This window comes from Candidatus Nitrosocosmicus sp. FF01 (assembly GCF_047711275.1).
Classification (GTDB): Archaea; Thermoproteota; Nitrososphaeria; order Nitrososphaerales; family Nitrososphaeraceae; genus Nitrosocosmicus.
The window spans coordinates 867,411-925,081 of the sequence record NZ_JBLNIG010000001.1 but is presented as its reverse complement, the minus strand read 5'-3'; the positions used below and the strand labels follow the sequence as shown (position 1 = coordinate 925,081).

The 57,671-nt window shown below is 34.4% G+C and carries 58 protein-coding genes and 1 tRNA gene; 23 read left to right on the top strand and 36 right to left on the bottom strand.

Annotated features, from left to right (window positions below):
- Positions 1 to 859 precede the first annotated feature (859 nt).
- Both ACMT7R_RS05015 and ACMT7R_RS05010 read right to left on the bottom strand, forming a co-directional pair.
- The gene (locus ACMT7R_RS05015) at positions 860 to 1,093 is read right to left on the bottom strand and encodes an Lrp/AsnC family transcriptional regulator (protein ID WP_415310402.1); all 234 of its coding nucleotides are present in this window, start codon (positions 1,091 to 1,093) and stop codon (positions 860 to 862) included.
- 889 nt (positions 1,094 to 1,982) lie between these two features.
- Positions 1,983 to 2,531, bottom strand: a complete 549-nt coding sequence (locus ACMT7R_RS05010; protein WP_415310401.1) for an HdeD family acid-resistance protein — start codon at positions 2,529 to 2,531, stop codon at positions 1,983 to 1,985.
- Between the two features lie 506 nt (positions 2,532 to 3,037).
- Here ACMT7R_RS05010 and ACMT7R_RS05005 point away from each other — a divergent pair.
- From ACMT7R_RS05005 to ACMT7R_RS04990, 4 genes are all read left to right on the top strand, one after another.
- On the top strand, positions 3,038 to 3,607 hold the full coding sequence (locus tag ACMT7R_RS05005) for a hypothetical protein (RefSeq protein ID WP_415310400.1): 570 nt from the start codon (positions 3,038 to 3,040) through the stop codon (positions 3,605 to 3,607).
- Between the two features lie 174 nt (positions 3,608 to 3,781).
- On the top strand, positions 3,782 to 5,953 hold the full coding sequence (locus tag ACMT7R_RS05000; RefSeq protein WP_415310399.1) for a penicillin-binding protein activator: 2,172 nt from the start codon (positions 3,782 to 3,784) through the stop codon (positions 5,951 to 5,953).
- A 2,326-nt stretch (positions 5,954 to 8,279) separates the two neighbouring features.
- Positions 8,280 to 8,543, top strand: coding sequence for a hypothetical protein (locus ACMT7R_RS04995; protein ID WP_415310397.1), 264 nt, complete (start codon positions 8,280 to 8,282; stop codon positions 8,541 to 8,543).
- On the top strand, positions 8,530 to 8,790 hold the full coding sequence (locus ACMT7R_RS04990) for a hypothetical protein (protein WP_415310396.1): 261 nt from the start codon (positions 8,530 to 8,532) through the stop codon (positions 8,788 to 8,790). Before ACMT7R_RS04995 ends, ACMT7R_RS04990 begins: the two co-directional genes overlap by 14 nt.
- 170 nt (positions 8,791 to 8,960) lie before the next feature.
- On the opposite strand, the gene ACMT7R_RS04985 is transcribed toward ACMT7R_RS04990, so the two are convergent.
- The 3 genes from ACMT7R_RS04985 to ACMT7R_RS04975 form a co-directional block, all read right to left on the bottom strand.
- The gene (locus ACMT7R_RS04985) at positions 8,961 to 9,290 is read right to left on the bottom strand and encodes a hypothetical protein (RefSeq protein WP_415310395.1); all 330 of its coding nucleotides are present in this window, start codon (positions 9,288 to 9,290) and stop codon (positions 8,961 to 8,963) included.
- A 72-nt stretch (positions 9,291 to 9,362) separates the two neighbouring features.
- Entirely contained in the window at positions 9,363 to 9,767 is a 405-nt protein-coding gene (gene mce / locus ACMT7R_RS04980) for a methylmalonyl-CoA epimerase (protein ID WP_415310578.1), read from the bottom strand.
- Positions 9,768 to 10,558: 791 nt separating this feature from the next.
- On the bottom strand, positions 10,559 to 10,978 hold the full coding sequence (locus tag ACMT7R_RS04975) for a PPOX class F420-dependent oxidoreductase (RefSeq protein WP_415310394.1): 420 nt from the start codon (positions 10,976 to 10,978) through the stop codon (positions 10,559 to 10,561).
- Between the two features lie 178 nt (positions 10,979 to 11,156).
- Between ACMT7R_RS04975 and ACMT7R_RS04970 the strand changes: the two genes are divergently transcribed.
- Complete coding sequence (locus ACMT7R_RS04970) at positions 11,157 to 11,339, top strand: hypothetical protein (RefSeq protein WP_415310392.1); 183 nt, start codon at positions 11,157 to 11,159, stop codon at positions 11,337 to 11,339.
- 397 nt (positions 11,340 to 11,736) lie between these two features.
- Here ACMT7R_RS04970 and ACMT7R_RS04965 read toward each other — a convergent pair whose 3' ends face one another.
- From ACMT7R_RS04965 to ACMT7R_RS04925, 9 genes are all read right to left on the bottom strand, one after another.
- Entirely contained in the window at positions 11,737 to 13,758 is a 2,022-nt protein-coding gene (locus ACMT7R_RS04965; protein ID WP_415310391.1) for a V-type ATP synthase subunit I, read from the bottom strand.
- Between the two features lie 11 nt (positions 13,759 to 13,769).
- Entirely contained in the window at positions 13,770 to 14,105 is a 336-nt protein-coding gene (locus ACMT7R_RS04960; RefSeq protein WP_415310389.1) for a hypothetical protein, read from the bottom strand.
- 153 nt (positions 14,106 to 14,258) lie between these two features.
- On the bottom strand, positions 14,259 to 14,924 hold the full coding sequence (locus ACMT7R_RS04955) for a V-type ATP synthase subunit D (protein WP_415310388.1): 666 nt from the start codon (positions 14,922 to 14,924) through the stop codon (positions 14,259 to 14,261).
- Between the two features lie 8 nt (positions 14,925 to 14,932).
- The gene (locus ACMT7R_RS04950) at positions 14,933 to 16,336 is read right to left on the bottom strand and encodes a V-type ATP synthase subunit B (protein ID WP_415310386.1); all 1,404 of its coding nucleotides are present in this window, start codon (positions 16,334 to 16,336) and stop codon (positions 14,933 to 14,935) included.
- On the bottom strand, positions 16,337 to 18,103 hold the full coding sequence (locus ACMT7R_RS04945) for a V-type ATP synthase subunit A (RefSeq protein WP_415310385.1): 1,767 nt from the start codon (positions 18,101 to 18,103) through the stop codon (positions 16,337 to 16,339). It lies immediately after the preceding gene.
- Between the two features lie 32 nt (positions 18,104 to 18,135).
- A complete protein-coding gene (locus ACMT7R_RS04940) occupies positions 18,136 to 18,468 on the bottom strand; it encodes a V-type ATP synthase subunit F (RefSeq protein ID WP_415310384.1) in 333 nt (110 codons plus the stop codon).
- 7 nt (positions 18,469 to 18,475) lie between these two features.
- Positions 18,476 to 19,543: a V-type ATPase subunit gene (locus ACMT7R_RS04935; protein WP_415310383.1), complete on the bottom strand. Its 1,068-nt coding sequence runs from the start codon at positions 19,541 to 19,543 to the stop codon at positions 18,476 to 18,478.
- A 6-nt stretch (positions 19,544 to 19,549) separates the two neighbouring features.
- Complete coding sequence (locus tag ACMT7R_RS04930) at positions 19,550 to 20,122, bottom strand: V-type ATP synthase subunit E (RefSeq protein WP_415310382.1); 573 nt, start codon at positions 20,120 to 20,122, stop codon at positions 19,550 to 19,552.
- A 3-nt stretch (positions 20,123 to 20,125) separates the two neighbouring features.
- Positions 20,126 to 20,467 (bottom strand): hypothetical protein, encoded by a 342-nt coding sequence (locus ACMT7R_RS04925; RefSeq protein ID WP_196777345.1) that lies wholly within the window; start codon positions 20,465 to 20,467, stop codon positions 20,126 to 20,128.
- A gap of 395 nt (positions 20,468 to 20,862) precedes the next feature.
- On the opposite strand from ACMT7R_RS04925, the gene ACMT7R_RS04920 reads away from it, so the two are divergent.
- The 3 genes from ACMT7R_RS04920 (at position 20,863) to ACMT7R_RS04910 (ending at position 23,247) form a co-directional block, all read left to right on the top strand.
- A complete protein-coding gene (locus tag ACMT7R_RS04920) occupies positions 20,863 to 21,786 on the top strand; it encodes a methyltransferase domain-containing protein (RefSeq protein WP_415310381.1) in 924 nt (307 codons plus the stop codon).
- A gap of 315 nt (positions 21,787 to 22,101) precedes the next feature.
- Entirely contained in the window at positions 22,102 to 22,764 is a 663-nt protein-coding gene (locus ACMT7R_RS04915; protein WP_415310380.1) for a hypothetical protein, read from the top strand.
- 114 nt (positions 22,765 to 22,878) lie between these two features.
- Complete coding sequence (locus ACMT7R_RS04910) at positions 22,879 to 23,247, top strand: DnaJ domain-containing protein (protein ID WP_415310378.1); 369 nt, start codon at positions 22,879 to 22,881, stop codon at positions 23,245 to 23,247.
- A 219-nt stretch (positions 23,248 to 23,466) separates the two neighbouring features.
- Here the strand turns inward: ACMT7R_RS04910 and asnB are convergent, their stop codons facing one another.
- The 3 genes from asnB to ACMT7R_RS04895 form a co-directional block, all read right to left on the bottom strand.
- Entirely contained in the window at positions 23,467 to 25,170 is a 1,704-nt protein-coding gene (gene asnB, locus ACMT7R_RS04905) for an asparagine synthase (glutamine-hydrolyzing) (RefSeq protein ID WP_415310377.1), read from the bottom strand.
- Positions 25,171 to 25,256: 86 nt separating this feature from the next.
- Positions 25,257 to 25,514 carry an HAD hydrolase family protein gene (locus ACMT7R_RS04900; protein WP_415310376.1) on the bottom strand — a complete coding sequence of 86 codons (258 nt, stop codon included), beginning with the start codon at positions 25,512 to 25,514 and terminating at the stop codon, positions 25,257 to 25,259.
- A 28-nt stretch (positions 25,515 to 25,542) separates the two neighbouring features.
- On the bottom strand, positions 25,543 to 25,914 hold the full coding sequence (locus tag ACMT7R_RS04895) for an HAD family hydrolase (RefSeq protein WP_415310375.1): 372 nt from the start codon (positions 25,912 to 25,914) through the stop codon (positions 25,543 to 25,545).
- A gap of 92 nt (positions 25,915 to 26,006) precedes the next feature.
- Here ACMT7R_RS04895 and mpgS point away from each other — a divergent pair, with 92 nt between their 5' ends.
- Together mpgS and ACMT7R_RS04885 are read left to right on the top strand one after the other, a co-directional pair.
- Positions 26,007 to 27,209: a mannosyl-3-phosphoglycerate synthase gene (gene mpgS, locus ACMT7R_RS04890; RefSeq protein WP_415310374.1), complete on the top strand. Its 1,203-nt coding sequence runs from the start codon at positions 26,007 to 26,009 to the stop codon at positions 27,207 to 27,209.
- Positions 27,210 to 27,568: 359 nt separating this feature from the next.
- The gene (locus ACMT7R_RS04885; protein ID WP_415310373.1) at positions 27,569 to 28,174 is read left to right on the top strand and encodes a hypothetical protein; all 606 of its coding nucleotides are present in this window, start codon (positions 27,569 to 27,571) and stop codon (positions 28,172 to 28,174) included.
- A 781-nt stretch (positions 28,175 to 28,955) separates the two neighbouring features.
- Here the strand turns inward: ACMT7R_RS04885 and ACMT7R_RS04880 are convergent.
- Positions 28,956 to 29,876: a hypothetical protein gene (locus ACMT7R_RS04880; RefSeq protein ID WP_415310372.1), complete on the bottom strand. Its 921-nt coding sequence runs from the start codon at positions 29,874 to 29,876 to the stop codon at positions 28,956 to 28,958.
- 228 nt (positions 29,877 to 30,104) lie between these two features.
- Positions 30,105 to 31,178 carry a hypothetical protein gene (locus ACMT7R_RS04875; protein ID WP_415310371.1) on the bottom strand — a complete coding sequence of 358 codons (1,074 nt, stop codon included), beginning with the start codon at positions 31,176 to 31,178 and terminating at the stop codon, positions 30,105 to 30,107.
- 425 nt (positions 31,179 to 31,603) lie between these two features.
- On the opposite strand from ACMT7R_RS04875, the gene ACMT7R_RS04870 reads away from it, so the two are divergent.
- On the top strand, positions 31,604 to 31,921 hold the full coding sequence (locus ACMT7R_RS04870) for a hypothetical protein (protein WP_415310370.1): 318 nt from the start codon (positions 31,604 to 31,606) through the stop codon (positions 31,919 to 31,921).
- 373 nt (positions 31,922 to 32,294) lie between these two features.
- Positions 32,295 to 32,705: a hypothetical protein gene (locus ACMT7R_RS04865; protein ID WP_415310369.1), complete on the top strand. Its 411-nt coding sequence runs from the start codon at positions 32,295 to 32,297 to the stop codon at positions 32,703 to 32,705.
- 199 nt (positions 32,706 to 32,904) lie between these two features.
- On the opposite strand, the gene ACMT7R_RS04860 is transcribed toward ACMT7R_RS04865, so the two are convergent.
- From ACMT7R_RS04860 to ACMT7R_RS04850, 3 genes are all read right to left on the bottom strand, one after another.
- Positions 32,905 to 33,135, bottom strand: a complete 231-nt coding sequence (locus ACMT7R_RS04860) for a tetratricopeptide repeat protein (protein ID WP_415310368.1) — start codon at positions 33,133 to 33,135, stop codon at positions 32,905 to 32,907.
- Positions 33,136 to 33,388: 253 nt separating this feature from the next.
- Entirely contained in the window at positions 33,389 to 34,903 is a 1,515-nt protein-coding gene (locus ACMT7R_RS04855; RefSeq protein WP_415310367.1) for a hypothetical protein, read from the bottom strand.
- 445 nt (positions 34,904 to 35,348) lie between these two features.
- Entirely contained in the window at positions 35,349 to 35,939 is a 591-nt protein-coding gene (locus ACMT7R_RS04850; protein WP_415310366.1) for a VOC family protein, read from the bottom strand.
- Between the two features lie 244 nt (positions 35,940 to 36,183).
- Between ACMT7R_RS04850 and ACMT7R_RS04845 the strand changes: the two genes are divergently transcribed.
- The 4 genes from ACMT7R_RS04845 (at position 36,184) to ACMT7R_RS04830 (ending at position 41,431) form a co-directional block, all read left to right on the top strand.
- Positions 36,184 to 39,291, top strand: coding sequence for an ATP-binding protein (locus ACMT7R_RS04845; protein WP_415310365.1), 3,108 nt, complete (start codon positions 36,184 to 36,186; stop codon positions 39,289 to 39,291).
- Positions 39,292 to 39,345: 54 nt separating this feature from the next.
- Positions 39,346 to 39,690 carry a response regulator gene (locus ACMT7R_RS04840; RefSeq protein ID WP_415310364.1) on the top strand — a complete coding sequence of 115 codons (345 nt, stop codon included), beginning with the start codon at positions 39,346 to 39,348 and terminating at the stop codon, positions 39,688 to 39,690.
- Between the two features lie 197 nt (positions 39,691 to 39,887).
- Entirely contained in the window at positions 39,888 to 40,973 is a 1,086-nt protein-coding gene (locus ACMT7R_RS04835; protein ID WP_415310363.1) for a DMT family transporter, read from the top strand.
- Between the two features lie 26 nt (positions 40,974 to 40,999).
- Positions 41,000 to 41,431: a hypothetical protein gene (locus ACMT7R_RS04830; protein WP_415310362.1), complete on the top strand. Its 432-nt coding sequence runs from the start codon at positions 41,000 to 41,002 to the stop codon at positions 41,429 to 41,431.
- Between the two features lie 572 nt (positions 41,432 to 42,003).
- On the opposite strand, the gene ACMT7R_RS04825 is transcribed toward ACMT7R_RS04830, so the two are convergent.
- Both ACMT7R_RS04825 and ACMT7R_RS04820 read right to left on the bottom strand, forming a co-directional pair.
- On the bottom strand, positions 42,004 to 42,492 hold the full coding sequence (locus ACMT7R_RS04825; RefSeq protein WP_415310360.1) for a DUF2299 family protein: 489 nt from the start codon (positions 42,490 to 42,492) through the stop codon (positions 42,004 to 42,006).
- A 401-nt stretch (positions 42,493 to 42,893) separates the two neighbouring features.
- Positions 42,894 to 43,043 carry a hypothetical protein gene (locus tag ACMT7R_RS04820; RefSeq protein WP_415310359.1) on the bottom strand — a complete coding sequence of 50 codons (150 nt, stop codon included), beginning with the start codon at positions 43,041 to 43,043 and terminating at the stop codon, positions 42,894 to 42,896.
- Between the two features lie 747 nt (positions 43,044 to 43,790).
- Here ACMT7R_RS04820 and ACMT7R_RS04815 point away from each other — a divergent pair.
- Positions 43,791 to 43,994 (top strand): hypothetical protein, encoded by a 204-nt coding sequence (locus ACMT7R_RS04815; RefSeq protein ID WP_415310358.1) that lies wholly within the window; start codon positions 43,791 to 43,793, stop codon positions 43,992 to 43,994.
- A 75-nt stretch (positions 43,995 to 44,069) separates the two neighbouring features.
- Here the strand turns inward: ACMT7R_RS04815 and ACMT7R_RS04810 are convergent, their stop codons facing one another.
- The gene (locus ACMT7R_RS04810; protein WP_415310576.1) at positions 44,070 to 44,654 is read right to left on the bottom strand and encodes a hypothetical protein; all 585 of its coding nucleotides are present in this window, start codon (positions 44,652 to 44,654) and stop codon (positions 44,070 to 44,072) included.
- Positions 44,655 to 44,875: 221 nt separating this feature from the next.
- On the opposite strand from ACMT7R_RS04810, the gene ACMT7R_RS04805 reads away from it, so the two are divergent.
- Positions 44,876 to 45,619 carry an SDR family oxidoreductase gene (locus ACMT7R_RS04805; RefSeq protein WP_415310356.1) on the top strand — a complete coding sequence of 248 codons (744 nt, stop codon included), beginning with the start codon at positions 44,876 to 44,878 and terminating at the stop codon, positions 45,617 to 45,619.
- Positions 45,620 to 45,899: 280 nt separating this feature from the next.
- On the opposite strand, the gene ACMT7R_RS04800 is transcribed toward ACMT7R_RS04805, so the two are convergent.
- Positions 45,900 to 47,135, bottom strand: a complete 1,236-nt coding sequence (locus ACMT7R_RS04800; protein ID WP_415310355.1) for a hypothetical protein — start codon at positions 47,133 to 47,135, stop codon at positions 45,900 to 45,902.
- A gap of 327 nt (positions 47,136 to 47,462) precedes the next feature.
- Between ACMT7R_RS04800 and ACMT7R_RS04795 the strand changes: the two genes are divergently transcribed.
- Positions 47,463 to 47,891, top strand: a complete 429-nt coding sequence (locus ACMT7R_RS04795) for a hypothetical protein (protein ID WP_415310353.1) — start codon at positions 47,463 to 47,465, stop codon at positions 47,889 to 47,891.
- A 151-nt stretch (positions 47,892 to 48,042) separates the two neighbouring features.
- Here ACMT7R_RS04795 and ACMT7R_RS04790 read toward each other — a convergent pair whose 3' ends face one another.
- Positions 48,043 to 48,354 carry a hypothetical protein gene (locus ACMT7R_RS04790; protein WP_415310351.1) on the bottom strand — a complete coding sequence of 104 codons (312 nt, stop codon included), beginning with the start codon at positions 48,352 to 48,354 and terminating at the stop codon, positions 48,043 to 48,045.
- A 263-nt stretch (positions 48,355 to 48,617) separates the two neighbouring features.
- Between ACMT7R_RS04790 and ACMT7R_RS04785 the strand changes: the two genes are divergently transcribed.
- Together ACMT7R_RS04785 and ACMT7R_RS04780 are read left to right on the top strand one after the other, a co-directional pair.
- Positions 48,618 to 48,881 (top strand): zf-TFIIB domain-containing protein, encoded by a 264-nt coding sequence (locus ACMT7R_RS04785; protein ID WP_415310350.1) that lies wholly within the window; start codon positions 48,618 to 48,620, stop codon positions 48,879 to 48,881.
- Positions 48,882 to 49,710: 829 nt separating this feature from the next.
- Positions 49,711 to 50,436, top strand: coding sequence for a Coq4 family protein (locus ACMT7R_RS04780; protein ID WP_415310349.1), 726 nt, complete (start codon positions 49,711 to 49,713; stop codon positions 50,434 to 50,436).
- A gap of 74 nt (positions 50,437 to 50,510) precedes the next feature.
- Here the strand turns inward: ACMT7R_RS04780 and ACMT7R_RS04775 are convergent, their stop codons facing one another.
- From ACMT7R_RS04775 to ACMT7R_RS04760, 4 genes are all read right to left on the bottom strand, one after another.
- Positions 50,511 to 50,861: a hypothetical protein gene (locus ACMT7R_RS04775; protein WP_415310347.1), complete on the bottom strand. Its 351-nt coding sequence runs from the start codon at positions 50,859 to 50,861 to the stop codon at positions 50,511 to 50,513.
- Between the two features lie 250 nt (positions 50,862 to 51,111).
- Entirely contained in the window at positions 51,112 to 51,666 is a 555-nt protein-coding gene (locus ACMT7R_RS04770) for a hemerythrin domain-containing protein (protein WP_415310345.1), read from the bottom strand.
- A 233-nt stretch (positions 51,667 to 51,899) separates the two neighbouring features.
- On the bottom strand, positions 51,900 to 52,253 hold the full coding sequence (locus tag ACMT7R_RS04765; RefSeq protein WP_415310343.1) for a hypothetical protein: 354 nt from the start codon (positions 52,251 to 52,253) through the stop codon (positions 51,900 to 51,902).
- Between the two features lie 106 nt (positions 52,254 to 52,359).
- Positions 52,360 to 53,328: a radical SAM protein gene (locus ACMT7R_RS04760; protein ID WP_415310342.1), complete on the bottom strand. Its 969-nt coding sequence runs from the start codon at positions 53,326 to 53,328 to the stop codon at positions 52,360 to 52,362.
- A gap of 68 nt (positions 53,329 to 53,396) precedes the next feature.
- Between ACMT7R_RS04760 and ACMT7R_RS04755 the strand changes: the two genes are divergently transcribed.
- Positions 53,397 to 53,540: a hypothetical protein gene (locus ACMT7R_RS04755; RefSeq protein WP_415310340.1), complete on the top strand. Its 144-nt coding sequence runs from the start codon at positions 53,397 to 53,399 to the stop codon at positions 53,538 to 53,540.
- Positions 53,541 to 54,048: 508 nt separating this feature from the next.
- Here the strand turns inward: ACMT7R_RS04755 and ACMT7R_RS04750 are convergent.
- From ACMT7R_RS04750 to ACMT7R_RS04730, 5 genes are all read right to left on the bottom strand, one after another.
- Complete coding sequence (locus ACMT7R_RS04750; RefSeq protein WP_415310338.1) at positions 54,049 to 54,288, bottom strand: hypothetical protein; 240 nt, start codon at positions 54,286 to 54,288, stop codon at positions 54,049 to 54,051.
- A gap of 8 nt (positions 54,289 to 54,296) precedes the next feature.
- Positions 54,297 to 54,806: a hypothetical protein gene (locus tag ACMT7R_RS04745; RefSeq protein WP_415310336.1), complete on the bottom strand. Its 510-nt coding sequence runs from the start codon at positions 54,804 to 54,806 to the stop codon at positions 54,297 to 54,299.
- Between the two features lie 341 nt (positions 54,807 to 55,147).
- On the bottom strand, positions 55,148 to 55,459 hold the full coding sequence (locus ACMT7R_RS04740; RefSeq protein ID WP_415310335.1) for a putative quinol monooxygenase: 312 nt from the start codon (positions 55,457 to 55,459) through the stop codon (positions 55,148 to 55,150).
- Between the two features lie 371 nt (positions 55,460 to 55,830).
- A tRNA-Ile gene (locus tag ACMT7R_RS04735) sits at positions 55,831 to 55,904 on the bottom strand.
- Positions 55,905 to 55,948: 44 nt separating this feature from the next.
- Positions 55,949 to 56,617 carry a TenA family transcriptional regulator gene (locus ACMT7R_RS04730; RefSeq protein ID WP_415310333.1) on the bottom strand — a complete coding sequence of 223 codons (669 nt, stop codon included), beginning with the start codon at positions 56,615 to 56,617 and terminating at the stop codon, positions 55,949 to 55,951.
- Positions 56,618 to 57,255: 638 nt separating this feature from the next.
- On the opposite strand from ACMT7R_RS04730, the gene ACMT7R_RS04725 reads away from it, so the two are divergent.
- Positions 57,256 to 57,555, top strand: coding sequence for a hypothetical protein (locus ACMT7R_RS04725; RefSeq protein WP_415310332.1), 300 nt, complete (start codon positions 57,256 to 57,258; stop codon positions 57,553 to 57,555).
- The last annotated feature ends 116 nt before the right edge of the window (positions 57,556 to 57,671 follow it).

Genomic DNA, 57,671 nt, shown 5'->3' with positions numbered 1-57,671 from the left:
TATACCTATAAGCATTACATAGAATGCGCACCCACCATCTACCAAGAATTTATTTATTGAAAAAAAATTGTGTTATTCAGGTCAATGATTGGGAGCAGGATAGGAGTGCTACGATAGAAATCACCTATTCGGGATAAGTACGTAATCAATCATCTCAACCTTTCTTTCCTCTTTATTGACAATAATTTAAACTAGTTAACTATCATTACTATTCTTGCTATTCAGTCTCAATTCGGAGAATACAGCTAATATTTAATTAAAAGATGGATGGTTATAGTATACGGTGTATTCTGTACCAACTGATATATGTTAAGCATTACAGGACGAATAATATGGCTTGCTTGTCAACTATCACCATACTAGGCATGTCCATACATCTATCCTGTATCTTTTATTCTCTTAATCTTCTTGGTAACTTTATTATTATTATGCGATTATTCTATTTTCAATCAAATATCTCAAACTGAAAATTCTATTCGAATGACAGTTAAGGATCTTAATTGATGTTTTGTAATTCATTTGGTTTATATCAAATCAAATATAATAACAAACCATTACTTAGGTCGTTCGTTCATATTTTTTATATAATACAACCCCCAAGATAACCTAATAGATTCGAATCCCACTCCCCGCGCTTTATTCTTGAATTTATATTAAGGCTTGATCAGTCCGACTAAGAACGATTAGATCAATGAACAAAGTATCCAATCAAAAAGGAACCTAATACTTTGACGATCAGTATGTTTCGTACAGAAAATCAAACTGAAAGTTTGATCACCCTTGTTGCCTCAACGCTTAGAACAATAGGTGTGTCATGGATAAGGTTGACGCACAAGTTGACATAGCCAAGTTAATCAAGTTAGCTCTCGGTTCTTATTATAGTCAACACTGATCGAACTTTGTCCATTTTTCTTATCTTCATGGCAATGATCTCTTTTAATTTATCCATATTGTCTGAGGAGATTTTAACTATCATGTCGTAAACTCCAAACACTCTATTTACTTCCTCAACTTCAGGGATTTGTTTAATTTCTTCCAAAACTTCATTCTCAGATCCTAGATCACAACATAACAAGATATACGCCGTAGGCATACTAATTGAAATATTGCTAAATTATAAAGACTTTGTTTAGGTCAGAAAGTTATAACCTGAATGGGAAAAATATAGTTATGAGAGATAGGTCATCTAACATTGGGGATGAAAAGAACTACCTGAGACATTAATGGTTTTTTGCGAGTCATTAATTTACAGATCAAAGATTCAGGTCTCAACCAAATAAAAAGAGTTGTGTGACTTCCCGATTAATGAGATTTTCGGAATATTAATTTACATCATTTTTGAATCATTAGATTTTTGCAGTACACTTTAAATCGGTAATAGAATTCAAATCAAGGATTGAGCAATGGTAACATACGGTTATCTCCCAGTCCCCAAAGAGATAAGAACATTAATATCCTCTGATTTTAGATTTAGCATGTGTAATCTGTTGATTATATTTCGACGTTACCCGCATAAAGGGTCTTCATAAAACTAATATTGATACATTTTTCTTATTATGTGAAGAGATATTTTTCAGTTTTTCTTTAATATATATCATCTCCCTCTTTTGCGACTCTTTTGCGACTCGGATTCATTATTCGCCATTCATGTAAAATTAATCCCACCTATATGCAATGGGTGCTCGTCCTAGAAAAACAATTTTTCTAGATGAAAGATAAATAGTTGTAGAGTATACCTGAGACGATTAATACTTTAAAATTTCAGAGACGAAAGATGTCAATTCTGACTGTCTCTTTTTGTAAAAGTACTATTTGATTTAAACGACTAAATCCTGCCCTGGATTCTCCTTTCGTAGATCATAGTCAGGCAACTAAAATCAAGAGATCGATTTCTGATCATACTCTTTATTACCATTACACTACAAATTTAGGAATTATTTTTGGAAAAACAATAAGTATGTCATAAGAAAGGTATAAAGGGCTTAAATCAATCTGTTTCTTTGTTTCTCACCCGTAATCCCTGCAGAGATAATTTGGATACTAGTTATCAACAATGCAATTCCAATTAATATTCCTGCTAATGCAAGCCCTATACCGGGATAGGCAATCACCACTATCGCCAGAACTATGGATAGTATTCCGACACCAATTCCGAAATATTTAGACCACTTACTACTTTTGACATCTTTAATAGAATGGACAATTCTGGATATTCCATCTATCAATAGTGCGATACCCAGAAGCAATACAACGAATATTCCTGCTCCCACTGGATACATGAGAGCCACTATAGAAACAATAACTACTATTATGCCTAGTCCAATACTAATAAATCTACTTTTACCAGAAAAAACAATACCACTTACTATTTTTTCTATTCCCGCAAATAACAACAAAAAGGCTAGGAATATAATTACTGATATGGATCCCAAAATGGGATTAATCAATACAATAATTGACAAAATTAGGATTATTATCCCTAACCCGATCTGGGCCATTCTTACCCATGATGGTGATTTTTCAACAGCCATTCAATTTTTCACCTTTCTGGTTGTACCAAAATAACGAAATTGTATACCTAAGTTGTGGTCGTCATATACTTGAGCAATAATTTCTCTAAATGGAAAGTATTTCATTTTTATCCCATTACTTCTATGGAGATCCATTATTTAATTTTTTTATAACATTAATATATAATTTGGTACCATGATATCATTTATGGTAGAAACTATACCCTTTCTTCTATTATGATCCCGTAATAATCTCATTGTTGAATAACTATCGGTATTAACTAATTTTAGTAATTGTTTATCAACATATGATTGTTATTGTTTACAACGGTTATTACGTCCATGCAATTTGATTGATATCCATGCCCTCTTTTTCAAAACTTCTTGTTTGAAGTATGCTCTTTGTTTGATCATTAATCTCTAGATTTTCAAACAATTTCTGTATTTTGATGTCACTTTTATCTAGGTGATTTAGACTAGGAAATTCTTTTATAGAGCAGCAATCACTGTATAGAAAGGAAAAGATTATGAAAACTATTATCATAGGTTTGATCATCGGGCTTTCTATTATCACAACCATTTTCTATGTGGGCACAAGTAATGCTCAAACAGGAAACGCCAGTGAAACCGCAAATACCTCACTTACTAATACTTCAAATTCAGAAGCTGATGCTCCAATTTCAATAAGTATTCCGGTTGAAAAGGGATATGTGAATGGAAATTTATCATACTTTATTAGTACGGATGCTTCAGAGGAAATGATTGTTTCATCGGTAACAAATACAACTAAATTTAAAGTTAATTACGCACCTACCCTGAGTAATACTTCAGAAATTTCTCGTCAGCAGGGTTATGTTTTTGTAAATGGGATAATCGGAAATGGGACATTCCAACATCAGTTACCAGTTGCTTCTGCTAGTGGTGGAGAAGAAGGCTATAGTCCATTATTTGAAATCAATTATGTGAAGTGGAATAATGACACAGAACCGAGAATATTAAAATCCACTAGTGAGATTTTGGATGCCGAAGCAAGGGGCGAGCTTACCATTGAGAAATCTAACATTGTCATCAATAGTCCAGCGGTGGAAATCGAGTAAGGATTATTAGCTAGTGTGTTTACTAAAAATAGTTCATCCCAAATAATTTTTTTGAACAACCATATGTTATGCCCGACCAATTAAGATTGCTAAATAATACAACATATCATTAGTATCCATTTATTAGTTAAAAGTTTAATAATCCTGTAGAATATCCGAAGTAAAAGGGAATAGTTGCATCCGATTTACTTCTTTATCGCATTAATTTTTGCTATATCATTTGCAAACCTTTTGATTATTTTTGCTGATTCGGATGCTAAAATAATTTACTCCAGTTGGATGCTTATAATAAATTCAGCCATAGCCTCGGCCCTTTCAATATTTGCAATTCTTAAAGAAAGACACAGCATCAAAAAAGACAAGACCGCCGTATACTTGACAATCGGGCTAATCTTTTACTTCTTAGCCAATATAGTTTGGGGTTACTATGAGTTAGTACTAGATATTGTATCACCTGTGCCTTCTCTAGCCGACCTTTTCCTCATGTCTGCATATGGATTCTTAATATTTCGCTTAATAGTAACATACAAGAACTTAGATAAAGTAAGCAATAAAAACATAATTTACATTATAACGATAGGAACCGGACTATTTCTAGCATACATTTTGAATTTAACTCTGAGCTTGACAGAGATTTCCAACTTTAGAGGGCTCATGCTCTTTTTGGTCACAATCACTTATCCAATTTTAAATTCAGTTCTTACTGTTTTGGCCTTGACAATATTGTTGAATCTCAAGAATGAAAAAGAAATGTCAATTCCCTGGATTTGTGAGCTTATAGGTCTTTTGGCCATTGTAATCGGAGATAGCTGGTTTGCAATAATAGTATTAACTGCATTTGTGGACCAGATTTGGATTTCTGCAGTCCTCATATCTGCTCACTATTTGTTGATTTCTGGAGGTTTGATATGGTATATTCGTTACTCTAGTAATTGGAATTTAGACCGGCTCAAATTCAAAAACAAGTTTGTGGGCAACAATTCATTCAATAAGAAAGTCATTTCTGGACTAGTCGGAGGTGTATTAGTCTTCTCTGTAACATTGTTATTCGCTACAAATACCATAGAATTTTCTGATGACGGTATAGGTGTTTTACAAGCCAATCCTGATTCGAACATGGACAGTTTAGATTCCGATAATAAAGACGTCAAATTAATAGGTGCAATTGTGCCTAAGACTGGATCACTCTCTTCAATTGGAAAGCCTGTTATTGCTGCCCTTTATATGGCAGAAAAAGAGGTCAATGAATATTTTCAAAATATAAACTCCTCTTCTCGAGTTAAATTGATTTTAGATGATTCAAAGACCAGTCCACAAGAATCTCTTGCAGCAATTAAGAGGCTAGATTCCCAGGGAGTAAAAGTAGTAGTTGGGCCTGCAACAAGTACGGTGGTAGAAGCGGTTAAAGACTATGCAAACGAGAACAACATGACTTTGTTAAGTTATGCAAGTACCTCCCCGATCCTCTCAATTGCAGGAGATAATTTGTTTAGATTAGTACCAGACGATATCACTCAAGGAAAAGTCATGGCTGAGAAAATGATTAATGATGGTATGAAGGTTATCGTACCTTTTTGGAGAGGCGATATCTACGGAAATGCATTAGAAAACGCAACGACAGAACACTTTGAAAAATTGGGCGGAAAAGTTGAAGAAGGTATAAACTATTCGCCTTATACTGGCAAATTTGCTACAAGTTTGCACAGAATCAATTTTATAATGTGGAACCAAGAGTTGAAGAAATTAAATGAAATTGTATCTGAGGCAGTCGCCGAACATGGCCCAAATTCAGTAGGTGTCTACACCATTTCTTATGATGAAATAACACCAATACTGATACAAGCTCAGTTATTCGATAAACTTGGAAAAGTCAGATGGTATGGTAGCGATAGCATTGCAGAAAACCATCACATCACCAAGAACATAGACTCGTCGATTTTTGCCTCTCAAACTCATTTTGCCAATCCCTTATTTTCGATCTATAGTGATTCGGTAAAGTTATCTGAATTTGAGAGGGACTTGCTAGAATCAGATCATGGAAGCTCGATCACATATCCGGCATTAGCTTATGATTCGTTTTGGATTGCGGCAAAGTCGCTGGACAGATATTCCGACTCCACTGATAGTAATCGAAATAATGAAAATATTACAGACTTTAATCAAATTCTTACCGAGGTTTCAGAATCTTATGAGGGAATAACAGGCAGCATTGATCTAAACGCTGCAGGAGACAGAACAAGTGACAATTATGATTTTTGGTATGTTACCAAAGATAATACTACCCAGCATTACGAATGGCACAAGGAAAGTAACAATAGCACAACTACACACACTGTAACTCACTAAATCACTTTTGTTCCTCATAGATGCGAAGCTTTCAAGTCTCTTTTAACAATTTTAGTTGGATTTTAATTTGATGTTTCAATTTTGATCTCTCTTATATACTTGAATGTCTAGATCATAATAACTTGATGTCAAATATCATGAAATGCAAATGTGGATTAAGGGACATCATTAAACCCAAACATAATGAAACTGTGGAACAGTTTATGAAAAGAACAAAATGTCCAAGGTGTGGGAGTTTTGGAGTATGGAGGCAGCTCTCTCAGGACGAATACATGTGGGAAAAAGCAAGCCACTGATTGCATTTTTGGAAAGATTAAACTAGCCTTTTATTTTAATTGGATTCAGATTTTCGCTTTAAAGAATGGTCCTTCCTAATATGGGCCTTCAATAGATCCATGTCTCCAAAATTTTTACCACAATTAGAGCAATCGTAGGGCTTGGATACTTCATGAACTAGCACCTGATGATGCATTAAATGCTCTAATCTTCTGTATTTCTTTCCACAATCTGGGCAACAGTGCTTTTTTAACATAGAAAACATGACTATGAATCTCATAACTTTATCTGAGTATGATTGGACAAAATTTAAAACTTTTTGCAATTATCAAATTTGTATCCAGGTTTTTAACGTTTGACAATTTGTTTTCAACGACAATTTTGTGAATTAGCCAATATGTTCAATTGCCGCTTGAGAATATAAAAACAAGAAAATTTTATTTTTATTTATACACCAAATCAAACCTTTGCATTACTTAATATAATCTGCTCTACTGCTTGACTAAAATTCAACATTCCCTTTTCTCTCGCATATTTTTCCAATAATTTTATTTGGTCTGGCGTAAAGCAAATAGGCATTGTGCGTTTTAGGTCACTCATACGAATAAACTAAAAACCGTCTCGTATTAAAGTTTTTATTCCAAGCCAATATTGAATATTTGACTGATAGATTTGTGAACAAATGATTGTCTATGTTTGTAAATAGTGCCGCTAATTTCCACTTTAATTTCGACACATCAGACCAACCCTTCAATTTACATCATTATTAAGGATCCATTTCTCAAAACTATTATTGATTTTAAAACAAACACATGACAAGAAATGATCGTGTAAGACGATAAAGAATACAACGATTTGTAAAGAGAATCATCTAAATTAAATGGGTATATGGTTCCCAAGATAAGGAGAGATAATCACCAACTCCTATGATATTAGTATAAGAAAATTGACTCATAGTTTCAATAAGTAAATATTGAGTGGATCATTTCCAAAACTAATCCATACAAATAGTCATGATAGATAAGGATAGTGAAGAAAAAATTGCTCAAATAACAATAAAAGTCCAAACAAAGACTATGAATTATGTTTTTAATATGGTCTTTACAAGTTACTGTAAGATGTATCTAAGGAATTGAATACTATGAAGGTCATAAGTCATACTAAAGTAAGAAACATCCTCCTCATTTAATGAGCAAAGTGTCGATAATCGGATATTCTGCTATATATTTTCATCGCCTCTGAACTACATTTAAAACGCAGAGAATTGACCAATCGTAATGCATAACTTCTATAGACTCTATCCTAATCTACGAAGGTGTAGCATAGAAACGATTGCGACCAAATTGGGAGTGGTATTACGAATTCTTCCACCATGTGGCCCAAGATATACATGGCTCAAAAGGCAAAGATTATCCAAACGTGTGTGGAATATATGATATTGCAAACGACTAAATGGAAACCCTTGGATATAAGCATTTGACGAGATACCAATTTTTTTATTTCATAAAAATAATTAATAATATACTAACCAAAGCAAACAGATATTTTTGTAATAGATAACAAATCAATATAAAATCAAACAAGATATAAGAAAATCCAGCCAGAGAGTACTAATCAGGAATAATCTGAATTGCTTCCTCTAACAAAACATCTTGAATTAAACCTCAGGAAGGTACCGCAAGAAAGTTATGGCTATACTGACAACTGATAATCAATTCTACACTCAGATATGAGTTAACGATAGATCAAGTCGTACCTGACCGGGCATGTGATTATAATATTGAGAGTATTGGGATCGCATCATACCAAATCGGTTCATAAGATGTAAGTGTGGACTGGCTTATATGACCAAAGTGCTATCAGAATCATATCCATCTCTATTTCACTGGTCCAACCGCTATCAAGACTCCTTCAAACAGTGGTCAATCTCTCGTCCAAATGTATCAAAATCTTATCCGTTCAGAGTTTATGGGTGTTAGTTTTCCAAATTTTATGGGAAGGAGTTTGTTTTCTTTATAACTGTAAGTTTATATATAAGTATGTTAAGATTTTGGCAAAACGCATCCCACATGAAATCAAAATCAGGGTTCTTGAACAATGGATTTTTGGCATACCGGTTAATGCCATAGCTCTCTATACTGGTATAGGTTATGGTAGTGTATACAGAATCATAGAGTTGTTTAAATGCAAAATTCCAGACTTGGATGTGTTAAGAGCAGTTGCTGTGAAGATATACCAAGAAGGCTTGAGTCTTAGTGACGTGGCATTGGGCATAAGGATAAAAAAATTTGTTAGAACAAATGGGTTCTTCTGAGATAGAGATGGAAAAATTACTTACGGAAATAGATATTCATTGTTTCAAAGCGAATCAAACTTTTTCAAATTTTGTTAAAGAAATACATCAAGTTCATAGGTTCGCTATGGGACTAGGGATTTCTATTCACCAAGTCCCTGAATATATTGAACAAAAGAAAAAAGAATTACAATCATTGCAAATTGAACTAGAAAAAATTCATTCACTAATCCTAAAGAGAAAGATCGAGTATCATGGATTACAATAAATGCTAATCTATTTGGGAATAGTTCTTCAAGAATCCATCCCTTACAATGACGACAGTTCAAGAGAGTTGGCTAGGTATTCACGTGACTTTATCAAATGAGTAGATCATATCAATGATGAATATATCGGTAATTTACAGTATTCTTACCCTAACGAAATAAAATCAAAATGTCAGTTTTTCTTTATAATATTAATAACTAATGATTCTCCCACTTGCGGCTTTCCATAGTTCTCGTAATTACGTTTGGGCATGGTAATCGTAATGTTTGTTTGGGGGTAAGATTGTATAATCGTTTGTGGTTGAGCTCTTAACATGGCCTCCATAATAGGTTGCAATTGCTCCTTCATTTCTTTGTCAGGTATAGCTCGATTAATAGCCTCTAACATCATCTGTTGCTGTGATACAGGTTCTAACTCAATATCCTCGATCAAATTTAGAGTTACCGCAACTCCGTTATCACTTAAGCTCTTAATCTTGTAAACATTTTCTCTAAGTTCCATCAATTATTATAAATTTTCTATAAATATAATCTTAGTTGAAGTCAACTGTAAATTATACTATAGATGCCGAACCTATTGCGATTCCGGAGGAGCTTGACAGAATTCGACTAAAACACCGTTAAGAGATTTGGGGTGAATAAAAGTGATTTTTCGGCCATAAGAGCCTGTGCGTATATCCCCTAGGAATCTCATGCCTTTCCCTAAAGCATTCTTCACATCAGATTCTATTTCATCTGCAGTTATAGCTATATGATGTATACCCTCACCCCTATCTCTAAGAAATTTGCTAATTGGACTTGAATCATCCATTGGTTCAAGGAGTTCCAATCTAGTATCCTCCAAATTTAACATAACAACCTTTACTTTTTCCGTCGGAACTTCCTCAAAATCAATTTTATCAACCCGTAATATTTTTTTGTAATTTTCCAATGCTAAATTTGCATCGTTTACGGCTATAGCTATATGATCAATTCGCATAATAGCATTAGCGATAGAAGGAATATATATTTTAGAATCGGATTCACTAATTATTGTCAGCACCTGGGTCTCTATACTGAAAAATTGACAACATCTGTCAAATTATTTGCGCAATAAGAGATTGCAATTTTATCCTTAAAGTGGCCGATTACATAGTACATCAAAAACACTGCGATTGCCATTCAAGTGTTTAATTCTCCTTAATTTGCTATTTTTATAAGTTAACACACTCTGCTATGTGGAGTTAATTAATCTGGATTCGAACCTAATAACTAGACTGTTCTTCCAAGATAAATTAGATGTATCATAAACTCTATCGCCCGACAGTACTAAGAATGTGCAACTAATTATGTCTCTCTATGAAATTTGAGTTTTATGATTAAGCATATAGAAAAAACGTCAGAATTAGAAGATTTTCGACGAATCGTTATGACAAATTTCTATTTTAAAATCAGTCATACTAAAACAGCCATCATATATTTACATGATTTGTTACTCAAATAAAATAAACTTTGAATTACCAGACCACCAATGTATCTGATGGTTGATGCAAAACAAATCCTACTTCTAAATCTACATATCGTAGGGTTGTATCAAGGAGAGTATTCCTACTAAAAAAATTGATATGCCACTTCGAACAACACAGATGAATCTCCTAAATTTTCATGTGACTTGAGCGAGTATATAGCATGCCTCCGGGCATACTGTCAATTGCTATAGTTGGCTGTTGAAAATGCTAATGTTATGAGATATATATCAGTCGCTACCCTATTTTTAGGGAAAATAACGAATTACGAAGAAACGTATCCTGTGAGTGGGATCGACTTGTAATATATTTTCTCTGGTTTAATTTTTAGAATTACGCGTTGTTCATTTAAGTTCGTAATCGGATATTTGTCTAAGTTCAGGTATTTTTTTGCAAGTTTATTAAAGTGATCCTCTGCTCCATTCACTACCTTTTCTGTCACTAATCCCATTATAGAAGCTGTTTCGTATGGGTTTTTGGTGCTAATAATAGAGAGTGCTACTCTTTTGTCCGCCCGAGTGTTTCGCTCCTTAAGTCGGCCCATGACACTATTGATGATAATATTATGTTCTTGATCATAGTCTACCCAAACATGTGTTACATGAGGAGCACCATTAGGCATGATAGTTGCAAGAGAGGCGAAATTTCTTCCTTCCAAGAGCGTAATTACCCTTTCATCAAGCATTCCGGATCTTGTTCATTAATTGTTTATAATCCTATACTAAATTGAAAAATTAACATGTGTAAATTTATTGAGAAATACCATTATCTGATAATTATTTTAGAAACATTTTTCATAAACCTTTTAAGTTCAAAATGTGAAATTAAGATAATTGGGAATTCTAATAACTCTAATATTAATAGTGATTATTGCCCTGGTAGTATTGGGCATAGGCTGGACAAACTTCTTCTCAGCAATAATGAAAGGTGCCGATAAAGTAAAAGAGATACCAGTTGTTAGAAATATTACAGATACAGCTCAGATTGAAATAAACAAGATACTAAATAATGTGTCAAGCAACGTCGTTAATAACATAGGTAAATAGCCCGTTCGGTTTGAGACTAATAAAATATTTTTTTGATTTGATTATATATAGGAGTTAGATTCTCTGTCTATGTTCATATTCTTATGATTTATTGAACTCTGTTCTAGTATAAGTTAAAACGATTTACACTTTATTATAAAAAAAGTTAATGGCTATGGCCACAACCACAACCACCATGTCCGCTTGATCCCATGTTGCTACTTTGCTCTGCACAAGTAGGACATTTTGATTGTTGAGTCTCTGACATAAACATAGTTCCACAACTGGAACATTTCAATTTTAGAATACCTTCCATGATTAAAAAAATCCCCATAACTAATTAAAACTTATCGAAAATATTGATTTGAAGCTGGTAAAACTAATGAGAAAAAAAATTTTGATTTAAAAAAATGTTTGGCTAATCCTGACTCGGTTTCGCGTATTGGAGGTGAGTATATCGGCGCCTAAATCCAAAAGGTTTGAAGGGTTTTCCATTACCGTGATAGAATTTGGAGAAGAATTCGACATATAACAACCTCGCCCCCTGAATTCCGGGCTCGAAGACACCTAAGATGATATTAAACATGTGTCCAACGATGAGGATTACGAACCCTAATAATGCAAAAATTATCCCGTTATCAAGCACCCTGAGGAATACATGATCGATCACGTCCGCCAAAATGATCGAAGCCATCATAATTCCTATAAGCCTAGTAAATGAAAGGATGTGACTGATGATTGAAGGTAATTCCATCATGGCTCTGGTTCCTTCTCCATAAAACATTAGTCCAATCCCTCCGAAAATCAAAGCAAAGTAGATAGCCCCTGTAATACTGGCCATTGGATTAATGTTTTCTTGACCAATTAATGCAAGACCTATGAAGACAACACCCCAACCAAAGAGTAGCCATCCGATTTTTCCTATAGCGTGTCTCTTATTTCCGTGACTATGGTCATTTATTATACCAAGGATAAATCCAAACGATACCATTCCTAATCCGATATATCCGCTAATCAGCAATAATTTTCGAAGGCCCCATTGTGATAATGGATCAAATATTGTACCATCCTCAGGCAAGTGGAGATTTCCAATACTATTTAAGAATCCAAATAGATATTCGTTGAGATGGAATCCAAAGTATAGATTAAAACAAAAACCTAATACGATCGCTACAATGCAACCAGGTGTGATGGCCTTTGCTATCTTGACCATCTGAACAGGTTGTAAAATAGTCTTACCAAAATTTCTAAGCGGCTTGGGCATGATTGTGAAGTTCTTATGACCTCCTTCAATTCTCCAAATAACCCATCTTGATACAAGCAAAATAACTACCGCATAACCGAAATCAGCGAACATCATACCATAAAATACAGGAAAAACTAGAGCAAAAACCAAAGTAGGGTCAAATTCATTGCCCGATGGTAGAGAATAGAATCTTATAAAAGATTCATACACTCTTAGTTTCTTGGGATTCTTCTGCAACGTAGGCGGTACTTCATTTGTATCAAGAACAAACAAAAGTGTTCCTTCACTATGATTTTGAATTGCAGCTTTTGTTTCTTCAATCATTGATTTTGGAATCCACCCTTCTAGCGTGAATGTATCACGCGTCACACCCAGATTATCAATTACCTCGAGCCTCTTGTTTTCTATGTCTAACTGCTCTTCCAAACCCTTAAGCAAAGAATAATTCTTATTTGATATATCCAACAAATCAGCATCAATTTCGCTTAAATTCTTTCGTAACTGTGAAAGAGAATTGGTTAAATCCTCAATAACTTTGTCAGGTTTACCCTTTAAATTTGGTACAGCTTCCATATGAACTCCATAGAGGTTTATGATTGAAGCCAAGGCATTGGAAGGATAATGTGGCAAAACTACTAACACGAATTGTGTTACTTTTTCACCTTCCTTAGAATACAGAATAATATCCTGGTTATTTGATTCGAGTTTTTTCTTAAATTCTGGATACTTTTCAGTTGATACACGTCCAAAGAAGGATCTTGCGGATTTCAGATGCAGAATATTGAGATCTTCAGGGAAGAAAGAAAACTCGGTAATTAGTTTCATATTGTTTTCAGTATTCCTTATTTCAGTAAGAATGCTCTCTTTCTGTCTCTCCAAAGCTGAGACTCGGTTATCGATGTCTAATTTCCTCAATACATCATTTAACTCCTTTATAGAGCTGAATTTTACTTTTTCTTTTAACTGAGTAGGCGGTAGGACACTCAATATTCCGCGAATTCTTATCAATTGATCTGCAATATGTCTATGAGATTCGCTTTCCTTTTCATTACTCAAATAGGAAGATATTTCCTTTGAGATTGGTTCTATTTGTACTACACTCATTTCCTGCAAAACAGATACGATCTGTTGACGGTATTTCTTTAGCCCAAGAACAGCTATCTTGGACATGGATTCTGGCCTTAGTAATGTCAAGATCTTATCCCCTATTTTGTATCAGAAAAAATAATTTCAAATATTTCCTTTACCATCGATGGATCAAATTTGAACGATATTGTTTTAGACTTGTTTTCCGCTTCGCTTATAATTTTTTTTGCTTCCAATTCAGCTTTTTCACGGGCACTCTGAATACTTGATTCCACTAGTTTTCGTCCATCAGCTTCAGCCGCTTTTATAGAATCAGTTAACCCCTCTTCTAGTGATTTTATTTCAGAATGCACTTGCATTTTACGCTCATCTATTTCCTTTTGAACTCTTTCTTCTATCTCTTTAATCTGTACTAAAGATTTGATATAATGTTCTTGATCTGAAGACTGATCCATAGTTAGTTAACACCCAACAAATAATTGATAATAAACACCAATAAAATCACAGTAGCAACTATGTTTCCAATTTTAATCATACGAGTTATTTTGTGAAATTTTCTTTGATTATCATTTGAGAATCCTTCTCCATAATTCTTGTCATTCATGCCGTTAAACATTAATTTCAGGTTCAACCTCCCTCAATTCTTGCATTTCTCTTTCACCCATCTTTCTTTTTACTGTCTTCAACATTATAAAAGTGTCACGTTCAATCTCATCTAAACGAAAAGTAATGAATTTTACGGCATTCATTAATCTAGGAATGAAAACGTTCTCTATAGCATTGGACTTTCGTTTAGTCCTCTCTATTTCATACAATAACTTTCGCAGTGCTGTTTCTTTTTCGGCAACCTCTAATACAATTTTATGAATCTTATTGAATGAACTTATTGCCTCGTTTATAGATGTTGGTAGTTCTAGCAAATATTCTTCATAAACTTTGTTTTGCCCACCTTCTAGTCGTGGTATATGGACGCCCATGATGCTTTTGGATTTCACATTCAATTTACCCATCATAGGTAGCTTCATGGATTCATTCTCAAGCCTGATTGATCCGGCTAAAATTTCGGCCATTCTAATTGCTTCATATCCTTTTATTAGTTCCTTTTGTAAATTCTCCCGCATAGCAGCTGCGGTTTTACTTGTATTAAAGAATTCAAGGATCAGGGCCTGACGTTTCAATTTTAGTAATTTGAGTCCCTTTTTGGCGATCACTATCCTTCTCTTGGTTCGAATATATTCCAATCGGGTTGGTCTTATATCAGATGATGAGGGCATATTCTTTCTTATTCCTCGTTATCCGATTCAACTTCAAGAGATTTCTTTCTATATTTCGCAATAAATTCAGGCTTGATTCTTTTCATTTCAGATTCAGGTAAGTCAGATAGTAATTCCCAACCTATCCCCAATGTTTGTTCTATAGATCTATTTTCATCCACGCCCTGGTTTACGAATTTTCTTTCAAAGTTATTTGCAATGCTTAAGAATTTTCTATCGATTTCACTTAGAGCCTCTTCTCCAACTATGGCTGCTAATGCCCTTGCATCCTTACCTTGCGCATACGCTGCATACAACTGATCTGCGAGATTGCGATGATCTTCCCTTGTTCTACCGCTTCCGATGCCCTGATTCATTAACCTCGACAAACTTGTCAACACGTCTACAGGGGGTTGGATATTGAGTCGGTGAAGCTCTCTGCTCATAACAATTTGGCCCTCAGTAATATAACCCGTCAAATCGGGTATTGGATGTGTGATATCGTCAGCTGGCATAGCGAGAATTGGAATTTGAGTAACAGAACCCTTCCTACCCTTAATTTTACCTGCTCGTTCATAAATTGAGGCAAGGTCCGTATACATATATCCAGGATAACCTCTTCTTCCAGGAACCTCTTCTCTAGCAGCTGAAATTTCTCTTAAGGCTTCACAGTAGTTTGTCATGTCAGTTAGAATAACAAGGACATGCATTTCTCTTTCATACGCTAAAAATTCTGCTGTTGTTAATGCAAGCCTAGGAGTCAGAATACGCTCCATAGATGGATCGGATGACAAATTCAAAAACAAAACACTACGTCCCAAAGCACCGCTTTCTTCAAACTGTTTTACAAAAAAGTTGGCTTCCTCACTAGTTATTCCTATTGCCCCAAAAACTACAGAAAAAGATTCAGATGAAGCGAGTACTTTTGCCTGTCTTGCTATTTGAGATGCCAATAAGTTGTGAGGCAGCCCAGCCCCAGAAAATATGGGTAACTTTTGGCCCCTCACCAAAGTATTCATTCCATCGATATTGGACATTCCTGTTTGAATAAATTCGGATGGTTCTTCCCTAGAATATGGATTAATACCAGAACCAACGAGGTCGTACCTTTCTTTAGAAATTATTTTAGGACCGTTATCTCTTGGGTTACCCAAACCGTCAAAGGTCCTACCAAGCATTTCATCAGATACGGAAATCATTGCTGTTTCTCCAACAAATTTTGTGGATGTATTATCTGTGCCTAAACCATATGTTTGGCCAAATACCTGTACAACTGCTAATCCCTCCCGTGTATCTAAAACTTGACCTTTTCTTCGCTCTCCATTTGTTAGTTTTATTTCGACCATTTCTCCATATGCGGCATCTTTAACCCCTTCTATGAATATAAGCGGGCCAGCAATTTTTGAGAGATTCTTATAGGCAATCTTGGACATTTAGCGTGTAACCTCCATGATTAATTCTTTGAACTGTTGATTCATATTAGTTTTGATTTCCTCGACTTTGGGACCGACTTCCTCTTCCTTAGTCCACTTTATCATAGACAGTTCTTTCCTAGTGGGTAATGTTCCAATTCGGATTGATTGAACTCCTTTCTTGATAGCATCAGCTTCTAGTCTCCCAAATTCTAGAATGGTTTCTAACATCAAGTATTGCTTCTTAATAGAGGTATAAGTATCAACGTCGTCGTAGGCACTTTGTTGCAAATAGTCTTCACGAATTGAACGTGCTGTATCTAAGATTCCTTTTTCTGGTTCAGGAAGTGCATCGTATCCTATGAGTTGAACGATTTCCTGTAATTCAGCTTCTCTTTGCAAAATTTCCAATGCTTCTTTTCTTAATGCGGTCCACTGAGGTGAAATATTATTTTTATACCAATCATCCATATCATCAGCATACAGAGAATAACTTGTAAGCCAGTTGATTGAAGGAAAGTGTCTACGCGAGGCGAGATTTGCATCCAAACCCCAGAAAACACGAGTAACTCTCAGTGTATTTTGAGATACTGGTTCAGAAAAGTCTCCTCCAGGCGGTGAAACCGCTCCTACTAGAGTCAAAGAACCTACCCTCTGTTCTGGTGAAGTTACTATTGCTTTACCACCTCTCTCATAAAATTCAGCAAGTCTTCTACCCAAGTAGGCTGGATAGCCTTCTTCACCGGGCATTTCTTCCAGACGTCCAGAAATCTCTCTTAAGGCTTCAGCCCATCTCGATGTACTATCAGCCATCAAAGCGACATCATATCCCATATCTCTATAATATTCTCCCATGGTGATTCCAGTATAAATACTGGCTTCGCGAGCGGCGACTGGCATATTAGAAGTATTCGCCACCAATATTGTTCTCTCCATTAACGGTCTTTTAGATTTAGGATCTTCAAGTTCTGGAAAGGTTGTGAGAATTTCAGTCATTTCATTGCCTCGCTCTCCACAGCCAATGTATACGATAACATGACTATCTGCCCATTTCGCAAGTTGTTGTTGGGTCACAGTTTTCCCACTGCCAAAGGGACCTGGAATTGCCGCCGTTCCCCCTTTTGCAACAGGGAAGAACGTATCAAGAACTCTTTGACCTGTAAGTAACGGGGAAATTGGAGGTAATTTCTTAGATACTGGTCTTGGACTTCTTACCATCCACCAGTTTGATAATCCAACTGCCGATTTGCCTGTACTTGTCTTAATTTCGGCAACATTTTCATTTACAGTATATTTACCCTCCGAGATATCAGTTAATTTACCGTTAACACCAAATGGAACCATGATTTTGTGGTTAATTAATGGTGTTTCTTGAACTTCACCTATAATTTCTCCTTCACGAACTTCATCATTTTTATTTTTTAACGGGACAAAATCCCATTTCTTATGCTGATCTAATGCAGGGATTGTGACTCCTCTGCCTATAAAATCACCACTTTTTTCTCGCAATACATCTAATGGCCTCTGAATTCCGTCATAAATGGAAGTGAGTAATCCTGGGCCTAATTGTATTGACAATGGTCTCTTAGTATTGATAATTTTTTCGCCAGGTCTGATACCAGTAGTATCTTCATAAACCTGAATTGTTGCCTTGTCTCCTTCCAGTCTAATAATTTCTCCTAATAATCCTAATTCTCCAATACGTACTACATGATACATTTCTGCATCTTCTACATCAGTAGCCACCACTACTGAGCCAGAAATACGTGAAACTATTGAATTTGACATCTTACCTTATCTTTCACCCTTATGATCCCATTTTAATACTTTATCCCTAGTACACGTTTCGCTAATGCTGCTATTGACTCCTCATGAATCGCACCCTCTAGCGATGGCATAAACAGAACTAATGGATCAATCGAAGCTTCAATTTTAGATTTAGTAGTTTGTGAAAGAGAGTCTTGTACGAACTGACTTGCGATTACCAAATTGTATTTGTGAGAGGCAAACAATTCCTCCATCTTTTTTACGGCTTCATTTTTATCGTTGACAACAAATGTATCCTCAACCCCCAACAATCTATAACCCATCACAATTTCTCTTTCCCCGATTACTGCAATTGATTTTATGTTCTCAGTCTTTTTACTTGACATTGTTCGTTTACTCCAATACTAACATAGAGCTTATACGCTCTGGTGTCAAGTTATATCGTTTACCATATGCAATTCGCTTAATATTATCCCACTCAAATTCAGCGGTTATAATGAAATAAAATATAGGACCAATTGAGAGGGCAATATTTTTTAATTTTTTCACATAATAACGGTTAATGTATTTGTCAATGGCGACTTCAAAATCTACCAAATTTTGAGATTTTACATAATTATCCAGAAGATCCCCAAATTTGATAAACTCCTCGATTCTAGTAACAAAGTCTTCAACTGAATTTGCTGAAAAGATTTCCAACAATTTTTCAATTGGGATTTTGCCTTCTTCGATTAAATGCTTTTTTACCAAGTCACGTTCAAGTTTTGAATCCTTCCCTTTTAATAGGGTCAATATGTTTTTCTTATCGATCTGTGTCCTAAAAAGATCCCTGGCTATTCCTTCGTCGCCTTGGAAAAATTTTATACTTTCCAGCAAATTAGTGTAATAGAAAGACAAGAGTTCAGTCATCATAGGACTAATATCAGAAGTCTTTTGGTATGTGTCGAGATTTTGAATAAGTATTGGACCATATTTGTATTTCACTAATTGATTAACCACACCTTCCACTGTTGGTTGAGATAATATTATTTTCATTTCATCATGAGGAATGTTTCCTGCTGTAATACCTGCAGGGAAATTGCGACTAGATACCAGAAATGGCTCCGTCTCAGTAATAGTCCTTCCTATAACCTTTGATGATAGGATGAGTTCGATATTATGGATATCCCACTTTGAAAAATATGCCCTTATTGCTTGTTTTCCGCTAAATGGAGTGGCCTCCAAGGCAATCTTGTTAACTTCTACAAGATGTCTGTTGATTGCAACTTCTAAAAGCTCAGGAGGAGAGTACATTGCTGCTGCCCTATCGATTTCAGGGCCATACCATGTGGATTCTAATAGTCTCGATACTTCTCCAACATCCTCGGCTTTGACTAGAGAATCAATAAATTCCTTTGATAGAAAATTAATCGAAATGGCTTGCAATCTACCAAATGAAGATGAATAAGATGAAGTGGTCATGTAACTTTAAACCATTTTTTCGTACAAGAAATTCTTAATTTCATCTTCGTGATTCTCAAGTAGTTCCTCAAATGTAAGATCTAATTCACGCGTACCAGTCTTGTCGATAGCAATTATACCTCCAATGGTGCCAATATGGGTACCTACGTTAGCTTTTAGATCTTTAATCATTTGGTTATCACTTTCCCGGCAACGAACAGTGACATCATCACCAAGTTCTCGTTTGGCGAATAAAACCATTCGCTCCAATATTTTCGTATATTCAGACTTTTTGGTAAACGCCTTTAACTCATGCTTTATAGAATCAAAGGCCGAATCCATATTCGCATTAATCACGTCAAACAAGATTTTTTTTGATTCTAATCTAGCACTTTCTGTGATTCTAGAATATTCTCTCTGTGATTTGTTTTCCGCTTCACTTGCATATTTATCCTTGATATCCTTAAGTTTTTCAGCTTGTATGGCTTCTATCTTTGCTTTCTTGTCATCCAACAAAGAGTTTAGGATAGAAAGTTCTTTCTTTTTTCTATCCTGTATTTCTTCATCAAATGTGTTGAGGGCAGACATTTGATTTTGCATCTATTACAGTATACCCAACAATAGGATAATACCGAGCACGAATCCAATGATCCAAAGAGTTTCAGGGATGACGAAGAAAAATAAGACTTGACCAAATTTTTCTGGCTTTTCAGCTATAATACCCATACCAGCAGCACCAATTCCTTGTTGTGCATTACCAGTACCGATTAGACCACCTGCAATTGCAATTGCGGCTGCCACTGCTAGTAATGATTTGTTTAGTCCAGCGTCTCCTCCTTCATTCTCTTGTGCAAATGCCTCGGGGGTTAATAGCGTAAAAGCCAACAATGCTGCGCCTGCTGCTACAGGTATCATAAACAATTTTGAATAACGAGATTGTTTCATTAATAATTAAAAACCTCTGGTGGCATATTAATAGGTTTTTTAAAATTAACTCGATATCGCACCATTCCTCAACTAATCCGGTTATTTTGGATTTTTTTGGTAAAAAGCCCAACATAATATCCTTTTTTCATTTGATGATCTAAGTTGAATTTCGTAGAAAATATGTTACCATAATGCTGGGAACGAAATTTTGTAATACAGATTGAACCGTAATTATCATTTACAAAAATGTAACCTTAATTGGCAGAAGGCACAACAATTCAAATTTTATTTGAATTTCAAGTTACATGATCTTATAAAGTTACTTACTGATCAACTAAAATCATTGCGAAGAGTCGGAGCGTATAATCATGTTTATTAATTAATTTATTGGGCAGGATCGATTATGTTAACTAGTGTTGCGTAAGTTTATCAAACTTGCTCTATTGTCTAGTCTGAGACACAATCCCACTGATGTAGTTAATATATATGATACATTTTCCGATTTGATGAATATTACCACAGGAGGGAAACTTCTTAATTTTGGATATTGGGATAAGGGAGTTAGCAATCCATTTGATGCTCAAATTAAGCTTACCAAACTTTTGGGAGAATTAGGTCGTTTCTCTAACGCAAAAAATATTTTGGATCTTGGAAGTGGCTATTCGGTTCCTGCGTTAACATGGTTGCATTCATACCCAACTGCCAAAATTTACTGCATAAATTTAAGTCTTAATCAAATAATTGAAGGCAAAGCCATTTCTGACCAAAATCAGTTTTTAGAAAATGCATCATCCAAATTGGAGTCGATAGAAAGCATCAAGGATCGTCTATTTCATATAAATTCCACGTCTACGTTTTTGGCACTTAAAAACGGCACAATGGACAGAATTGTGGCCCTGGAGTCAGCTCAGCATTTTAGCCCTTTTGTTGAATTTGTTAGAGAAGCATGGCGCATTCTAAAACATGATGGCATGTTTGTAATAGCAATCCCAGTACTTGTAAACAAACCCCCAGGAAATCTAATACCATTATATGAATTAAGAAAATTAGGCATACTCAATATAACTTGGGCATCCCAACATTATAAAATTGAATTTATTGAGGCAATGATAAAGGAAAATGGTTTCAAAATAGACGAAGTTGTATACATAGGTTCGAATGTATATCAACCTTTAGCCAATTACTATAATACGAACCGAATTAATTTAAGAAAAATGATTTTGAATCATTATCCTAATTTTTTAGAAATCGTACTATACCGATCTATCTCCAAAATGAAGAGGGCGTCAGAAAGGGGAATAATCGATTATGCTCTGTTCAAAGCGGTGAAGAAATGAGTTATCCCAAATGGGGTATCAAATAAACATTTGAATAGACTATTAGAAATTTTTCTCCAAACTTTTCATGATAAACTACCTCATGAATAATTCTTTGATGAATGTAATACTAATAGGATGTCTTGTAATTGATGACCAAAATCTTCAGCCATAAATTTTCTTTAAAAGATGATAATATTTGTTTGTTATTTAATTTGGCTTATAGAATCATTAGTCCCCGGTACCAAAATTATCTCTGGTGTTAGGACATTGCTACTCCTTCCACGATTCTCCATTGAATTATTATTTAAATAGCTTTTATTTTTAGATTATCTGATGTCCACATCTGTCGAGTCCAAGTCTGATATGTATGGTGATGCCAAACCGGTCGTTACTACTTCTACTTCTGATACAGCAAATGCGAAAGATTCACAAGCCCTCAAAAGGCCAAAAATGGAAATAAAAAGATCCAGATTTGAGGAAATAGTAAATTGGCTCAAGCAATGGGGATTTAAAGTTACAGACAAGACTAAGGAAACCAAAATTCAAGGAATTGAATTTCAAGCTGAAATACTGCCACAAGTCCCTTATTCATCAGGACTTAGTACTCCGTTTTATCTTGAATTCCAAGACGATTTGGACGATGGTTTGATCATAAGGACAACATTTGAACTTGACAAGAATATTGAGATCTATCTCAATAGCCAAAACAGAGCGAGGGAAATAGAATTGACATATATCGAAATCTACCGATTAGTATTACCGTTAAGAATATCTATAATAAGAGAGCACCCGTTCATTAAATTATTTAAAATTATTTTTACCCAAAATCTTGACAAACAATTGTTCTTTGATAGCATCACTGATTTAATGAACTCGATGTCAATTATAATAGGCAAGTGGGACGAAAAGTATTATCAATCAAGACCAGTAGAAAAAAAAGTTAACAAGGAAAACAAGATCACAGATTTCGAATTGGAAAAAATATTGAAAAAATAGAATAGCCCTTATTGGTTTGCGCCCTACCCCTTACAGCCAGGGGTTCCAAAAGCTCACAACAATTTAATAACAAGGTTAATATGTACAGCATTAATAACAACTCGTCTGTATGAAATGGTCAATTTAGATCATTACGAAATCCTCGGCGTATCCAACGATGCTTCATACCGAGAAATTACTTCAGCATATAGAAAGCTCGCTTTACAGTATCATCCAGATAGGAATAAAAGTCCCCATGCAAATGAAATGATGCTAAAAATAAACACTGCTTATGGAATTTTGTCTGACCCCCATAAAAGAAAAGAATATGACAATTCCCTTCTACAAATAAAGAAGTCAATAAAATACAGTCGGGTATACAAATCATCAAACATTTACCGGACTCCAGATGCGTCATCTAGGCTCTGGGTCTTGACAAAGACAATAATAACTAAAACTTTTAGAACTCTAATATTATTCTTCAAATTTATTCAGGGCAGGTAGGCCCGGTTTGGCCCACTTTATCACCTTGGTTTAATCAACCCGTAACGTCCCAATAACAGTAATAAAACCTGAATCCGAAAAAATTCATGGTTTTAAACAACCAATGTGTTAGAACGCAATTAAGATTTGAAAACCTCCAATGTAACATTGATAGTCACTGTAATTATTAAATACGTTTCTTTATTACCTAAAAATTTGCACGGGGAAGGAGATTAAAATCTATTGTTTACTTATGGATGGTAAGATATTTGCAGCTATCTTTTCAAGGTACATCTGTATATGAGGCTCGATATTCCAAATTTTTTCGCTTTCAAATAAATGTCCATAACGTTGAGAACTACCCATAAGCTCCCTTTTATTTAATTTATCCAGGTAGTTATCCTTTACAGATGATTCAGTAAAACCGTTTTGTCTGGCAATAGAATCCAACAAGTTATGTATTCCTGATCCATGTTGCGCGGCCTCCTTGATTCTATATGCTATCTCCTTGGGGATACCAATCTTTTCTGCCAACCTTCTATGTACGCGCTTTCCCAGTGTATCAAATGCATCAACCCCATCATTTTGTATATTTAATCTTGGATCTATTCTCAACACCGTATCGATCAAGTTAGGATCGAGAAATGGTTCCCGTAGTTCGATACTCTGAGACATTGTTATCTTGTCCTCTCTTTCAAGTGTTTCTTTGTACAAGAGCTGAACATCCTTTATCATGTATTCGAGTATTTTATCATATCCATATTTTTGGACTATTTTTGAATACCATGAGTAACCTCCAAAGATTTCATCTGCACCTTGACCTGTTAACATAACTCTTATGCCTTGCTCGCGGGCCAGCTTAACTGCAGCATAAATTGGGATTGCTACTTCAACTTGCCCCATGTTATCATCCTCAATAACATTTATGATATTGGGAATCATTCGTTCAACATCATCCTGCGAAAGTTCATTAATCTCCAATCGTAGATCTAATTTTTCAGCTATTTCAATTGAATTTGTAATGTCATTAGATCCCCTAATACCAGAGGTGTAACATATTACTTCTGGGACCATCTGCTTTGCCAAGTATGCAACTATAACACTATCAATACCGCCTGAAAACACTATCCCTATCCTACTAAAGTCACGTACTCTTTTTTCGACTGATGCAATTAAAGCATTATTATATGCATTCAGTGCAGAATCGATATCCTTGTAGGAAATAGGATACTTTGAGCGTATCGATTTGCTTGTATTTACAGTGACTGGATGCAAAGATGTTGTAAAACTATTTTCCTCAGACCTTTGGGAGATAAATAAAGCGTAGCCAGGTAGCAATCGCTGAATCTTGCCATCCAAACTGATCTTCCACAATGCCTTTTTCTCAGACCCAAACGCAAAGTATCGGTCATCCTCTCCATAATAAATTTGCCTTACTCCGATCCCATCTCTAACCAATATTATATTGCCAGTTGATTGCTCTTTGATAGCAAGGATATAAATTCCATCCAGCTGAAATACCGTCCTTTTCACTGCTTCAAGCAAATTTCCATTTGTTTTTTCATAATGATCCTCTAATAGATGAATAATAACCTCACTGTCGGTAGAAGTCTTAAATTCATGATGGCTTTCTAAACTCTTCCTTAATTCTCTATAGTTATATATCTCTCCATTATGCTCTAAAACAAGCTTTTTATTACAACTTAGAAATGGCTGTGATCCGCACGATCCACCAACAATGGCAAGACGTGAATGAGCCAATACGTTAAATGCACTAGTCTGTGAAAAGAATAGCTTATTGAACGTATTTGAATATACTATCTCATCCTCGGTAGCAAGTCCTACACCATCGGGACCACGATTTTTCATACACGATAACATTTTTTCAATTAGCGGTGCTACGTTTTCGCCTCTCTTACTCAAAATACCTACAATTCCACACATTTTAAAAATTTCCTAAACAATTACTATTGTATAACAAGATATAATAATAACCTCATTACTCAAATTTAAGTATTACACTTTATATACTACATATAATTCATAATTTCGTTAAGGTCAGGAGTCCTTATTATATTCTTACTCTGTTTAACAATATCTTGATCTTTTGGCATAAATGCAATTCCCAGGCCAGCTTGTTTTATCATGCAAATGTCGCCTCTTGTGTCGCCTATGGCTATTGTATCCTCAATACTCACTCCATACTTTTTTGAATAGTAATTAAGTTGATATCTCTTGCATATTGAAATTGTGCATGAACAGTTTATTTTCTCCCAACCCAATGGCATTTTAATCTCGCCGGTCAGTACCCCATCCTCAATATTTCAATTCATTAGCAGCGATGAAATCAATCTTTAGTTTATTTGCGATCACTTCAGCTGCTATAGTATAACTATCTGTAATTATTCCAGTTACATATCCATTTTTCTTAAACCAAGTAACAATCTTGTCCGCGTTAAGCATAATTGGAATTGAACCTATTGCTTTAATAATTTCACTTGCCTTAATGCCCTTTAATAAAGATGCAATCATTTCTGTTTTTTTGTAACCTGGCAAGGATGGGTCAGATTGAATTTCAATAACCTTCTCTGATAAGTTATATTTTCTTGAAATTACTTCAATTAACCTTCCATTAATCAAGGTACCGTCCATATCAAATACTACAAGTTTAGGTCTATTAGCCATCATGAGTCATGAGTATATCTGTGTCAAACCACTATAATATGATTTTCTTGTAGATTATGGAATAGGTATTATTATGAGAGCAATTATATGATGATATGAAGCTTGATTTCCCCCCAAGATTTTCTGAGAGGATAGGAGCTATTAGTCTACATGCTGTGCAGAAAATTTACGAATTAGATTCGGGAAAATCCCCAGAGTTTCATGGGGGTCATCGAACCATTCGGGCTTTTGATCACGATGAACTTGCAAGTATCTTTCGAGAGTTGGCTATAGTCATACCAATCAAAAATGAAAGACTGAGATTAATAGAGGGAGTTCTGAGTGGTATTCCTAATGAATGCATGGTAGTCATAGTGTCGAATAGTCAGATCTCGCCAGTCAATAGATTTTCAATGGAAGTTGAAATGATAAAACAATATTCTCAGTTTGCAGATAAGAAAATAATCTTAATCCATCAAGGAGACCCTGACTTGGCGAAGATTTTTGAAGAGGTGAATTACACATCCATTCTGGATTCAAAGAAGCAAATTCGAGATGGAAAGGCAGAAGGAATGATTATTGGAATTCTTATGGCTAAGATGCACAACAAAAAGTACGTTGGTTTTATTGATAGTGATAATTATTTTCCAGGAGCTGTTAACGAGTATTGCAAAATTTATGCTGTTGGATTTGGAATGGCATCTACTCCTTATAGCAATATAAGAATCTCTTGGTTATACAAACCAAAAATTAGGAACAACATATTGAAATTCCCAAAATGGGGTAGAACTAGCGAAGTCACAAACAAATATCTCAACGCGCTTCTATCGTATATCACAGGCTTTGAAACTGACATAATAAAGACAGGGAATTCGGGTGAACATGCACTTTCCATGTCATTGGCAGAGAATTTGAATTATTCAAGTGGATATTCTATCGAACCATATGAATTCATAAATATCTTGGAAAAATTTGGTGGTTTACTTCCAGCCGATTCTCCCGATATCGTCGAAAAGGGTGTAGAAATTTTTCAAATAGAAACAAGAAACCCGCATTTTCATGAAGAGAAGGGAAAAGATCACTTAACAGAAATGTTGCAGGCCTCGCTTCTCGCAATCAGCAATAGCAAAGTGTGTAATTTAGAATTGGCAAAAGAAATAAAGGAACATTTGTCTAGATTGGATACGCTTTACAGAAGAGATAAAGGGAGTAAGGTCGAAGCAAAAAAATATGTAATAATGGACCCAATAAAGACAATTCCAATTGATAAATTTGCCGAACTTGTTAAAAAGAATGCAAAGACTTTTAACAAGATTTGACCCAATTTTTCTAAGGATAAAATTATTTTTATTTTAATCCTGTTTTTTTTAACGCGATAGAAATAAAAGAAAAAAGATTATTTGTCTATGTGAAAATTCTACTCACGAATTCCATTCTTCTATTCAACTGACTATGTTCGGTTTAACGTGATTTTTTTGTATACAACTCCTTGTTATCAGCATATTCAAATTTAGCAATATATGACTCAGATATGATATTACTTTTATCTTGTTAATGTCTCTAGACAGTCACAAGTAAAAAGGCCAAGTTTGGACAATCGCAGTTATTATCACACTATTTCGTCAAGAATTTAGTTATATTGGAGATGTTAGTATTCTGTTAATGTTCATTGAGAAATTTGCAGTCTCTAATATTACCCGGAATAATTGTAGGAATAATTGTAGGAATTCTTTTGTTCTTTGCAGCTTATAATTATTACCCTCAGAAAAATGTAAACATAAATTTGGATGGGAATTGTTTTGAATTTTTGGATCGAGCTTATGAGGCGTACAAACTGTTAGAAATGGAAAGGGAAAAGGAGCTTTTGAAAATGCAATTAGACGCCATAGGACATGTTGCAACTGGTATACCCGTAACTTTCAGTGGTTCTAGTAATCTGGTAGATCATATTATAGATACATACAAGATCAATGTTACGCATAGACAGATACTAGGGGATAATCATACCCAGGTTGACAAGGTAATAATTAGAGGAATAGCTAATCTATCACTATTAGAACAAATATCTGTAAAGTGGCAGAATAATAATTCTGGAGCAACATCAACTATTGAGGGCACAGAACTCGGAATACTGCCCAATCCATATATTAATTCCAGTGAGAGCATAAAGATTAAAGAAAATATTGATAACTATTTTGTTAATGGTATCAAGAAAATCGTCAATTCATCAACTGGTGTTAAACCTAGCGAGTGTAGAAGTACTATAATCTATGAAGATACATGACTTTTTTGGAGAACTTCTACCTTGTAAATTGTACCGACTTTTGATTCTCTTTTCTGGTATGGATTTCCAATCTGATGAAAAATATCATTAGGCAAATTGATTTAGATAATTTGAGAAAAATTGTGTTATTCTAATCTGGATACTGCATGTCACGCTCATCCTTAATGGGGTGGCAGGGTCAACCCAAAGAGAGACTTACAGATATTACACTTATAGTTATAGCTAGTATATTTTTCCGATAATGAAATTGTATTAATAGCCTTATTGTGAGTAAGAATAAACTCAATTATTAAGATTTAGAAAGATACATGATTATTTGCAGGGAAATTGAGCATAAGGCATCTTCTTATCGTCCACTAAAATAGAAAATCTAAATTTGAGTTTTAGATTTAAGGAGACAAAATTTGATAAAGTATAGAGGTATCAATGCAGCAAGATTGAAACTGGGTTATTGATTTATGCCGATTTGTATGATAAAATGAATTTTGTACCCTAGTCTTCATTCAATTAGCACGATCAAAATCACCCAAGAAAGGCGCAAGCAATATATGAAAAAAAATAGTAGATTCGTCAAATCTGTTTCTTGGCTCCAAATCCAGATAGACCTAATCTAGCATCTTGTTTTTGATTTGAAACGCCAAATTACAATTGGGAAGGAATTCAAACCAGCGTGACTTCCTTCATGACATTTAGTATAAGGGCCGAAAGAATATGACGACAATAGACATTAGAAAATGGGCTTTCTGATGTAGGTACTTGCCAGTTCGATTTCAGATAGATGTTAATTTTTTGATACTAATAGTGCTATCAATTCTCCTCCTTCAAAAGAGATTGGTCTGTAAAAAATTAATGTGTTATTTTGGTCGTAGATCAATGTTTGGTTAGAGGTGGCTCCCAATAGAGTTCTCTCATAGTCCATTTTATCAAAATAATCAAACATCTCGATAGTAGTGTTCATAGGCGAATCAATTTGATCAACTAATTTTGAACCATTTCTATCTATTACCAGGAAGCGTTCATCTTTATAATCGATTTTATCAATTGTTTCTTTAACAGACTTCAGGTTGACTATTCCTACCAAAAATCCAATTAGGTCTTCCCTCGGAGCTTGTATTGATTTGTCACCATGATTGGGCGGAAACACTGGCACAGCTACCGCTATGGCAGGGGCATTAATAGAAGCGGATAAGAAAACGGAACTAACGTATGTACTATTTGTGGCTGTGACACCTGTGTACCATTCTCTATCAGCAAAATTAGTTCTTGGAAGTTGTTCTTGATGACTGTAGGGCTCCCCTATGTAGATATTTCCGTCAGGGAGAACAAGATAGATACTAGCTATGTCGGGATTAATTTTCAAGATATCATTCATTGCTTGTCTCTTACCATAATCCAGGTCAGCTGGTATCCCATGGTATGTTTCGCTTAAATTACTCAGATAAGGCAATGTACCCATGATTGGGTCTTTGCTTGCAAATTGTAGGCTATTTATTATGCTATTAATCCTATCTTGAACTAAGTTTGCAAAAATGTTTACGGAGAATATCTTATCATGATCGAAGTTAGCACTTGAATTATTTAATTCGTTAACGTTGCCAAAGACGTCGCGTGATAGCTCAAGTGAGAGTATATTCACGGTAAGTATGATCGCAATGAAATGGGTCAACAAAATAACAGAAGTATTCAAGTTCGAAGATTTCAATAATAGGTCATCGAATTTTCGTATATATAAACAAATGACAAGCAGATAATTCATGAAAATGAAGACCTCATCAACAAAAGGATGCAAAGGTATTTGTCAATAAGTCCAATATGGTGACAATTAAAGAATTACATATTTGTTGATTAGTACAGAGTATAAATCAGAATGACAAGTCAATTCAATATTTTTCTATGTCAAAAATGAGGTATTATAATTGTAATAATAAATTTATTGGGAGGGCGATCCCAAGACGGTTGTCGATTTGTCAAGCACCATATTAATATCTGCTATATTCTGTTTGATTTCATCGATAGTTGCGTTACCATTGATTTGATCTCTTAATTTCTCTCGCAACAAGTCTTCGCCCCTATCTGACAATTCCTTTCCAATATGTGCCTCTATAAATTCAAAGTTATCAAGGTATGCGGTAGTAGCCAATTCTGTTGCCTTTACTTTGTCATTGTTTTGGAGAGCAGTTTCTACTTCGTTTAATAATCCCCTAATGTTTGAAATATAATCTTCAGATGAATAAACAGCCTTCGTGTTTGAATTGTTGTCCTGTGGTAGCTCATTGTTAATCTTGGTGATGATCTGGTCAATTACAGATGGGTCCTTTAAATTATTGACAGAGTCGGTAAGATTTGCAAAGTCAGAGAGGGTTTGAGTAATTATGTATGTGTCGTTTGAAATATTTTGAGTGTCATTAAATATAGAGTATGCTCGATCAATAAACGCAGACCCATCTTGATATTCTAATTCCATCATAATGGTACCATTGGAAACTCCTTCGGCATATTCAGCTCCAGATACTGTTAACAAATCTTTAATGACACTCACATTGTGTTCTGTGGAACTTAAAATATCTGCCGGAACTACTGTTGCGATGACCTTGTCGGAAAGATCGAAAGAGGATTGGCTATGATTTTCAAATTCATCTAAGGTGCTATTTTGAGAAGCTAAAGTAGAAAGTTGAAATAGATTACTATAGTAAGTATTATTTAGTTCACTGTCCGATGATGCCAATGGAATAGTCACAAGTGTCAACACCTCTTCAATGGGATGAAGGGTGTGACCCAATGTCATAAGTTGGTCGTTAAAGAATTTGTTAAATGCCGCCATTTCTACATGGCCTTTTATTTGTTCAATATTAGAATGAAATCCAGTAAAATCATGAGTATCTTTTAAGTTAGTATCGTTATTCTGGGCCAACGTCAGATTCATGGAACCTATGTTCAGTAAGACTGTAGATAGCAGAGCAGCCACGACTATCATTACTAGATTAGTGTTTTTATGATATTGCATAATCAAACCTATTTTATTATGTATTTATATTTCGAGACAATTCTCGGGGAAGAGAATTATACTTATAGCATTTATGATTCGCCCAGTCGGCGGTATGAGTTCTTCTGATCCTCTCTGTTCAATATTTCATTTTTAACAAAAGAAGCCACTTTTAGGTCAGCTGGAATCAAAACGTAAGTGAGGTCCTTGCATGATAAGCTTTGTACGACACTGTATCAATATTTTCAGTATTAGAAAAATGGTTATGTTTTTTTGAATCAATCTTTTTAGAAATAAGCTCGCACTATATCAGGATTTGGTTTCAGGGATTGGAGAAAGGAAAGGTATAGAAAAAGTATTGATACTACAAGGTGGAGGTTCGTCAGGTGCATTTGGCTGTGGAGTTTTCAAATCCATAAAAAAAATGGCGGATTAACCTGGATATTGTGGCGGACACATCAATTGGTGGAATAAATGCCGCCATAATTGCAGGAACCCACTATATAGATGATGCTACTAAAAAATTGGAAGAATTTTGGATTGAACTATCAGAACGATTTTTACCGGTCTTCCCAACAACTGGACATAATAGAAAGAGTTCATTCGATAACATGTTTGAGAATTTGCTATATTCTCTACCTAAAAATAGCGTATTTCCGAATTACTATGGACTGTGGAGAGAACAACAAACAAAAGGCAATCAGATTTCCTCTTTCATTAGTTCTGCGATACTAGGTAATAGTAAATTCTTTGTACCCAGATGAATGCAACCTGAGAATCTATTTGAACTAGACAAAATGATCCCTTGGAATTGGACACATTTGTACAATCACAAGCCCTTGATAAGAACACTTGAAAAGTATGTCGATTACAATAAATTGAAGCCAGACCCTTCAAATAGTACACGTTTAATCCTGACAGCAGTTAATGTGTTAAATTCACGAGCACTTACATTTGACAGTAGAACACTAACAAATAAAACCAAAACATATCCTCGGTACTTCTGCTTATCCACTATATAACTTCCCATGGCTTGAAATTGAGATAGAAGTATACGCATGGAATGGAGGGCTGTTTAGCAACACTCCTCTACGTGAAGTTCTGGATGCATCGCCAATTTTAGATAAGATAATATTTTTGGTAGAAAACTATCCAAAAAAAATTGATAAATTACCATCAAATCTGGGAGAAGTTTTTCATAGTGCGAGAGACATCAAATTCTCAGATAAGACTGAAAATAACGTAAAGATGACAGCAACTATTACACGGTATCTTGATTTCATAGAGGATTTATACCAAATGGCGAAGAATAACAAAGATAAACTGGGCTTTGATGAAAAAGTATTAGGAAAAATTGATAGGAAATATAGGAAATATCGACTAGATCATGGCGCTGAAATCAGAGAGATTTTTTACATATCACGTGATGAAGAATTTCCCCATATATATGAGAATGCAGATTTTTCTCCAAATACGATAAGAAATTCAATAAAAGAGGGAGAATCTAAAGCTGACAAGGTAATTTGCGAACATGCAAGTCATGACTGATGGGGTTATTTGCTTAGGTGAACAAAGTAGGATAATGTTAGATCTAACCAGAAAGTACACAGTATTCTAATCGTCCTAGTATGGAAGATAGCAGTGCTAGAATGAAAGTAAAAATTACAAAGTAAGATTGTTACTTTATTCTAGCCTTTAGAGACTATATGAAATTGGTCTTCATTTGTTAAACCGTTCATCTAAAAAACTAATTTAATAGATTGTAAGTTACTGACTTATTGAAACATCGGATAGCCTCATCATATTCTTTAAGTTGATAGAACGAATTTCCTTTCATATACCAAGCATCATACCCATTGTTTTTGCAAGACTCAAGTGATCTGTCAAAACACCTTATTGCAGAACCATAGTCCATCTTTATGTAGTATTCGACACCTCTTTCATACCAATAATTTTGTGCCCTAAACTTTTCTGACATATAGATATTTAATGGATATACAAGTATTAAAGGTTTTGGATGTTATTGACAATGCTCTGCTTTATTTGCTATTATCATCCATTTATAACTATGTGTAAAGGTAGAGTCAATGATCTTTGATTGAATGGAACAAACCAAACCTTAATAAAATATTCAAATAAATTGAACTAATTTTATATTTTTACCTATTTACGAAATAAAAATACAAAAATATTATAGCAATATATCAAAGGATTATCATTAAAATAAGATTTCAGCAAATTAAATCGTAAGCATCGGTAACAATCTTTTGATAAAGCGAATTATTTAGGTCTAATCTATAATAGTCTAGTTTGTCAGGATCATATTTGTGGACAATTTCAATCATTTCCATTTTTTTCTTTCGTTGTAAAATTACATCTCTATGTGCGTATCCTGTCACAAATTTATAACCGCTATTCATTGCTTCGTTTAAGAATTTTATTCGCAAGAAGTGACCGGCTGTTCCACCCCAAAACCCCTCTGTTACACTCATACCTTCCAAATAAGCAGTATTTTTTAACCCATAATTAAGATCAATGGTTCCTGGTCGTAATTGGTATTGCTCCAATGGTCCTCCTTTCGCATAACCAATAATTTTACCAACATGAGTATCAATTCTTAAAGTAACCAGAACAGCTAAATCATCGATCAATGTTTTTCTGAAATCATCTTCATGTATTTGAATCAAAGAAGGGACACTTCTACGAATATCTATTAAGGCTTGTATGGTATTTTGTTTTAATTCTCTTTGATTTTCAACTACAAATACCAATTTGGTACCTTTTTTCAGATCTCTTAGTCCTAGTTCTTTATTCCATGCCTCCTTAAATTTTGAGACATTCTCATAAAAATTCTTCTTCAAATTTGAAGGGAGGACAGACATTATCATTTCAAACATTTCTTTCTCATTCATCATCATTTGTTCGAAATACTTTACTGAATTCTTGTTGATTACCGATGGATGCCAGCCCAGAGCATGTGCATTTCGTCTAGCCATGTCTTTAGCATGCTCATAATCTCCGAGTGCATAACCAGCTATCCTTTCGGAAACAGAGAGAAACCACCCTAGTTCTAGAAATCTATCCCTCTCAAGTTTACTACTTGGTGGGATATTCGCCTTATCTAAAAGATGTCTTATCTTAACCATGGAATACTCTGCAATTTTTCCTTCAAAAGGATAGGCCGTTCTATGGATAAGTGCCATCACGATATCCAAATTTAGACCTGCATTCCGAATATATTTTCTAATCTTAGTATCATTTCTAATGAAGTATTCAACACTATCTTCATTGGGTTTGTCAAATTCCTTTAGTGGATCATAGTCGTGGAATAATGCAGCTACAAATAGATAAATCGTTTCCTGTTGAGAGATCTTATATACCTTTGAATTATTAATTCCATTTATTGCAATTAGTATGAAGTAAGCTGCCTCAAGTTCGTGTTGAATATTGTGATACCCGTAATAGTCACTTCCTAAACCTTTCTTCGAAAATTCAGAAACTGTGTGACGGAGAATTCCTTTAAGCCATTTTTGCTCCAATCCAAATTCACAGCCAAGATTGAATATATTATTTCGTAATTCAGACTCGACTGTATCTCCTTTATGATAGTGAAGCCACCAAGGAAATAATTTCAGTCTATTGTAAAATTCAATCCCAAAATGAATGCTTCTGTCTTGCATTTCAGCTGTAAATGTCTTATTGATTCCCGGGAATACTGGTTTCCCCTTCTCATCACCAACCGGCATTTACCTGTCCTCCTAACTGAAAATACACATCCACGATATATAAGTTGCTTTTATGGTAGAACTCTGTTACTTTTTATGTAATTTTCAACAAAATTTATGAAGAATGATACAATATTTGAATATCAAGTGCTAGATTTGACACATCTTAAGTCAATACCAACGCAAATCTATGGACAAAATATTGTTTGGATATCAAACAATACATATCAATTTTTTTGAAAAATTTCTATTCGAAAGGATCTTTAAAAATTGGTTGATTAAGGCAAAAATATTTAAATCGAGGTAGGAAATATTAGAATATTCGTTAAGGTAACACAGCAACTTTACAAAGATACCCGACCCAAATCCCGTATCCCCTATAGCACAAAATTAATCGTAATATAATATATTTTCCAAATCTTTTAAGATTTCTTTGGCTATCTACCCCATTATGAAAAAATGGTTACTAAGAACGTGATTTATATGAAGAAATCAACCAAACAATACCAAAAGGGTCAATTACTTTAGCCACAAAATCTACCCCATATTTCCGTTGAGGTGGTTCCAGAGATAAGCAGCCTGCCGCCAAAGCTTGATTGTAAATAGAATTGACATTTTGTACATAAATCCACAAATATGTTCCTTTTTGCATATTTACGTTTTTATTCTCTTCTATCATAATGCAAGTATCCCCTATCATGACTTCAGCATAATGTTCATCTTGATTATTATCCACTTCCTTTTTCTTGATTGCACCAAACACTGATTGAAGAAATAAAATGAATTTGTTAATATTATTAATTACTATATATGGATTGACGGAATGATAACCCTGAGGTATTGCATGTATATGGACCATAAAAACCTTGTTACCTCTCGTAATTATTTTAACATAACGACATAATTCAATTAAACGGTGTAATTGCTTGAATATTCCATTATACTCATATTTGGAGGATAATTTGGTTGTAAGGTTATCTATATCGTAGAACCATTGAATGTAAAGTTTCCACCAGATACCAGATACCAAATCTAAAATGGAGGTTGAATCTAGCATTAACGAAATATTAATGTTGAGTAATTTTGTTTTTAATTTGAAAACAAAATTCTATTAAAAGAGGAGTCATGATAATTTGTGTAAGGAGTACGATATTCTAATAGTTACACCCTGATTTCAACCATAAAGAAACTCGACTTGACTATGATTTACTTGCTCTAAATCATCAAATTGGGTTCTTATGGTAAAATTTTGAAAAAACGTTATTATATTCAAAAATTATTACAATATCCAAATATTTTTTGTGTTTTCAAGATTCTCAATAACAAAGTCTAATAGCATGATTGGATTAGCACTGTTATTGGGTATTAATGGAAATAATCTAATTAGTAGTTTAATTGACAATAACAAAAATAACATGATACCTTTTGCGACTGGCGTATCAATCATAATTATTGTAATTATTGATTTGTTAATGACTCGCCAGCTTCTGAGTTATGACTCAACCTCCGGAAATATCGCGTTCATTTGTACGATAATTATTGGATACGCGGTGGGTTCCATTATTCTCCTTAGGTTTGCCCATAACGTGAGCAAGGATTTACGAAAGAAATCCCGTATTAGTTATGCAATGCATTGGTCAGTTATTGTAGTTCAGGGGATGCTTTTAACAATACTGATGATAATGTTACTTTTTGGGAACCCAGGATATGTATTATCTAGGTTTGTTTTTGCAGTGAGCTCCGTATTAGCGACCGCCATTATGTTCATTATTACGTACAAATTCTTCTCATGGTACAGAGCTAGCAAATACAAGAATTCCATAGTATTCTTCTATGCTTTGGCAGCTTTAACTTTAGCATGTTCGATTATAGAAGATGCAAGCACAAAGCTGTTGATGATACAAATCATATATGAAAACGAATCTCAATCCCCTCCAATAACGGAATCTTCCTTTCAGTACAAAGACTCCCAAAAATATGCTGGCCAAATTGTCTTTGTAGATCCAAAGAGCAATGGAACTGCATACTTTGTAATACCAGATCACCTATTGGAGACTTACAATTATTTAAACTCCATCATTTTGCCGATAGGATTTGTATTTAGATGGATTGCATCAACCATGTTACTAAGAAACATATATAGTAAGATTAGTAGTATGCCGATATCCCTATGGATTATACTATCCCTCCCATTGATACTTTATCTAATAGGTAAGATGCCTGGGTTCTTATCAGGGGAGAGCCTTGCAGGCATAGATGAAGCATATAGATATTACTTTAGAGTATTGTTTAGAATTGGTACTATCGCAGGTAATATATTATTTGGCTTGGCGTTCTTCATAGTTGCAAAGAAAATGAAAGCCTCTAAGATGAGAGACTACCTGATGTTAGCAGGAATAGGAGATACAATTGTAGGGATATCATTATCAACTTCAGCAATTGAACCCTCCTTTGGTGTGGCGGGTCATTCTCTGGTTCTAATATCCACATACTTATTTACTCTCGGATTGTATTCATCAGCAATTACTGTTTCACAGGATCTAAAATTGAGACAATCGATACGAGATTCCGCTATTGAACAATCAAAGTTATTGGTAGGCATTGGTTCTGCCCAAATGGTTCAAGAGATTGAGAAAAAGGTAACAGAAATGGTAGAAACGGAGAAAAAAGCAATGAGTCAAAAAACTGGTATACAACCTTCATTTTCAGACCAAGATGCGAAACAGTACTTGAGTTCTGTACTCAAAGATATCAAGATTATCAAAAATATCGAGGACATTGTCAACAAGAGTCGAAACATATTAATGGATTCCAGAGAATTTGTATTATGCACAAAAGTTTCAGGATTAGAATTAGCTTTTAATAACTATTTTGAAGTTTATAAAAGGATTAGCAGGTATCAACACGCATTGTCTCATGGAGGGATAAGGATTACTACATCTATAAGGAATAGTAACGATATTCAAATGGTGAATAAATTTCTCGATTTAGGGATCGAAATAAGGCATGTAAAAAATTTACCTCCCATAAGCTTTGCTGCATCTGAGAAAGAAATGATTGCTACTATTCAAAAAACAGAAGGCGGCCAAGTAATTCAAAATCTATTGACAACCAATGAGAGAGCATATTTAGAACATTTCAAGTCCATTTTTGATGAACTTTGGAAAAACGGAATTGATGCTCAAAGCAGAATCAAGGATATCGAGCTCGGTATAGACAATGAGGGAATAGAAATCATACAAAACTCCGAAACGTTTGAGGAAGTATTAAGCCATCTTCTAAGTTCTGCATCTGATGATATTGTTGGGATATTTTCTACGGCTAGAGCGTTCATCCGCCAGAAGCATTCGCTTTCTATGTTGTTATTGAATGACAATTTCAAATCTTCTAACCTCAAGATAAGAATTCTAGTCCCTGAAGACCCGGTAGTATTTCAAACAATCGACGAAATAGATGAAAATGGCCTTTCAGAAAAAGTAAAGATCAGGTTCATAGAACCAAGTATGCAAACTAGAGCTTCTATAGTAGTAATTGATAGAAAACATTCTCTAGCAGTGGAAGTAAAAGATGATTCGAAGACTACCACTAAGGAGGCAATTGGATTGGTTACATATTCTAATAGTAAGTCAACCGTCTTGACTTACTATTCGATATTTGAAAGTTTTTGGAGACAAGCTGAACTGTATAAACAATTGCAGTCAAATGATAAAATGCAGAAAGAATTTATCAACACCGCAGCTCATGAACTCAGGACTCCAATCCAGCCTATTATAGGCGCATTGGATATTTTGAAATTTTCTACAAAGGGAGAAAAAGAAAAACAGTTGGTGGAAATAGTAGATAGAAATGCTAAGAGATTAAAAAAACTTGCCGAAGATATATTGGATGTTACAAAAATCGAGGGATACTCAATGACCTTAGTTAAGGAAGAATTTAGAATCAATGAAATCATTAATGAGAACTTGGAAAATTACAAATCCACTATTGACAACAACGACATACATTTCAACGTGGATTTAAAAGGTGATCCTCACTTATATGCTGACAAAAATGGTATCAGTAGAGTACTTTCCAATCTTATCAGTAATTCAGTAAAGTTCTTGCCCGAAAAAGACGGAACAATTAGCGTTTCCTCAGAACTCTTGGTAAAATTCATAAATGACAAGTCTATCAAAGTTGTCCAAGTTACCGTAAAGGATAATGGAACAGGGATTGATAACGAAGTATTTGCTAAATTATTCAAAAAATTTAACACGAAATCTTTCCATGGTATCGGATTGGGTTTATTTATTTCGAAGAATATTGTTGAGGCCCACAATGGGAGAATATGGGGTGAAAATAATCCAGACGGCATAGGGGCAACGTTCACTTTTTATCTACCTGTAGACTCTAGCGAGACACAAGAATAAGTGATCTGGGGGCGAATCGTTTATCCAATAAGAGGAAAATCTTGATCATTGACGATGAGCAAGATATCAACATTTATACTTAGGATTATACTAGAAGGCGACGAATTTAGTGTCGATACATTCAACGACCCAAGGACCGCTTTATCGAATTATCTACCTAATTTTTATGACTTGATTGTTTTGGACCTAAAGTTACCTTATATGTCAGGCGATGAAGTTTACCACAAGATTAGATTATTGGACAAGGAAACGAAAATTTGTTTTCTGACCTCTAGTGAACATTCTTTTCATCTGTTTCAAGAGAAAGGGCACGAATTACCTGATCTAAATCTGTTTATACAAAAACCAATTGAAAATCAAACATTTTTGAGAAAAATTAAAAAAATCCTGGAAGGATGATATAGATCTCGATGTAGATGTGGAGAATGATATTGACAAGACGTTTCTCTATAATTATGAAATAGTATAAAATGGAAAGAAAAAAATTTAGATTGGCTCGCAGAGGGATTTGGTGTACAATCCTTAACCTTAGAAAGTCTAGCTCAATAGTAAACAAAATTATATGACGCTTATCTCCTTTAGGTATCAATCTCAATATGAATATGAATAATCAAACTAAACTATGGTTAATACTCATTTCCCTATGGGTCATAAATGGATCCAGTTTTTTGGCAATAAAGGTAGCTATTGATACTATTCCACCATTATTAAGTGCAGGTTTACGATTCAGTATAGCTGGTGCAGTGCTCTTTAGTTTGTATTATATTCAATATTATCAAAAATCTAGGTCTGATTCAAAATTCGCTCCGCAGTCCGAATCTGGTTCAAAAGGAAATTTACCGATAGGTCAAGTCAAGACTCAAAGAGAATCAATTACTTTGAGTCAGTGGAAAGACAGTTTGATTCTAGGTGTTACATTGTTTTTGGGGGGCCAAGGATTACTAACCTGGGGGGCACAATTCCTCTCCTCAGGAATGACGGGGTTATTAAATTCAACCATCCCTCTTTGGGTGGCAATATTGGGTTATGCAATCTATAGATGGTTCAAAAAAGGAAGTAATGGGCAGAATTTATCTAAGATGACTCTGATTGGTTTGGGATGCGGTTTTGGTGGACTAATGCTTCTTGTAGCTCCATCGATTGGTTCGGGTGAAATGGACCCGGTAGGAGCTGTCGCATTGATAATTAGTTCCATATCGTGGGCAATAGGGTCGATATATTCTACGAAGGCAAAGCTTCCAGTAAGCATCTTAGCATCTTCAGGGATGATAATGATAACTGGCGGATTGATGCTTACTGCAGTCAGTTTCTTGTTTGCAGAGTACAAGTCATTAGATATTATGCAAATTTCGCTTCAATCAATAGTTGCGCAAATTTATTTAATAATAATAATCACAATTGTAGGATTTACAGATTTCTATTATTTGCTAAGAGTAACATCTGCATCTTTAGCCAATACATTTGCTTATGTTAGTCCAGTTATAGCAGTTTTGTTAGGATGGGCGGTCCTGAAAGAAGATTTGACAATCACGACAATAATTGCGATGATTGTAATCTTGTTTGGAGTAGCCCTCATGGTAACCAAGAAAAGGAATAAGAAAAACAATCCTTCAAAAACTTCGATTGAAAATGTCGAGAAGGCGATAAATAGCAAGTCTGATGATCCACGACAGTATGATTAAAAGGTGGCAAAAGGGATACAAAGATATTGACGATTTTTCTGAACCTAGAGAATGTTGATAGAAGGTTGACTGATAAAATTATAAAGGAACTAGAAGCAGTATTTTTTCCAAATGATAACAACTTAACTAATTATTTTAAGATAGTTTACCATGAATCTGCTTCAACGGTTGAGGATAGCCGTCTTCGAGAAGATAACAGAGCGTCAATAAGAGGTATCGAATTGGATGAGAAAGACAAACAATTAGATCTTGTAAAGCAAAAGGTAAAAGATATTTTGGTTAAGATTGCTATAGATAACTATGTAGTAACACTAGATCCGCATTCTCTGAATGAAATTGTAATTTTAAAAAGATCTGAAGCAGAATCGACTGGGGCATTGCACTGTCGCCATTGCGGGATGGAATTTGAAGACCAGATTCAACTTGGCAATCACCTGAGAATTCATTATATGATTTGACGTTATTGATGAATGATACCTCCGCCTTTGAAATATTGTATAACTAGTAACCCAAAAAATTTGTTGCAAATCTAAGAGAATTTCAAAATAATACTCTTGGCTTATCTTATCTTTCTGATAATACATTAGAAACAAAAAAGAGAATGAATAACAAATATTGTTTGACAGAGCATCAATCCTCTCGATCTTACGTGCAAATTCATTTCGTTGCATCTAGCAGACAATATCTGAGTTACAATTTAGTGTAGAATAATAGAATATCTGGGTTTATTAACATTAAACTATAAAATGATTCTGCAAGGATGGGTCGGAAGGTTATTATGCTTGAAAAAATCTAATCTCAAGTTACTTCAAAAATAGGAATTCAAAATAATATCGGTGATTGGGTATATTATGACAAAATATGATTCACATCACATCAAATTAGAACCATTCAATAAATAATCATTTAGGTAAAACACGTTATTCCTTGATCATATGGAGAAATCTTAGCATACGAAATTCTAATATAATGTGTGGAGATTAAAACAAATTCTCATTATTTGACAATTAGATTTTTTTAAATGGTGCAGTCACCTATCTCTCTTAGGAAATAAGTCGTCAATGAATTCAAAAAAGGTTAATTCAATTAGATACATAGCATTAGACATTTCAATAACACTATCCCAAAAATATTGTTTGCACATTATTGAATTCACATCAATAAATAGAAATTTTTCAACACTGATTACGGAATTTTCGATTTTGCATAGCAATCGTATTGGAGAAAGAATTTTATGCATTCGGATAAATAAATTGTTTTGTGCCTCCTCCTTCAAATGTTCAAAATCACTTCTATCCTTAGGAGTAAATGCAACACTCATGCGTAGTAAAAACCCGTCTTTAAAACCTTCATCAGATACAATTTCGAAGAATTTTATTTCCTCATTGGGTGGAAAGACCTTTGCATAGTACTCAAGCGTATTTCTTTTAGTTTCATCCTCCTTTATTGTATAATCATAGTCCTTTAACCACTGTAAGATGGTTCTATAGACTTGCTCCTTGTTACTATCGGTCATCATATAGTCAAATTAAACCAAATATTTAAGTCAAACGAATAAAATGTGTCGGACTGTGTAGAAACTGCACATCTTATCTATGGGCATTGATCAAAAATATCGCAAGTATCAAACATACCTGAAAGTAAAAAACGATGTAATACCCCTTTTTAAAAGATATCTTTTATATAAACAAACTAGTTTGAAATTACAGAATACTCAAATTTGGGATAAACGTTGTTTGAAATCAAAAGTGGGACCTTTTACCGTGTAGATAAGTCAAATGTATGATAAACCATGAAAATATGACTTAATTTACCAATCCTTTACTGGACTGAGGAATATTTGTCAAAGTGATTGTTACTGTTACGTTACTTGATGGATATGTTACACCTGAAGTTAAGTCAGACGAAAAGTTTGCCTCATTACCATCTATGAATCCCAAGTCTTTCTTTAGTTTGTTTATCCTGCGCCACCACAGAACAAATCGTTCCTACTGTCAAAGGTACAATTACCATAAAGTCCTTAATCTTTGACAAATTTATCATGATTCTTGTCGGAATAATCAGTTCCATTGTTTTAATACATGGTTAAAAAGGCTAATTTAGTTTAGATAATAACTAGACTACACACCTTCATTTTATTTTTCTTTTCTGATGATATTCTATTGAAACCACCAATTATCTGCGATTGATTTGAATCTTGATCAAGAATCTACTTTTTGATTTTATTCTCATATATGAAGAAATTTAGAATTTGTCACGATGTGAGATTCTATATTATAGTTTGTTCCGTAATAGGGGGTATAACCCGCGGTCTAATCACCTGATTATAACGGCTAAAACTTTAGTGATACTTCTCTAATTGTTTTTTGATCTACCTTGGATATTGACAAGTATCTTGACAGATGTGTTATGATCATAGTTTGTGGAGGTTTCCTGACACTTTCTAAATAACCAAAAAAGAGAATGAATAACAAATATTGTTTGACAGAGCATCAATCCTCTCGATCTTACGTGCAAATTCATTTCGTTGCATCTAGCAGACAATATCTGAGTTACAATTTAGTGTAGAATAATAGAATATCTGGGTTTATTAACATTAAACTATAAAATGATTCTGCAATTCCATTTTTAGAATAATCTCCTACCACAGGATGTTAAACACTATCAAGAAAAATATTTGAGTATCTTTAACAAAGTAATCAAAGCAATTGTTTCTGTTAACAACGATTAGTTAGGTTGTTAAGGTGGTTCAGGATATCATTTTAAGTATTGATTTTTCGGAAAAATTCGTATATTAAGGGGGAGTTTAGGTCTATAATGATCCTTTCTGGCATAATCTTCTTGGCTTTGGGAATCATTTTTCAAATGCAAAGCTTATCGATAATAGGACCCACTTCTTCATTCATGTATGCTAATGAACAGTGGAACTTTTATGGATTAATCATTGCTGTACTGGGAGTTATTTCATTAACAATTGCGATATTTTGGAAGATGAACAAAATCAATCGAAATTTTGAATAACGGTCAGAAGTTGATGATGATGTCAATATTAACCTGAATCGGTGGGGAACAGATTTATGCTGAACATTCGAAATATTATTTCTGCATTAATATGGTTAAGATTTTAATTCTATTAGGATCATTTTTAAATTTAGATAGATAATACGATGACAATGCTGGAGGCGGATTATCTACCATTACATTGATAATAAAGCCAATAGATTCAAATGATGATATAAGCCAAGTTCTCCATTTTTTATATTCCTCGACAGTCACCTCAGAAAGTAATTCATTTGTGCATTCCGTAATTAGCAAGAATTGACCATATTTCTTCATTTTGCTTAGCATTATTTCATAAATATTCTTCCAATTGAACTCACGCTCTTTTCCAATATAATTGGGATGAGGAAGAACTGAAATAAACATGCTTACTGATTCATTATGAAATCTATTGATTACATGTTCGAAATCGTCATTGATAAATGTGATATTGTCATCATTTTCATTGAGCAAAGAGCAGGATTCTTTATACAAGGATAGATTCGATTCGATTCCCATGAAGTATAGTTCCCGCTTTGCGTTCCTAGCGGCTAGGTTGACGAGAGTTTGTCCGTTTCCTGATCCCAACTCAATTATGAGATCCCCCTTTCCCCGATATTTCCGACCGTATAGCGTTGACACTGACAAGTAATTGACACATGTCAAATTAAAGAATTATTCGTTAGGAGCCAAGTTTCACTGTCTTTACAATTTGTGTTCATGAACGATTCATGATTGTACAGTTTTCATTATAAGAGTTTGATTGAGCATAGACTTTCAAGACTAGACCGTTATAAACTTCTTCCCCTGAACTAAAGATAGAAAGGTAAATTGAATAGTTTGTCCAATCAAAATTATGGATCATGGATTTTAATAATCAAACTATTTTAATTACGGGTGGAACAGGAGCGTTAGGGTCGATGGTTACCCAACTCTTCTCAAAGTACTCACCGAAAGTAATTATCGTTACATACAGATCTGAAAGTGAGAGATCTGATACGGAAAAAGCTTTAAGAAACCAAAGTGATGAACATGATGGAGATAAGAGTAGAACTGAAATAAAATTTGTTCAAGTGGATTTGCTAAATGAAGACAACGTTAAGGCACTAGTTGAGAAAGTTATTGATGAGTTTGACCAAATTCATGTTCTTGCAAATATCGTGGGAGGTTTTTTTGGTGGAAAATTTGCAGATGAAATAACACTAGAGGAGTGGGATAAAATGATGAATATGAATTTAAAGACTGCTTTTCTAATTAGTAAATACGTTCTAAAGTCAATGAAAAAAAACCAATTTGGTAAAATAGTTCATGTGTCCTCAGCATCGGGTAAGAAGGCAAGTGGAAGGGATTCTGCATATGCCGCGTCTAAGGCAGGGTTGATTAGATTAGTGGATTCCATTAAGGAAGAAGCAAAAGAATTTAAAATAAATATCAATTGTATTTTACCAACAATAATCGATACTCATGCGAATAGATTAGCTATGCCTTCTGCCGATTACTCTGGTTGGGTAAAACCACTAGATTTAGCAAGACTAATTGTTTTTCTATGTTCAGAGAATTCAAAGGTAATAAATGGTGAAGCAATTAAGACCTCAGGATATGCATAAATGAAAATAAACCTATGGACTTCTCACAGTAATGGTGATTTTTAATAATCTGTTCAAAACTATACTGACTTGTTGACTGGTGTCTCAATGGTTATACTCACAGTCTAGCTCTATTTCTCTTTCCCTCATATTGTAGATTTGAGATAAAAGTTTTGAATGGCGTATAAATCTGAGGGAATATCAAAGTATCGGATAGATGTTTATTAAACTCAATTAAGGGTATAAAAAAAATTTTTAATGTTTACTTAAAATAAAAAATATTTTGGACCAGTGGGATGGTCTAACTGAAACTGAAGTCTAGTCCTGCCGATTTCATTGTGTCTTCGACATTATCAAGTATGCTGTCTACTGCGGAATTATCTCCTGAATCATCAGACCATGATGAATCAGAATCGCTACTATCAGTATCAAAGTTAAATCCGAAATCGAAATCGTTCATCCCACTTGAAAAGTCAAAGGAATCATCGTCGTCATTATTTCTGTTACTGCTACTGTTGTCGTCATCATCGTCGTCATTATTGCTACTGCTACTGTTGTCATCATCATCGTCGTCATTATTGCTACTGCTACTGTTGTCATCATCATCGTCGTCATTATTGCTACTGCTACTGTTGTCATCATCATCGTCGTCATTATTGCTACTGCTACTGTTGTCATCATCATCGTCGTCATTATTGCTACTGCTACTGTTGTCATCATCATCGTCGTCATTATTGCTACTGCTACTGTTGTCATCATCATCGTCGTCATTATTGCTACTGCTACCAGAGCCAGTCCCACTATCACTACTTTGAGTAGTTAACGCACTTGTTGTTTTGCAACATACTGGTCCACTTCCTGTATCTTGATTAAATTGTTGAATTTGAGCAACTGGCTGAATAGCATTTGATGCTAGTGTGCTATTACCATTGGTTGAGTTAGAAGCAGACTCTAACATCAATTCATAGTTTGTCAATTGTGCTTGAGTAAAGTTACTAGCAGTAATATTTACAGAATAATATGCCTGTGAGGGCTGAGGGGATAATGTTACATTACTACCACCAGTACCATTGCCATTAGCAGCTGCTGCACAGTATATCTTTGAAGTTATCTTGTTATTTCCTTCATTGATACTGGTATAATTACTTGAGAGTGTATATTGCCATGTTGAATAATCGTTATTTCCTTGTATTCCTGTAGGTTGGACATTTTGATAGGGCTTTACGTTATTCACAATAATTGTCACGTCACAGTCAGTTGAAGCAGTATCCTTTGAAACTCCATAGATTACCAGTGACTTGTTTGAATTAAGGGGAACCAAGTCACCTTTGTCGGGTGAATTTATCTTTATACCTCCTGCAAGTTTTGTGATATTAGTAGAAGGACTTTGTATAGGAGTAGGTGTTTGAGTTACATTTGAATCTGTTAATCCAGACGTATTTTGAGCAAAAACCTGGTTGTTAGCATTATAATTTGTATTTGATAACAATAATACTACCAATAGTACTGCAAAAATAACACCAATTTTTTTTACCATAAATTAATTCCATATTTCTATATATATTAAAGTTTGACAAGATTTTTCTATTTGATAAAACCATACGTATCTTCTTTTAAGTTAGCAATGAAACTTTAAAAAGCCAACAGGTGACTTTCAAATTATCCTTTTATGGTAAATTTAACAATACGTCTAATTACGTCCCTGAATAGGGCCCAGACTTGTTTTTGGTCACCATACCAGAGTAGTACTGCAAGTTTATAATGTAAATCATTATATAGCTTTCTCGAATTTAGAAGATAAAATATTCGGAGAGTTATTTTTCCTAACAATCAAGATAAATAATTGGTATTTCATACTTTGCTAGTGACTGATGATAGCAAGGAATTTGCATTTAGTTCTGTTATACGGTGGCTAAGAGAAGCTAACTTTGTTATCAATGAAGAGAAAAGCACGATAGTAACTTCAGATTTTTACGCAAGGACACTTTTGCCTGATGACCCACTTCATCCTATTGAATTAAAGTCATCTCCCAGCATTGGAAATGGAATCCTGATCCAGGTCAAGTTGACTTTGACGCCAAATCAGATTGCAACTATAACTAACCCGGACGGCAAAATAAAATCAGATATAATTAACAAGTTTCCATCACTAGTTGACTCAAAAAGTCTAGTATTAAATGGTGATGGAGATGAGATAATATTGGAAACAATGTTACCTTTTGGCTCTCAACCATTGGAATCCAAACATGAATTAATCGATTTGATTATCCAGCATGCTACAATTAACTACTGATATGAAAAAAATTGCATCATGATCAAGAAAATATAATTAGTGTTTAAGATAAGAGCCGATAAAGGAAAAAATTGAGTTATGGGATCAAAATTAATAACAGATAGGGAAAAAGTGTATTAGTAATGAGAATTACCTCTTAGATAACTCTCATTCAATTGTCTATAAAGTCTAATGGATCTGCAATGTCAGTTTCATGACCCAAAATGTATTCTTTGCCGAGACTGCATTTTAGATCTGAACAAAGCAATGGACTCACTTCATCTACCTCCTCCTCCTCTTCAGTTGTTGTACTAGTGGTAGTCTCTACATTAGAGTGACTGTTATGTTGCTCATGACAAGAGACATTTGGATCTGTTATTTCACTGCATAAGGCATATGCTATGCCATTTCCGGTTGCAAATATCAATAAGGAGGTGGCGCTAAATAATGAAATGATAACAGCGAATGTATATAGTGTTCTCATGATTTAGTATTTTGCACTAAACAATATTAGAATTTATAAGCTAAATTCTGTAATATTATTAACTATTCTTATTCTGTTAGGGATTAAACAATAATTAATCTAAGGTCAATTCAGACCGGTTAGCAAATAGAAATGAAATACATCCAATTCATATTTGGATTCATTAATATGCCGAGAACTCCATCTTCAATAAGCAGGCTATCGAACGGCACTTGGTTTAAATTGATTACAAGGTTATATAGTTTAAAAAATAAATTTTATCAATGAGCTTAAGATGTCCTAATTGTGCCACTGAAATGATGTTGAGTAATAAAAATGGTGTCGAGATAGATCATTGTCCTAGATGTCGTGGAGTTTGGCTGGACAGAGGTGAGTTGGAAAAGATTACGAGTATGCAAAACAGATATGACGACGATCATTATCGAAAATACCATTACGGGAAGGATTATGACGATGATGATGATTATTATCACAGGAGAAAACACAAGAAAAAGAGTTTCTTTGGGGACATGTTTGACTTTGACTGATTAGTTTCGGTCATTTCAAGTCATTTGATGTCATATACCAGCGATTTATACTTTTTATTACAACCGGTTTCACAACTATAAGAAAACCGATAAAGATATTTGAAAGAATTTTACTATGAAAATAAACTACTATCAGTTCTTATTATTGAACCAATGAAATTGATTACAACTACAAATGAAGCAATGGTGATCATCTTTTTGATGGCTGAGAAATTTATGTGAAATTCTCAAATGACCGCAATTTCTACAGATATAATATTTTCGCGAGTCCATTGTAATCTTCATTGAATCAATTTGTAATAAAGGCATTTCCTTTGTACTTTAGTAAGGTTTTGTGCTTGTAAATAATTTCGCTTCAATACTGTGTAAAATAGTTTAGTTTGGAAATAAAATAGCCGATTGTTTTGTTATAATTAAATAGTTTGTTTTAAATAAATTCTTGATGTCAGAAGAAAACAAGAAAAAATTTGACTGTAGGTGTGGGGCTGCGTTCGATACCGTAGAGGAACTAGACAAACACAACCATGAAGCACACTAGGTTAATTTAGAAGACTTAGGAGCCAATCAGATATAAATAATTTTATCCAAATCTTAATTTTCTTCTTTGATTCATGCCTTGTGCTTCCGAACAAGTATGATTGTGCAATAGAAACATATGTTTCTCTTATAAAATTTTCAGCGAAAAGCCTCGAACAATTGATTTGTAATCAAAACAAAATCTATAACGGAAAATACCACAACCACTTGTGTACGATATCAAGTCAAAGTAATTGCTAAATGCATTTTAATGAGTGTGTTTTTTCTTAATAATATGGGCTATATGGATTTAATGAGCAAAGTAGACAACATAGAGCTTTTAGGTGGAATGATTAAGCATCTGGTAACAAATCGTGGCAAGTTAGATACAGTATTTGACCTCGAAGATGGATTTAGGGACACAATCTGGATGAAGAACTGTATTGAACGACTTAAAGAGGACCCTGAATCAGCAAAAATGTTTGAAGAGAAATACATGGGACCTGAATATGATTTGGATGAATTATCCAAACTCCCTAAGGATACTCTGGGTTATAACTATGCATTTTTGATGAAAACTATGGGTTTTGAACCACATTTCTATCGATCACGGGATAGACCATCTTTAGAGAATGATTCTGATTATGTAACGATGAGAGTAAGAAAAACTCATGACCTTTATCATACCATTAGCGGTTTTAATATGGCAATTGGGGAAATAGGCGTGATCGCGCTAAATGTTACCCAGTATTCATATCCGGCGTTCATGCTCATTGATCTTGTGGCCGTAGGAGCAGCATGTTTTCCAGGTCTAGCTAATATTCCTCAGTCCGAAAAAATTCATTCTTCAATGATTTTTGAAACACTGGCAAAAGGAATAAAGATGGCTCAAGAATGTAAATCGCTATTTCCAGTAAAGTTTGAAGAAATGGTTGAAATGCCAATAGAGGATGTCAGAAAGAAACTTAATATAACACCATTGAAGGAAGGTCCTAGCTGGTATCAATATCCAAAGATTAGAGAAGCAGGAATATACTAATTTTTCTTTGCGATCATAATTCCTATCATTCATTTATTTTTTAGGTTGATTCTCCAAAAAAAGTGGAAGTCTGATTATCCAGCAAGGCTATTGTGGGCAGAACCTCCCCTTCCTCCGTTCATACTATGATCTCCACTACCGCTGCGAGGCTCGCTACTTCCTGTACTACCTCCACACTCATCACCTATTGTAACATGATTCTTTGCAAAGCATGATCCTCCTGGACCTATATCTCCAGCTATTGCATCCCCTGTGTTTCCCCCATTCCCTCCGTTGCCACCAACCGCACTACATGCTAGTGGACCCAAACACCAATTATCAGCAAATGCAACAACTGGAAACATTATTGCATTAACTATCCCAGTCATGACGGCTATACCAATTACTAATATTCGGATCAATTTAGATGAATTTTTGAAGTTCATTTATCAATAACAATAATACCTTGTGATTTATTTGAGGTTTTTAACAGATTTTTATGTAATAAAACCCTACTAAAACAATTCAAAGTGAAACCTTTTTATGGGTATATATCGAGACGCGACTTTATGACGAATAATGCCTGGAAGTGGATTAATGCTCTCTCAGATTAGTAATCGCATCCAAATTTCTTCCTCACATCAGTAATTTTAAAAAGAAGAGAGCACTTTTGCAACGCTTTTATGATGATATTCCTTAGAGCTTATTCTCAGATATTGTAACATTCTCTACTAGATCCTCATAATATCTTCGAGTTTTATTAATGCTATTTAATTTGCTTTGTTCAATATTAGTCAGATCGTTAGACAAAGCTTCTTGCTTATCGGCCAATAACATGTCTGCCATGACAAACAATCTCTGATTTTCTTTGGAGAGATGAAGACTTACATGCTCTACATATTTTTCTATATCTTCTATCAAGGCTCGGGGCTGACCTGTAGAGAGGTAAACTTCTGTTGATTTTATAATTGAATTTGTAAGATTCTTTGTTATTTCATGTTCAAATAACATACGAGCGATGGGACCCCCTTCTTTAGGCATCCCATTTTTTTCTAGTGTTGGGAATAAGGATTCTTCCTCTTTTCCATGGTGACATTGATTAGTAAAATTAGTTGAAAAATCAATTGTCTGATCCAAGATCGGCTTTGGGATTGTAGTTCCCTTTTGTAACAATGTAGACATTATTTTAAGCGCATTTATCATTTTCTCTATAAGCGCATGATCTTTTCTTAAAGACTCTGTGGGGTTCACTAAATAGCTTTTAGTCAAATGCTTCATAATAATTTAGCTGGAAATATTGTGATAATAAAAAGATGACTGTGAAGAATAGCTTTGTGCCAGAAAGCTACATTTTGCAAAAACTGAATTTGAAAACATCCCTAATGGTCAACAAGACCCATTGAACAGTTCATAATTATCATAATCTACAAATAATTAGGTTGGAAGAAAACTTTGAAGGAAATTCAGATATTGTGGAAAATTGATTATTTTCCAAAGTATGCTCTTACATTGGGCCTATAAAGATAGTATATTACTACAATATTTATAATGACGTGAAATATTGCCCCAAAATTACCTGCTATGATGGATCCAATGCCAACTATAATACCTATGATGGAAATTATCAAAGTAATGCTCCATGCCCAGCTTAGTCCCTTCCAAAGGCCGTAAGCAACCGCAAAATATGCTAATCCTATTATTATGAGAATACCCCCAAGAACCAAACCTATTATTGGCAACAAAACCAATACAGTAAGGCCGCTCAAAAGTGATCCAATTCCCCCCAGTACAGCAAGAATCGCTATTATCGTGACACCTAAAGGTCTATTGCTTTGCACAACTTACTGTATAAACTATTACCTATTAAACTTACAATGTATAAAAATCTCCATTTTTGGAGGTATGTAATCTAGAAACAAAATTTCTTGGTAGGTAACGTCATTACTAATTGTTTTTTAATCCTTGTGCAACCAGTATGGAATAACATCCTATTCCACACTTTTCACAAATTGGTTTTAGTGCAGTGCTGTCTGAACTTCCTATACAACAGGGATGTTTTGACTCGCCCTTATGATCCAATGAGAGAATAGCCCACGAGGGGCAATCAACCGGAGTAGTTTTGACTCCACCCCAAGGCCCTTTCATTAACTGCAATTGTTTTTCTGTGTTCATAACAAAATCAGGATATTTTTTCTGAAGCCGAATTATCTTATCAACCACTTCATTTCTAATAGAACCGAAAGGAAGCCAAAGTGGGTCATTATCTGCAAAAGGTGTGTGAAATTGAAATCCAATCTTATTGATAGTGCCTTTCCATTCTAACACTAAATCCTCTATTGTCTCATAATTTAAAGCGTTAATAGTCATGGTAATCCATATATCCTTCCAAGCAGGCTTGCCATTCCTGGAAGGTCCTTTAATATATTCTAAAATATTTTTCTTAGTTTTTTCATACGAACCTTTTCCCCGGATGCTATCGTGTATCTGTTGGGTCCCATCTAATGATATCCAATAAAAATATAATTTGTCAAATCGAGGTAATGGAAAAGTGCCATTTGTTACGACACACACACGTCTAGGCATTTCATCACAAAATGCTTTGATGACATCCTGCCTCATTAATGGTTCCCCCCCCACAAGGGTAACGACATAGACATGATGTTTTTTAAAGGTATTTTTGATCAACCGTCTCCAATCATCAACACTTAATTCGTCTTTTTCATTTCTTCTAGTTTTCCACCAATAGCAGTGTGAACAGTGTAAATTACAGACATTAATAATATCAGCTGATCCATAAATAAAAGGCTGGGATTTGAAAAGTTTTATTGACATGTATTTAGTCAGCATGCTAAAGATAGACGGAAAGTCTCTAATAATATCAGTAATACCCATTCCATAAACGATATCTACCATTAATAGTTCAATAGTGTATGCACCTAAAACTATATTAGGCTATATTCCTCTGCCTGACATTAGTACAAATGTCAAATCAAATACTCATGCAACTTTCAAACTCCTTTAGTCCAGCCTTGGGAGTAAAAGCTAATAGAATTAATGAAAATTTCAATAGTAATTCATCAGACATGTTGATGCCTGCCTCTGACAAGTTTGAAAATTCTAGGTAAAGATCTGTACATAGAAATATTCTTTTTTGTTGATTTATTAATAATTGGTAATTTCAGTAACCATTGTGTATAACCAGATCTCATAATTGGTAGTAAAATAGATTACCTAAGTTTCTTAAAAGAGACATGTGTTACAAATGGATATCACATTATTCTTTATGTATACCAGTATAGATGTCAGTAATGACAGGTGAGTTTTGCATTATGACTTGCCAAAACTTTATTCTTGAATTGATTACTTCATTGTGAATTTTTGGAGTGTCTTTCTGTTATTGACAAACCCTTTCTACACCAAACTTACCTGATGGGGTAACTACATGAATATATAGTGGTTAGTTTATTAAATTTCAGAATCCCTGTGTAGCCTTAAAAAAACAAGATAAAATTGATCAAAAAAACAATCAGATAGTTTTGATGACCTAAATAAATAGCAAGTAGGTATAGTCACCTGATTCCTTACTTGCATTTGACGACTATACTGTCAATTCAGATCTTTACCTTGTAGTTGTTACTTTTCCAATGGGTTTCCAAATCTGTCGTTATCCAGGGCTCCCTTGAACACTCTATCATAACAGGCTTCCGCATTGTCGAGAGAGAATGTTGAATTGCTGTTAGCTACTCGTGTAACACAGTTAAAATATCTTGTAAGCGCATTGGCGGTATCGACGATCGTTACCTGAGCAATTATTATGAATGAGAATGCTAAGCAAAGTATTGCTAGTGTATTTTTGTTAAATGTTATATTCATGCCACTACTCAACCCATGATTCCAAACAAAGCGTTGAATCTCTCGATTTCGCTATTTACTTCATTGTCAGTTGATTCTGTATCTGTGTTGTCAGTTGATTCTGTATCTGTGTTGTCAGTTGATTCTGTATCTGTGTTGTCAGTTGATTCTGTATCTGTGTTGTCAGTTGATTCTGTATCTGTGTTGTCAGTTGATTCTGTATCTGTGTTGTCAGTTGATTCTGTATCTGGACTCTCAATGAAAACCTCATTATAGCAGGTGCTCACTTCATGTTTAGTTGGTTCCTTTTCAAAGTATGAATCCGGCTCAACTCCTTTGCTTTCATCAATTTTCTCATCTATACAATCATAAAATTCTGGTAAACCCTTATCAAGAGTACTGTTTCCACTTTGTATCGGGATCAAGTCTACGGCTTGGCCATAAGTGAGGTGTGCTTGACCGAAGGTAGCTACCATCATCATGGTTAGGAAAGTTAAAAGAATTGAAGGGATTACTAATTTATTATATTTATCCTTCATGCAGATTAAAGTGATAAAAACAATTTAACTTATTCTACAATATAATAGAATAATTTTATTCATAAGAATTTCAATGTAAAATTCAATTTCAAAAATCATATAAGATTTTGACTAGTATATTGTTTGATTTAGAAATTTGAATGTAACCACAGACTTACAGATTCTCTCGATCGGTTTATTAGGTTATTTCATTTTTTTGAAATCAATTTAAGAGAAGATATTGTCGTTACCAATACACGGTACATTTATACTAAGATCCCCTATTAATAAGAATTGGATTGATATTATCATATGCCACAGACTAACATAGATCTCAAAAGGTCGAAATCCCTTTGGATTTATCAACTTAGGTTTACATAGGTTTTGATTTCGAGGGGTTTTACTAATAATCCACTTACTCTCATACGATCGTTATTGGATTTTGAACTCTCATAGTGTCTGTCAAAATCATCTTTAGTATCCCAGAGTTCATCTAAGAGAAATTCATTTGGATTTTTGGTGGAATAATGCAAATCATAATGAATATTACCCTGTTCTTCTCTTGCAGGAACAACTAGAGAAATTAGAAATTCAAGTAATTCTTGTCTTGATACGCTTTTTGCTTCAAGAATTGCCAACACTCTAAAGGATTTTTTTTCTCTTTTATTTTGCATTTTGATTCCTATTGAAGTATGTTAATATTAAAATCTATGTTTAGCATTCTACTAGTGTAATTAACGCCAGTTCGGTAATGGGTTTTTTGGAATTGTGAATGGAATTGATATATGTCTCCATCATAAATACAATCTAATATTTCTTGGCTTCAGTCTCCCAACGGTATGTTGTTAAGAGGAAGTATTTGATACAAATATTTGTGTGTGGCAACAGAATCAACTTTACGAAAAGTTACCAATCTACGTTTTTGAGGAGTTTGTATATTATAAAATGGAAACAAAGTTTTCTACTAATTTATATTTTGAAAATTTCTGATACAGTTTATTTTATTTTAAAAATTTTGAAAATAAAAGGTTTTTAGCAAATAAGATGGGCCCAAGGGGGTTTGAACCCCTGACCTACCGGTTATGAGCCGGTCGCTCTACCAGGCTAAGCTATGGGCCCATTCATTTTAGTTTAGCATTGAAATGAATGTATAAAGGTTTTGATTATTCAGTTGATTGTTTAACCTTATCTACAAATTTTTCTTGAACTGCATCCAGCAAGTCATTTTGAGCCTTTAACGAAATTCTAGCAGCGTTCAATACTTTTTCATGCATTTCTTCAGAGCACTCGTTCAAAATATTTTCCCACATTCTGGCATGGTGTATATCGACTTCTTTATGGATGTCAAAGTATCGATGTGATGGCTCATTGTATAGACCATAAAATTCCTTTAATCCTGCACTCTTTGTTTCACTAATTTTAGGCAGTTCCTTTTCAAAAGCATACATGGTAGCCGCTCCTTCAATAAATGAAGAGCTTGAGATTTTCAACAAGCTATTTAGAGCCTGACTCGTAAGCTCTTCTGGCGAGTAATTCTCTAGATCATCGCCATTTACTTTTAACGATGAAGCGAATTTTGTCCAAGGTTCGATGTGGTCATTCTCCTCTTCCAATGCGGCCTTGATCAACTTCTCATAGCGGGGATCAGAATTATTCTTCAACGTATTTTCGACAATAAGTGGGACAGTTTTTACTAATTGATAGTATTCCTTTGAATATCCGGCCAGTTGGTCTAAAGTAAGCTTCCCTTCCTGCCACAGCTGATAAAACCTATGTTTTAGTAAGCTATGTTTCTCTATCTCATTATTTATTTCATCTATTAATAGTGTCATGATATAATTGAGTACAAATTCCGATAATAAACATTGTGCATCTCATATGTGTTTATTTGGATTGGCCCTTGATTACCGATATTTCTAAAGATTTGATTACGCCGTATTAGTGGTCGATACATTTTTTTATATAATAGGTTTGAGTTGGTATTCGGCATAACAATCTTTCAATTAGGCTCTAAAAATACAATACCACATTTTCTACAAAATTAAGGAATATGGACGATATTCTTGAACAAAATATTTTTAAAGTCTAAACGCGAATATTTATAATGCGATTAAGAACATTTTGCTCTATTTCAATTATACCCACTCTGATATTGATTTTATTATTACTCTCTTCTGTTGATAATTATATGCCTGAAAACCAAGTATATGGCCAACCTCCAATTTCCGACGAGTTACAGACGTTCAATTTAAATCCAATTGTTTCTGAACTATCAAATTTCCAAACCTCCAAATATTTGACTAGTTCTTTGATTGGTTAGAATCTCATAACTCCAAGTCACTCAATTGCATGAAACAATATGTATGGAATGCAACAAGCTCTCTCCAGCCAACCAAATGAAGTAAGATAGAATCCTTTTGATTAATCTGCTAGAATATACCTTAAAATAATTTCAGTTAAGTGGAAAGCAATGTGGATAAAGGATATTCATATTGTATGCTGTATGCAACGAAAAACATACGGCAAAGCAATTATCATATCTTCCATAATGACTTTGACTGCATTTTTGATTTTTTCAACATATGTGACAACATCCTTTGCCTTCCTCGGATTTGACATATTTCCTGGGAGTGATCAGAACATAAAGAGTTCACAAAGCACATTACAAGGGTCGCATTGCTATTCTCCGAATGCTAGTATTATTAATTCTTGCAATTCAGGGGATCCATCCGGAAGTGAAAATTCAGGTCAAAATTATCTAGCACAGTAGTATATTGAAACTTGATATGTTAGAGAATGGTACGAGGGACCCCTCTACACTTTTTTAATATTTGTTAAATAACATACCAATCTTAGGCTTAACTTACACTATCAGGATTTAGATGA

Excerpts from the sequence above, each read along its gene's own strand:
- ACMT7R_RS05015 (WP_415310402.1), bottom strand. The coding sequence starts at position 1,093 with ATGCCTACGGCGTATATCTTGTTATGTTGTGATCTAGGATCTGAGAAT.
- ACMT7R_RS05010 (WP_415310401.1), bottom strand. The coding sequence starts at position 2,531 with ATGGCTGTTGAAAAATCACCATCATGGGTAAGAATGGCCCAGATCGGG.
- ACMT7R_RS05005 (WP_415310400.1), top strand. The coding sequence starts at position 3,038 with ATGAAAACTATTATCATAGGTTTGATCATCGGGCTTTCTATTATCACA.
- ACMT7R_RS04990 (WP_415310396.1), top strand. The coding sequence starts at position 8,530 with ATGGGTTCTTCTGAGATAGAGATGGAAAAATTACTTACGGAAATAGAT.
- ACMT7R_RS04985 (WP_415310395.1), bottom strand. The coding sequence starts at position 9,290 with ATGGAACTTAGAGAAAATGTTTACAAGATTAAGAGCTTAAGTGATAAC.
- mce (WP_415310578.1), bottom strand. The coding sequence starts at position 9,767 with ATGCGAATTGATCATATAGCTATAGCCGTAAACGATGCAAATTTAGCA.
- ACMT7R_RS04975 (WP_415310394.1), bottom strand. The coding sequence starts at position 10,978 with ATGCTTGATGAAAGGGTAATTACGCTCTTGGAAGGAAGAAATTTCGCC.
- ACMT7R_RS04960 (WP_415310389.1), bottom strand. The coding sequence starts at position 14,105 with ATGGATCAGTCTTCAGATCAAGAACATTATATCAAATCTTTAGTACAG.
- ACMT7R_RS04955 (WP_415310388.1), bottom strand. The coding sequence starts at position 14,924 with ATGCCCTCATCATCTGATATAAGACCAACCCGATTGGAATATATTCGA.
- ACMT7R_RS04950 (WP_415310386.1), bottom strand. The coding sequence starts at position 16,336 with ATGTCCAAGATTGCCTATAAGAATCTCTCAAAAATTGCTGGCCCGCTT.
- ACMT7R_RS04945 (WP_415310385.1), bottom strand. The coding sequence starts at position 18,103 with ATGTCAAATTCAATAGTTTCACGTATTTCTGGCTCAGTAGTGGTGGCT.
- ACMT7R_RS04940 (WP_415310384.1), bottom strand. The coding sequence starts at position 18,468 with ATGTCAAGTAAAAAGACTGAGAACATAAAATCAATTGCAGTAATCGGG.
- ACMT7R_RS04935 (WP_415310383.1), bottom strand. The coding sequence starts at position 19,543 with ATGACCACTTCATCTTATTCATCTTCATTTGGTAGATTGCAAGCCATT.
- ACMT7R_RS04930 (WP_415310382.1), bottom strand. The coding sequence starts at position 20,122 with ATGCAAAATCAAATGTCTGCCCTCAACACATTTGATGAAGAAATACAG.
- ACMT7R_RS04925 (WP_196777345.1), bottom strand. The coding sequence starts at position 20,467 with ATGAAACAATCTCGTTATTCAAAATTGTTTATGATACCTGTAGCAGCA.
- ACMT7R_RS04915 (WP_415310380.1), top strand. The coding sequence starts at position 22,102 with ATGTCCACATCTGTCGAGTCCAAGTCTGATATGTATGGTGATGCCAAA.
- ACMT7R_RS04910 (WP_415310378.1), top strand. The coding sequence starts at position 22,879 with ATGGTCAATTTAGATCATTACGAAATCCTCGGCGTATCCAACGATGCT.
- asnB (WP_415310377.1), bottom strand. The coding sequence starts at position 25,170 with ATGTGTGGAATTGTAGGTATTTTGAGTAAGAGAGGCGAAAACGTAGCA.
- ACMT7R_RS04900 (WP_415310376.1), bottom strand. The coding sequence starts at position 25,514 with ATGCCATTGGGTTGGGAGAAAATAAACTGTTCATGCACAATTTCAATA.
- ACMT7R_RS04895 (WP_415310375.1), bottom strand. The coding sequence starts at position 25,914 with ATGATGGCTAATAGACCTAAACTTGTAGTATTTGATATGGACGGTACC.
- mpgS (WP_415310374.1), top strand. The coding sequence starts at position 26,007 with ATGAAGCTTGATTTCCCCCCAAGATTTTCTGAGAGGATAGGAGCTATT.
- ACMT7R_RS04875 (WP_415310371.1), bottom strand. The coding sequence starts at position 31,178 with ATGCAATATCATAAAAACACTAATCTAGTAATGATAGTCGTGGCTGCT.
- ACMT7R_RS04860 (WP_415310368.1), bottom strand. The coding sequence starts at position 33,135 with ATGTCAGAAAAGTTTAGGGCACAAAATTATTGGTATGAAAGAGGTGTC.
- ACMT7R_RS04855 (WP_415310367.1), bottom strand. The coding sequence starts at position 34,903 with ATGCCGGTTGGTGATGAGAAGGGGAAACCAGTATTCCCGGGAATCAAT.
- ACMT7R_RS04850 (WP_415310366.1), bottom strand. The coding sequence starts at position 35,939 with ATGCTAGATTCAACCTCCATTTTAGATTTGGTATCTGGTATCTGGTGG.
- ACMT7R_RS04840 (WP_415310364.1), top strand. The coding sequence starts at position 39,346 with ATGAGCAAGATATCAACATTTATACTTAGGATTATACTAGAAGGCGAC.
- ACMT7R_RS04835 (WP_415310363.1), top strand. The coding sequence starts at position 39,888 with ATGAATATGAATAATCAAACTAAACTATGGTTAATACTCATTTCCCTA.
- ACMT7R_RS04825 (WP_415310360.1), bottom strand. The coding sequence starts at position 42,492 with ATGATGACCGATAGTAACAAGGAGCAAGTCTATAGAACCATCTTACAG.
- ACMT7R_RS04820 (WP_415310359.1), bottom strand. The coding sequence starts at position 43,043 with ATGGAACTGATTATTCCGACAAGAATCATGATAAATTTGTCAAAGATT.
- ACMT7R_RS04815 (WP_415310358.1), top strand. The coding sequence starts at position 43,791 with ATGATCCTTTCTGGCATAATCTTCTTGGCTTTGGGAATCATTTTTCAA.
- ACMT7R_RS04805 (WP_415310356.1), top strand. The coding sequence starts at position 44,876 with ATGGATTTTAATAATCAAACTATTTTAATTACGGGTGGAACAGGAGCG.
- ACMT7R_RS04800 (WP_415310355.1), bottom strand. The coding sequence starts at position 47,135 with ATGGTAAAAAAAATTGGTGTTATTTTTGCAGTACTATTGGTAGTATTA.
- ACMT7R_RS04790 (WP_415310351.1), bottom strand. The coding sequence starts at position 48,354 with ATGAGAACACTATATACATTCGCTGTTATCATTTCATTATTTAGCGCC.
- ACMT7R_RS04785 (WP_415310350.1), top strand. The coding sequence starts at position 48,618 with ATGAGCTTAAGATGTCCTAATTGTGCCACTGAAATGATGTTGAGTAAT.
- ACMT7R_RS04780 (WP_415310349.1), top strand. The coding sequence starts at position 49,711 with ATGAGCAAAGTAGACAACATAGAGCTTTTAGGTGGAATGATTAAGCAT.
- ACMT7R_RS04775 (WP_415310347.1), bottom strand. The coding sequence starts at position 50,861 with ATGAACTTCAAAAATTCATCTAAATTGATCCGAATATTAGTAATTGGT.
- ACMT7R_RS04760 (WP_415310342.1), bottom strand. The coding sequence starts at position 53,328 with ATGGTAGATATCGTTTATGGAATGGGTATTACTGATATTATTAGAGAC.
- ACMT7R_RS04755 (WP_415310340.1), top strand. The coding sequence starts at position 53,397 with ATGTCAAATCAAATACTCATGCAACTTTCAAACTCCTTTAGTCCAGCC.
- ACMT7R_RS04750 (WP_415310338.1), bottom strand. The coding sequence starts at position 54,288 with ATGAATATAACATTTAACAAAAATACACTAGCAATACTTTGCTTAGCA.
- ACMT7R_RS04745 (WP_415310336.1), bottom strand. The coding sequence starts at position 54,806 with ATGAAGGATAAATATAATAAATTAGTAATCCCTTCAATTCTTTTAACT.
- ACMT7R_RS04740 (WP_415310335.1), bottom strand. The coding sequence starts at position 55,459 with ATGCAAAATAAAAGAGAAAAAAAATCCTTTAGAGTGTTGGCAATTCTT.
- ACMT7R_RS04730 (WP_415310333.1), bottom strand. The coding sequence starts at position 56,617 with ATGACACTATTAATAGATGAAATAAATAATGAGATAGAGAAACATAGC.
- ACMT7R_RS04725 (WP_415310332.1), top strand. The coding sequence starts at position 57,256 with ATGTGGATAAAGGATATTCATATTGTATGCTGTATGCAACGAAAAACA.